This is a genomic window from Rhodococcus chondri, assembly GCF_036327435.1.
In the GTDB taxonomy this organism is placed as follows: Bacteria; Actinomycetota; Actinomycetes; order Mycobacteriales; family Mycobacteriaceae; genus Rhodococcus; species Rhodococcus chondri.
Map to the genome: position 1 here is coordinate 1 of NZ_JAUZMZ010000003.1, position 55331 is coordinate 55331.

Below are 55331 nucleotides of genomic sequence, written 5' to 3' on the forward strand. Positions count from 1 at the left end.
GTCGCCGCACCGAGGAAGACCTCATCGCGAACACCCCCGCCGACGGTCTCGTCGGCGGGTCGGCACGGATCGACGGCGCCGAAGTGGTCGTGATGTCCTACGACTACACGGTGCTCGCCGGTACCCAGGGCCTGTACAACCACCGCAAGACCGACCGGCTGCTCGAGCTCGCGGCGCGCCGGAAGGTGCCGCTGGTGCTGTTCGCCGAGGGCGGCGGCGGGCGGCCCGGTGACGTCGACGCCGGCCCCGGATCCGGTCTGGAACTGGCGACGTTCCGGGCGATGGCGTCGCTGCGCGGGCGCGTCCCCACGGTGGCCGTGGTCTCGGGCCGGTGCTTCGCGGGCAATGCGGCGCTCGCGGGGGTCTGCGACGTGCTGATCGCGACCCCCGACGCCAATATCGGCATGGGCGGGCCCGCGATGATCGAGGGCGGCGGTCTCGGTGTCCACCGTCCCGAGGACATCGGCCCGATCGACGTGCAACGCCGCAACGGCGTCGTTCATCTCGTGGCACGCGACGAACCGCACGCGGTCGCGACGGCCAGGCGGTACCTGTCGTTTTTCACGGCCGCCACAACCGGGTTCGAGGCACCCGATCCGCGTCTCGCACGTCACGCGGTGCCCGCGAACCGCCTCCGCGCGTACGACGTACGCGCCGCGGTCACAGCGATAGCGGACGTCGGTTCCGTGCTCGAGCTTCGCGCCGACTACGGCGTCGGCATCGTCACCGCTCTCGTCCGGGTCGAGGGCGCCGCGTACGGTGTGCTCGCCAACAGCAGTCACCACCTCGGCGGCGCGATCGACGCCGAAGCGGCGGACAAGGCCGCCGACTTCCTCGAACTGTGCGAAGCACATCGACTGCCGGTCGTGAGCCTGTGCGACACCCCGGGATTCATGGTGGGACCGGAATCGGAGAAGGACGCGACGGTTCGCCGATTCGGCAGGCTCTTCGTCGCGGGTGCGCGCCTGACGGTGCCGTTCGGCACGATCATCCTGCGCAAGGGCTACGGGCTCGGTGCGATGGCCATGGCCGGGGGATCGTTTCATGCACCGCAGTTCACCGTCGCTTGGCCGACGGGGGAGATCGGTGGCATGGGACTCGAAGGTGCTGTGCGGCTGGGATTCCGCAAGGAACTCGACGCCACACCCACTCCCGACGCGCGCGAGGAGTTGTTCGAGCAACTCGTCGCGGCCGCGTATCAGCGGGGCAAGGCGCTGCAGGCGGCGACGATCTTCGAACTCGACGACGTCATCGACCCCGCCGACACCCGCGCGTGGATCGGTCGGCTGTAGCGGACCCGAAGCTGGGTACCCCTCACCCATGGTCACCTATCCCGGCGCACAGGAATTTCTTCCCGACACCCTCGACCTGCCTTCCCTGGCGGCCGCCTCCCGTGGATGCCGCGGCTGCGACCTCTACAAGGCCGCCGAGCGCACGGTGTTCGGGGCAGGGTCGGACGAGGCGCGGATGCTGCTCGTCGGCGAACAGCCCGGCGATCAGGAGGATCGGGCGGGCGAGCCGTTCGTCGGTCCGGCCGGGCGGCTGCTCGACAAGGCGCTGGAGGACGCAGGGATCGACCGTGGCACCGTGTACGTCACCAATGCGGTCAAGCACTTTCGGTTCGAGCGCGCCGCGAACGGCAAGCGCCGCATCCACAAGAAACCGTCGGGCGGTCAGATCGCGGCGTGCCGGCCGTGGTTGCTCGCCGAACTCGACACGGTGCGGCCCGACGTCGTGGTGTGTCTCGGTGCGACCGCCGCGCAGGCGCTGCTCGGAAAGGACTTCAAACTCACCGAGCATCGCGGGGAGGTGCTGCGGCTCGACGAGGAACTGCGCAGCTCACACGACCCGGCGGTACTCGCGACCATCCACCCCTCGGCGATCCTGCGTGCGCGTTCCAACCGGGACGACGCATTGCGTTCGCTGGTGGGCGACCTGCAGCGCGCGGCGAGCCTGCGCTGACCGTCTACGCGGTGGTGGCCAGCGCGGCCGCCAGCCCGAAGACGACCGCCATGGCGCAGACCTCGAGCACGGAATTGCGCAGCGAAATGTCCGCGGTCGTGCGGTGTGCGGCCGCGGCGGGCACCCAACTCCGCCGCCACACCCACGCCAGGATCAACAGCGCCGCGAGCGCCGCGGCTTTAGCCAGGACGAGCCGTCCGTACCCGCTATCGAGGAGGGCGGTGACCGAGCCGACCCGCACTGCCGCGTTGATCAGGCCCGTCGCCGCGAGCGCGCTCACGCACTGCAACGCGAGCGTCGAATAGCGCGGCAGCAGCTGCGCCCAGGCTCCTCGCGAGCGCACGGTGAGCGCGAGCGCCACGAGCACACCGGCCCACAAGGCCGCTGCCAGAACGTGGACGGCCCCGAGCACCGAGCCGAGCATCTGCTGCGACATGTGGCCCGTCACCGGCCGCGCGATGAGCGCGAGCGCGGCGGCGACGAGGACCGGCTCCGAGGGCCACCGCGCCGACCTGCGGTACGCCACGGCGGCGGTGACCGTGCACGCGGCCACGCACACCCACGCCAGAGCGGCGGTCCCACCTGCTCCGGCGGCGCCGATGTATTCGGCGAACAGCGCGGCGTCGAGCCCGGTGACGGGAACGTCGACGGCCGCGGCCGCTTCGAGGACGAGCTGGACGGTCTCGAGCAGCAGCCACACCCCGCCGAGCACGGCGAGCGCGCGCCACACGTCGTCGAGCACAACCGGGGGACGCCGCTCCCCACGGACCATCGCCGCAAGGGTGGCGAGTCCCAGCACCGCGGAGCCCGCGCTCAACGACAGGGCCCGCACCCAGCTCGACAGGGCCGGATCCGCGAGGAGACGCGCGACGGCGACGCCCGCGAGGGCACCGGCAGCGACCCCGAGGAGCCACCGCCGGCGCACCGCGAGCATCCGGGTCAGGCCTTGGGCTTGCGCAGAGCGAACCACAATCCCGCGCCGACCACGACGACACCGGCGGCGACGAACCACCAGACGGCAGGTCCGCTACCGCCGTCCTCACCGGCCTGATCGGAGGACTCGGCGTTGCCCGAAGCGGCCTTACCCGGAGTTCCGGATCCCTCCTGCGTGAGGGTGAACGTGCGGGTACCGCTCACGGGGTGTCCGTCTGCGGACGTCACGCGGTAGGCGATCGTGTAGTCACCGGTGGGACCGAGATCGCCCACCTCGACGCTCACGGTCGCGCCGTCGACGACGGGTTCGCCTTTCGACCACAGGTTGCCGTCGGGGCCCACCACGGTCAGGGCCGCGAACTGTTCCTGCATGGCCTCGTTGAACGTCACCTCGACCCGCTCGGGGCTCCGGGCGATCTGTTCGCCGTCCTCCGGGGTGCTCGACAGGACGACGGAGTGCGCCGCGGCGGGCCCGGAGGCGAGCATCAGGGCTGCGGCCAGCGTGGCGACGACGATGAGAAGACGCTTCATGCCCGCCGCCCCCGGATCAGGGCGCCGAGTCCCAGGGCTGCGCCGAGCGCACCGAGGACCAGGCCGATACCGCCGAGCCAGCGCGCCGTGGTGTCGGTGCCGCCGGCAAGGTACCCGTCGTCGCTGCTCGCGGCGAGCGTCACGCTCGGTGCGGGCTTTTCCGGTTCTGCGCCGCCGGATGCGGGCTGGTCCCACGCGACGACCTCGCCGTCGCTGTAGGTCTGCACGGCCGGGAACAACACTTCGTCCTCCTCGGGCAGCGGACCGACGGAGAGCACGAACTGCTGGAATTCGCCGGGACCGACGCTGACACCGGGGTCGGCGGTCCACGTGACCGCGGTCGCAAGGCCGGTGCCGGGATCCTTCTCGACGGTTGCCGTCCACCCGGCCAGCGGCAGGGTGCGTGCGGACTTCAGCCCGGGCAGTTCGACGGTCAGTGCGGTGGTGCCGGCGGTGTCGGATTCGGTGGGTACGCGGAACGTCAGCACCGTGTAACCGCCCTGTTCGGCGCCGGGGGCGAAGGCGGAGACGTGCGCTGCCGCCACGCCGGAGCCGGCGAGCAGCAACGCTGCGGTGGCACCCGCGCCCACCAGGGCGCGGGGAATAGAGCTCTTCATGAAATCTGTCTCTCTCGAAAAGGAGTCGGTACAGCGATCTATGCGCAACAGGTCGCCGCGGGAGGTCCTCGTCGAGAGATGTTCGGTGGCGCCCGTCCGCCCACGAGCCGGTCGGTGCTCGTGCGCGGCAGAATCCGCGGCAGCGACGCCACCCCGGTGCGGAAGGTGAGTACGGCCCGGACCGCCCGCGAGCACGCGTCGTACAACCGACGCGCGGCACCGAGCAGCATCGCGCACAGTGCAACGGCGACGACGTGCGCGGTGAACATCGCCGCCGGCGCATGCATGTGGCCCGTCGTGACGGCGTTCAGCACGACGTGGGTTCCGGCCTGTCCGGCGGCGAGCAGCACGATCGGCGGCATCGCGGGCAGCTGGGCGCCGACCATCCCGACACCCACCGCGATCGCGAGCAGCAGTGCCGCGGTCGGGCCGGTCGGGATGCCCCCACCGGCGGCGCCGTGCGCGGCGACGGCGAGGACCGCCGTCGTCACGCCGGCGATGGTGCCGAGTAGGGGAGAGCTGGTGGTCACCGGATGATCAGCGCACTCCCAGCCGGGCCAGCAGATCCGCCTCGATGCCGTCGAGTTCCTGGGAGATCGCGGAGTGTGCCGCCTTGCGGCGCCCCACGGGCATCTGCTCGGCGGTCTGCACCGCGGTGGCGAGGTCGAACAGGCGTGCACGAATCGCGCTCGCGAACGTCTTGGTCTCGGCGTCCTGCGGGTGGAGTGCCTCGATCTTGATGAGCGACTGCTCCGCACTCGCGATGCGGGCGCTCAGGCGCGCACCGTGACCGGAGAATTCACCGAGGCTCTCGACGGCGACCCCGAGATTCTGCGCGCGGCGGGCATCGAGCTGTCCGCGGATGGCGGTGACCGCCTGGTACACGATCGGCGCGAGCACCGGCGCGAGAAGCCGCGCGACCCCGAGGTAGCGGCGGATCTTCGCCGCATTCAGGCCCTGGTTCTCGGCCGCCTTCTTCTGCGCTTTGAGGGTCGCGATCGTTTCTTTCTCGACCTTCGCCTGCGACCTGACGAGTTCCTTGTCGAGCTTTGTCTGCGACTTGGCCAGCTTCTTGCCCAGCTTTTCCTGAGCCTTCGCCGAGCGCCGGTCGTTCTTGAGCCGGTTCTTCGCTCCGAGCTTCGCTTCGAGCGTCGCCTTGTGCTTGAGAGCCTTCGCCTCAGCCTTGCGAGTGACGCGCCGCTTGCGCTTGAACAACCCCATCGAACAGCACCCTCCATCCGGTACGACCGCGGCGCCGCCGCGCCTCGGGCCAGCCTAACGTGACGGTGCTGGTTCGAGTCGTTCCACGCCGTGGGAATACTGTGGAACGTTGTGGAGGTATCCGACGACTTGCGACGCCCGCCCGTCTCGATCGAGGCGAGCGCGCTGACCCGATGCCGTCACCGGGTGTTCCTGGACGCCACGTTTCCGCACGAGCTGGCCGTCGCACCGGAGAATCCGGGTGCGCGGCAACGCCAGGAAGCCGCGGCCGCGCACCGTGAGGCGATCCGGCAGAAACTGTTCGACGCCGACCCGGACGGCTGGGTGCTGATCGGCCCCGACGGATCGGCGGCGCGCCGCGCCGAGCAGACCCTCGCCGCGTGCCGGTCCGGCGCAGACCGGATCTGGGGTGCCGTGCTGCCCCTCGAACCCGACACCGGCCGGCGGGGCCGCTCCGAGATCCTGCTCCGCGATCGGGTGAACGGCGGCTATATCCCGGTCGTCGTCGTCAATCACAAGGTCACCGATCCCGGACGCGGCGCAACCACCACCGGCCTGTTCGAGTGGGCACCGGCGGTCGACGAGACCCGCAAGGTGCGCAGTCAGATCCGCGACCAGATGCGCGTCGCGCACCTGCACCGAATGCTCGAGCGGCACGGTCTCGCAAGTCCGGCGCAGGTGGCCGGCGCGATCGGATACGGCGGCGACTGCGTTCTCGTCCACGATCTGTCGACGATCCTCGACGACTACGACACGCGCCTGGCCGATCGCGTGGAGATCGCGCGCGGTCGGGTGCGGACGGAACCGTCGCAGATCGGTGAATGCCGCACGTGCCCGTGGTGGGACCGGTGCCGGTCCGAGTTGACCGCCGGACGCGACGTGTCGCTGGTCGCGCCGGGACAACGCGCGGAGGTGTTGCGGGAACTGGGTGTCCGTACGATCGACGGGCTCGCCGGATGGGTAGGGGAGCCACCCGAGGTGTGGCCGCAGGGCCCGTTCGAGGATGCGGTGGTCATCGCGAAGGCGTGGCTGGCAGGCGCGCCCCTGGTGCGGCGGTATCGGCATGTGCACGTGCATCGCGCGGACATCGAGGTCGACGTCGACATGGAGAGCTACCAGGAGTTCGGCGCGTACCTGTGGGGCACGTTGCTCAACGGGGAGGCTCCGTCGGAGTACCAGCCTTTCGTGACGTGGCTGCCCGTGCCCACCGACGACGAGGCGCGGTCGTTCGCCGGGTTCTGGAGGTGGCTGTCGGACCAGCGGCGCACCGCCGAGCGCAAGGGGAAAACCTTTGCTGCGTATTGCTATTCGCGCTCTGCGGAGGACAAGTGGTTGTTGTCGTCGGCGCGGCGGTTCCACGGCTTCCCGGGCGTCCCGGCCGAGGAGGAGATCAAGGCGTTCATCGGCTCGCCGCAATGGGTGGACGTGTACCAGGCCGTGACCGACCAGTTCGTGTGTCCGAACGGCAAGGGACTCAAGAAGATCGCCCCGATCGCCGGGCATCGCTGGCGCGACGACGAGGCCGGCGGCGAAGCATCGATGAGCTGGTACCGCGATGCGGTCGGCTACGACGGTCCACCGGACCCGACGCAGCGCGCGCGGCTGCTCGAGTACAACGAAGACGATGTGATCGCCACGAAGATTCTCCGTGAGTGGATGAGTGAGCGTGCGGTGCAAGAGATTCCGCACATCGACGATTTGTAGAAGCCCGTGCGCGCTTCCGGTGGTCCCCGCTACCAAAAGCACGCACGGGGGTCAGGGACGCAGCGACTCGGCGAGCCGGCCCAGCGCCTCGACGACGGGAGTCCCGAACATCGGTGGGTCGTTGTGCTCGAGACCGGGTAGCGCGACTTCTTCGACCAGGTGCGGCGCGGCGTCGGCGACGGCACGGCTCTGTTCGGGAGGAACGATCGTGTCGGCGGTGCCGTAGACGACGGTGACGGGCACCTGCAGGCGGGCGACCGTCTCGGCGACCGGAAACCGGTCCCGCAACAGCGAGGTGGGCAGGAACGGGTAGTGCACGCGGCCCACCGCCGCGAGGTCGGTGAACGGGGAGCGCAACAGCATCCCGGCCGGAGCGGACTCGGCGGCGAGCGCCGTCACCACTGCGCTGCCGAGGCTTTCCCCCAGATACAGCAGGCGGTTCTCGTCGACATCCTCACGCCCGCGCAGATACTCCAGAGCGGCGCGTGCGTCGGACGCGAGACCCTGCTCGCTCGGCCGGCCCGGGTTCGCACCGTAACCCCGGTAGTCGATCAGCAAAGTCGCGAATCCGGCGTCCGCCAGCGTGGCGGCGAGCGGCGCACGGTCCAGACGGTTACCGCCGTTACCAGGTGCGAACAGGACGGTGAAGCCGTGACCGGGGCCTGCGGGATTGCGGCCCGGTACGAACCACGCGCCGAGTTCGTATCCGTCGGACGTGTTCAGACGCACGTCCTCGGCGCCGGGCAGCACGACGGACGCCATCGGTGGTGCGGACGTGTCCGGCAGGTAGATCAGCCGGCGCTGCCCGGCCCACGCCGCTACTGCCAGCAGCGTGACGATCGCCGCCGCCACCAGCAGCGTCCGCACCACCGCACCGGAAGACATGTTCGGAGGGTTGAACCCGCGAGAGGGCTACCGCGGGGCCATGCGCAGCGCGCCGTCCATGCGGATGGTCTCGCCGTTGAGGTAATCGTGTTCGACGATCATCTGCACGAGCTGTGCGTACTCGGTGGGCTGCGCAAGCCGCGACGGGAACGGCACGCCCGCTTCGAGTCCCTTGCGGTACTCGTCGGTGACGCCCGCGAGCATGGGGGTGTCGACGATGCCGGGGGCGATGGTGTTGACGCGGATGCCGAACTGCGCGAGATCGCGGGCTGCGGGCACCGTCATGCCGTGCACGCCGCCCTTGGACGCGGAGTACGCCACCTGGCCGATCTGGCCCTCGAAGGCGGCGACGGACGCGGTGTTGACGACGACGCCGCGTTGTCCGGCCTCATCGATCGTGTCGGTCTTGGCGATGGCGTCGGCCGCCAGGCGCATCACGTTGAACGTACCGAGCAGATTGACGGTGATGACGGTGCGGAACAGCTCCAGGTCGTGCGGGCCGTTCTTCGACAGGATGCGGCCCGCCCAGCCGACCCCGGCACAGTTGACGACGATGCGCAGTGGGACACCCGACTCGACGATCCGGTCGACGGCGGCCTGCACCTCGTCGGCACTGGTCACGTCGGTGGCGATGAGGTTGACACCCTCCGGGGCGTTGCTGCCCACCCGCTCGATCGACTGCTCGAGGTCGAGACCGAATACGGTGGCTCCGGCGTCGGCCAGACGCTTTGCGGTAGCGGCACCGAGGCCCGAAGCGGCCCCCGTCACCAGAGCGGCAGATCCTTGAATGTCCACTTGTCGTACTCCCTGCTGCGGGGCCTCGCGGCACACGTGTTGTGTGTCGAACCCTAGCGCGCCGGGATCGTCTCGTCAGGCCGCCGACGCAGCACGGCTGCGCCGATCACCGCAGCCACGAGGCATGCCGCGGCGCCGAGGAGCAAACCGGCACGGCCGCCCCACTGCTCGCACACCCAGCCGGCGACGGGCCCGCCGATCGCGGTGGAGCCGAGGAACGCCACCGACCACAGGGCCATCACCCGGCCGCGCATCGTGGACTCCGAGGCCAGCTGCAGCGAACTGTTCGTGGTGGAGGTGAACGTGACGCTCAGGGCACCGACGAGCACCATCGTCGCGAGCAGAACCGGCAGTGACGGCGCCGCCGCGGCCGCGGCCATCGCGATACCGAACGCGACCGCGATCACGATCAGTGGGCGGATGCCGATGCGGCCCCACGTGGCCACCGCGAGGCCGCCCACGACCGAACCGGCGCCCATGGCAGCGGTCAGGAACCCGTACGCGCCGGCTCCCGCCTCGAAGGTGTGGTCGGCCAGGACGGGCAGCACCACCTGGAATTCGAATGCGAGGCACCCCACTAGCGCCATCATCAGCAGCGGCACCGCGAGGTCGGGTGTGCGCCGCACGTAGGCCAGTCCCTCGCGCAGTTGGCCGCGGGCCCGTCCGGTCGGCGGCGAGGGTCGGAGTTTCGACACGTCGAGCGTCAGCAGGGACGTCACCACCGCGACGAAGCTGGCGGCGTTGAGCAGGAAACACACCCCGGTACCGCCGGCCGCGATGACCAGGCCGGCGATCGCGGGGCCGATCATGCGGGAACAGGACGCGAGCACCGATTGCAGGCTCACCGCGTTGCGCAGATCCTCGGGCGCGACCATCTCGAGCATGAAGGACTGGCGTGCGGGATTCTCGAAGCACTGGTTGAAGCCGAGCAGCACGGCGAGGGCGTAGACGTGCCACAACTCGATGGTGCCGGTGACGACGAGCAGACCCAGGATCAGAGCCTGGAGGCCCATCATCGACTGCAGGCCGATCATGAGACGGCGCTTGTCGACGCGGTCGGCGACGACACCGCCGTACGGTCCGAGCAGGAGCATCGGGACGGTCTGGAGAGCGAGTACGACGCCGATCGCGGTGGCCGAGCCCGTCAGTTGCAGCACGAGCCACGACTGGCCGACGATCTGCATCCACGTGCCGACGAGTGAGACCGCCTGGCCGGCGATGTAGCGGCGGAAGTTGGGGCCGCGGAGGGATGCGAAGGTCTGTTCGCGCAGATCCGAGAGCGTGGTCACAGGCGCGGTGTCTTCCCGCCGCAGGCCATCCGATCGGCGAGTGCTTCGAGGGCGGGGAGCGCGTCGTGCAGCGCGTCGACGTCGGGCACGTCCAATTCGGCGAGGTGCTCGGCGAACAGTGCGGTGCGGCGGGCACGCAGATCGGCGGCCACCCGGGCTCCGGCCGCGGTGATGTGGGCGAGGATCACGCGTTTGTCGTCGGCATCGGGGGAGCGGGTGACCAGACCGTCGTCCTCGAGTTTGCCGAGCATGCGCGAGCACATGGTGGGGTTCAGATTCTCGTATTCGGCCAGTTCGCGTACGCCGACGGTCTCGTGCCGGGCGACGGTAGCGAGCAGGGACGCTTGGGAGCGGGTCGGTCCGCCGTCACCGGCCGGTCTGCCCACGCTGCGCGCGATGCGGCCGAGAGCGATGCGCAGGCGGTGCACGTCCTCTTCGTCGAACTGTGCGGCGCTCGCTCGTGTCGTCACCGGTCATCGCCTCCACTTACTTGCCTGCCGGCAAGCATACTCTTCGGCGGCGGGGCACGCTCGGGGTCGGGACGCGGAAGTCAGGGGCGGACGGGAACCGGGACGTCCGCCTCGGCGCGCCGCTGTGCGCGAACCGCATGGGCCCGCATCAGCACGGTCGCGAGCGCCAGCGTCACTGCGCCCGCGGCCACTCCGACCGCCGGCGTGCCGGGGACGAGTCCGTCGCCGAGCATCCATGCGCCGAAACCGAAGAACAACGCCGAGGCGCCGAGCCGGACGGCGTTCTCGGGCAGGTGCCGGCCGAGCACGACACCGGCGACGATGGCGAGGGCATCCGCAGCCACCATGCCGATGGTCGACCCGACCCACACGCCGGCCCAGTCGTTGTCGGTGGCAAGCGTGATGGTGGCGAGCATCGTCTTGTCGCCGAGTTCGGCCAGGAAGAAGGCGGAGGCCACGGCCAGAAACGCCGACCTGGCGGCACGGCCGGCCTTGGCCTGCTCGTCGTCGTCGAGTGAGTCGCCGCGAAGGGTCCACGCGCCGAAGAACAAGAACGCCACGCCGCCCACGATCGAAATCGCCGTAGCCGGTATCGCCGCACCGAGGTAGTAGCCGACGGCCACCGACACCAGGTGCACCGCGGTGGTGGCGAACAGGATGCCGGACAACACCACCCACCAGCGATAGCGCAGTGCGAAGGTCATCGCCATGAGCTGTGATTTGTCGCCGAGTTCGGCGACGAAGATGACGGCGAAGCTGAGGACTACTGCGGCCCACATCGTCGGTGTTTCCTCCCTGTCGGATCTGGAGGAAACGGGCTTCCTCCGGTCGTCGGACGCGGGATGCGTCGACGGCCGAAGGTCTCGCCCACCGGAGGACATCCGGTTCGCCGGGCCGGGCCGGTACCGCACGCGGACCGTCCATTATGTCGACTCGGCGATTGGGGGCTACTCCCCTTCGCTTGGGCAACGATAGCGCAGGGAACACGAATTCGTAAAGGACACACTAAGTTTGGGTAACCGAACTCGCAAATGCGGGTGCGGGTCAGGCGGCGAGCAGCATCGCCAGAATTGCAGTATCGGGATCCCGGTTCGGATCGACACCCACCCGGCTGACCAGCGACGTCACCGTGCCGTCCGCCTCCGCTTCCACCCACGCGGCGCGATGATCCAGTCCGAGGTGCGGCAACCCCGGCAGCAGCACGCACCCCGAGGCCGCGCCCGCATTTTCGGGCAACGACGGTGTCGTCTCGGAAGGGGGATGCAGCATGATCAGCGCGGGCGGCTGGTGCTCGGCGAACAGGCCCGGCGCCACGGCTTCCGCGCCGAGTACCGGACCCTCGGCGATGAGCAGCCCCACGGTCCCCGGCTCCGGATCCTCGGGCAGTTCCTCACGCACCCCGAAGACCGTCGAGGTGGCCAGCAGCCCGGGCAGAGTCGCGACCCGCACGGTCATCGCGAGCAGCTGGGTCCACTCCCGGGTGGACGCGGGCCAGCGTCCCGAGACGACGAATCCCCGCAGCGCCCCGGCCGAGTGAAAAGCGGCGAGCCCGATCCGGTCGTTGTCGTTCATCGCTGACCTCCATACCCCGAGCTGTAACGCGACAGAACCGGTACACCTCGTTGGGTACGAGAAGAATGCCCGTTTCGCCGGTTGGCACACAAGAGGTCGCGAGTGCCAGCCACGTCTCGGCGTTGCCGTGGGAACGGGACGGGAACGAGAAGAGGGACGCCGTCGGCCCCGGCGCCCCTCTGTTTCGTTGCTGCGGCGCATGCGCGCCCCAGGTGCTGCTAGACGATCAGGCCCGAGGTCGCGGTACGCGCGCGGTCGAAGCGAGCCTGGACGTCGGCCCAGTTCACGATGTTCCAGAAGGCCTTGACGTAATCGGCCTTGACGTTCTGGTACTGCAGGTAGAAGGCGTGCTCCCACATGTCGAGCATGAGCAGCGGAACCAGACCCATCGGGATGTTGCCCTGCTGGTCGTAGAGCTGCACGATGATCAGGCGCTGACCGATCGAATCCCACGCGAGGATCGACCAGCCCGAACCCTGGATGGAGTTCGCGTTCGCCGAGAAGTGGTCGCGGAAGGCGTCGAACGAACCGAAAGCATCGTCGATCGCCGCGCCCAGTTCACCGGTCGGCTTGTCGCCGCCCTCGGGCGACAGGTTCTGCCAGAAAACCGAGTGGTTGGTGTGACCACCGAGGTGGAAGGCCAGGTCCTTCTCGAGCTTGGTAGCCTGGGCCGCCATGGTGCCGTTTTCGCGAGCCTCCGCCATCTTCTCGAGTGCGGTGTTGGCGCCGGCGACATAGGTCGCGTGGTGCTTGCTGTGATGCAGCTCCATGATCTTCGCCGAGATGTGCGGTTCGAGCGCTGCGTAGTCGTAGGGCAATTCCGGAAGCGTGTACTCAGCCACGAGGATCCCTTCTCTGCGGGTCTGTAGACCCGTTGTGTGTGCGTGCCTGTCTTGGGTTTCCACCCAAGCCCATAAGTACACCGTCTGCAACATGCGACTCCGCGCGGCCGCATTGCCCGCGCGGACCCGGATTTTCTCGCGGGAATGGTCACCCACTCACGCAGAATGCCCTGACCTGCGAAAATTCGCTGTCGGAATGAGGCGATTGGATGCAAATATAAACGGAGCCTTAACATCGGGGGGTGTTTCGGCCCTTCCTGATCGATCCGACCCGTGGGGCACAAGCACCGCGCGTCCAGCTTCCGGGCGTCGACCTGCTCCGGTTCCTGGCCGTCATCGCCGTCGTCTATTCACACATTTCCTTCTATCTGATCGACGATCTCGGTACCGGATGGTGGGGCATCGATCTGGTTTACAAGGTGTTCGTCGACGGTGTCGGACTCAACCAGCACCTCTCGTTCGTAGGTGTCTCGGCGTTCATGATGCTCACCGGGATGCTCATCACCCGGTCGGCGATCCGCCAGGACCGGCGCAAATTCCTCATTGCTCGCGCCGCGCGGCTGGTTCCCGCGTTCTGGGTGAGCATTCTCCTCGCGGTCGTGCTGGTCCGGCTGGGAATCAACGGCATGTTCAGCGGTCAGACCGGTGTGACGAACGGTGAGGCCGCGCTCAGCTTCTTCCTCGGCGCCTTCTTCCTGAAACCGCAGGTCGCGGTGCTCGGGGTCGCGTGGACGCTGGCGGTGCAGATCGCGTTCTATCTGTATTGCGTGTCCGGCCGGTCGCTGCTGCGCACCGCGCCCCTGGTCGTTCCGGTCCTCGGAGCGGTGGCCTGCATGCTGGTGCTCATCTACAACCTGTACGTGCCGGAGCCGTACACGGTGCCGTTCCTGTCGCGGATCGCCGCGACCATGCCCACCGTGTTCCTCGGCCAGATCGTCTATCTCGGCTGGGCAGGTCTCATCTCCCCCCGCGGGGTGATCCTGGCGCTGTTCGCCCAGGTGAATGTCATCGTGCTCGCCACCGACACCCAGGTGTACTGGGCAGGCACGCGCTATCTGTGGACGATCACGGTGGTTTTCGCGTGCGTCGTGCTGCTCTCCCGGTACGACGGACGCCTCGCCCGCCTGCGAGTCGTTCACTGGACGGCGACCCGCAGCTACGCCATCTACCTCGTCCACACCCTGGTCATGTACCGGGCGTACGAGAACACCGTGGGACTCGTGGGGACGACCGGTGCCATCGTGTGCCTGCTCATCGCATGTGCCCTCGCCGCCGAAGTCCTCTACCGCTGTGTCGAATTACCCGCGGCGAGACGGATCAGCACGCGGTGGCTCGCACCGAAATCGCCCGTCGTCGTGGAACAGGCCGCCACCGGGACGCGCGCGTAGCATCGGGGTCATGTCCTGGTTCGACGAGATCCTGTCCAGCGCCGGTTCGAAATCGCAGATGGTGACCGCCGAGAACGCGCTCCCCGGCCGCTCCGAATCCCTGCCCGTGCCGGAGACCCACCATGTGAACGGCAACCGCATCGTCCCGCCGTTCCCCGAAGGATTGCAGACCGCCGTGGTCGGCATGGGTTGTTTCTGGGGCGCCGAGAAGGAGTTCTGGCAACTCGACGGCGTGTACTCGACCGCGGCCGGTTATGCGGGCGGATACACCCCGAACCCCACCTACGAAGAGGTGTGTTCCGGTCGCACCGGGCACACCGAAGTCGTGCTCGTCGTCTTCGACCCGAAGGTGATCGGCTACCCGCAGATCCTCGCGCAGTTCTGGGAGAACCACGACCCCACCCAAGGAATGCGGCAGGGCAACGACCGGGGTACCCAGTACCGGTCGGCGATCTACACCTTCGACGAATCCCAGATCGAAATCGCCGAGGCCACCGCCGAAGCCTTCGGTAAACGGCTCGCCACCGCCGGCTACGGTTCGATCACCACCGAAATCGCACCGCTCACACAGTTCTATTACGCCGAGGGGTATCACCAGCAGTACCTCGCGAAGAACCCGAACGGCTACTGCCCGGTCCACGCCACCGGAGTCAGCTGCCCCGTCGGTCTCGGCGCCTGACGGGGTCCGGCCGCCGGTCCGGAGCTCTCCCACGGGTGTGAGATGCACTGGTATCGCTTGAACTTCCCTGGACGGAGTCGCACTCTGGATTGAGGACTGCCGGCGGGGGAAGGATCGAGAATGGGATATCTGCGGGGAATGCGCCGGGGTGTGCGCTCCCGGAACCCTCTGGTGCGTCGCACCGATCGGCTGGAGTCCCGGATCGTCGGCGCGCTCGTCGCCGCATTGCTGATCATGCTCCCGGTCGCCGTGTGGATCGGGTCCGCCACCTGGGGTAATCAGGTGGCGCTCGCCGAGCGGCAACTCGCCGAACGAACCAGCGTCACCGCAACGGTCGATACCGGCCCGGAGGCGGCGGACGTCGGCTGGGGTGAATTCGCGTACGCCACGCCCGCGGTCGCCGCAGTGTCGTGGGAGTGGGGCGAGCAGCCACGGCACGGCCTTGCGCAGGTCGGCAGCGGGACTGCCGCCGGCACCGAGGTTCTCGTCTGGGTCGACCGTGACGGTGAGCAGACGACGATGCCGCTCACCGTCTCGGCCGCGAAGTTCTCGTCGGTCCTGGTCGGGGTCTCGCTGTGGATTCTTGCGGCGTTGCTCGCCGCGGGGGTGTTCGCGTTCGCGCATTGGCGCATCGATCACCGTCGTACCCGGGACTGGAGCCGGGACATCGAAGCGTTCCTGGGCTCCACGAGTAGCCACTGATTTCGGTAGCCAGCGACTCCCGGGAATGACCGGTCCGGCTTACATTTCCTTCACCACCGGCATCACTTCCTGTGCGACCAGTTCGAGGTGCTCGAGATCGGCGAGGTCGAGCATCTGCAGGTAGATGCGCTGGGTTCCCGCCTTCGCGTACGCGCCGATCTTTTCGGCCACTTCCACCGGAGTACCCGCGAGCCCGTTCTCGCGGAGTTCGCCGACCTCACGCCCGATCCGCGCGGCACGTCGCGCGATCTCGTCCTCGTCCCGGCCGCAGCACAGCACCAGTGCGTTCGAATAAGTCAGCTCCGCGGGATCGCGGTCGATGGCCCGGCATGCCTGCTGTACTCGTGCGAACAGTGTCACGGTGTCCTCGATCGACGAGAACGGCACATTGAACTCGTCCGCGTACCGCGCGGTCAGCGCCGGGGTGCGCTTCTTGCCCGCGCCGCCCATCACGATGTGAGGGCGGGGCCGTTGCCGCGGTTTCGGCAGGGCCGGTGAATCGACGATGCGCACGTGCTCGCCCTCGTACGAGAATGTCTCCCCGACGGGCGTTTCCCACAGGCCGGTGATGACCGCGAGGGATTCCTCGAGCCGATCGAACCTTTCCTTCACCGTGGGGAACGGAATTCCGTACGCGAGATGTTCCTGCTCGAACCAGCCGGCGCCGAACCCGAAGTCGACGCGGCCGCCGCTCATCGCATCGACCTGGGCCACCGAGATGGCCAGCGGACCCGGATGGCGGAACGTTGCCGAGGTCACGAGGGTGCCGAGCCGGATCGTCGACGTGTCGCGGGCCAGTCCCGCGAGGGTTATCCACGCGTCCGTGGGGCCGGGCAGCCCCTCGGTGTTCATCGCAAGGTAGTGGTCGGAGCGGAAGAACGCGCCGTAGCCCAGACGCTCGGCCGTCTGTGCAACGGCGAGCAGATCGTCGTAGGTGGCGCCCTGCTGCGGTTCGGTGAAGATCCGTAATTCCATGCCCCGATCATTTCAGGTGTACGTTCCGGCGCGATCTGTGAGCGGTCTCGAGTCGTGACGCCCACACCCTCCTGTGCCTGGGGATGAACCTGTGGAAACTGTGGATAACTCCAGCGCATGGGTTCGGTGCGACACTCGAGAACTACTGTGCCGCGGACGGTCGCTGCGTGCCCCGGAAGCACGTGCCACTATTGAGAATGTGAGTTTCTCCGACGTGCCTACCGTGTCGGTGGACGACGTGCCCGCCGACACGGCCGAGGCGGTACTCCTCGACGTCCGCGAAGACGACGAATGGGCCCTCGGGCATGCCCCGGGCGCGCTGCACATTCCGCTGGCCGACATACCGGCGCGGGCCGAAGAGATCGATATGGACGCCGAGGTCTACGTGATCTGCCGACAGGGCGGTCGATCCCTGCGCGCCGTCGAATACCTCAACCGCATCGGCTACGACGCGATCTTCGTCGACGGCGGCATGGCGGCGTGGCAGAAGAACGCGCTTCCCCTGGTCTCCGAGGGCGACACCCCGGCGAAGATCTATTGATGGCCGCTTATCAGATCTGCGTTCGCTGCGAGAATCGCTGGCCGGTGTCGTATCAGCCGCGTCAGTGGTGCCCCGGATGCCGGGGGCTGCTGCTGTCCCCTGTCGACTCCGCAGGACCGGTGCCCCCGTCCCGGCGCAACTTCCGTTGGGTGGCCCGGCCCCCGCACACCGATTCCGAGCCGACGCAATCGCAGCGTCCGGAAGCTTCGCGCACGACACCGGCCTACGACGAAGTGCCGCGGTGGGGTCTGCACGACAACCATCCCGTCGCCGACGAGGACGAACCGAGCGCCTCCGAATCACTTGCCGATCTCGCCCCGACGCTGCTGGCCGGCGCCGCAGTGGTATTCGGTCTCGCAGCACTTGCCGAGCTCTTCCGGTACGGGCTGCTGGTCTTCAACCGCACCCGCCTGGTGGACCCTCTCGTGCTTGCCGTGTCCGATGCCGCGGTCTGGGCCACGCAGGTGTGTGGCCCCGTCGTGGCCCTCGCGTCGGCCCTCGCGTGCGCGTTGCGACTGCTCGAGGTGCGCCGGAAAGTGTTCGCCGCGCGCGGCACCTCCGATCCGCGGCACCCGGCGCTGGTGCTGCTCGGGGTTGTTGTGCCCGGCGCGAATCTCGGGTTCCCCGGCCTGTTTCTCACCGAGATCGCCGGCCACGATCCGCGGCTGCTCCGCGCGGTCCGGACGTGGTGGGTTCTGTGGGTGCTCAACGCGGTGGTGTTCGTCGCGGTGCTGTTGTCGCGGCAGCGCGATACTCTGCAGGCCCGCGCCGACGCCGTGTTGCTCACGGCGATCGCCGCGGCTTTCGCCGCGGTCGTGGCGGTCGTGACCTTGCACGTGGTCCGGCTGCTCGACCGCACCGACCTTTGGGGCCGGCCGTTGCGTTACCGGCGGCTGACCCCCACGAAAGGGCAGCCGAACGGGCCGATCACGCCTATCGTGCCCATTGTCCCCGCAGACCTCGACGCAGCCCCCGCAGACCTCGACGCAGCCCCCGCAGGTCTCGACACGGCCGACGGGGACGGCGCCACCCGCGAGGACGCAGAGGCCGCCGGAAGAGCCCGATCCGACCGAGCAGAGGCGGTGACCCCGTGACCGAGATCGATGTACCGCGCGTCGTGGCCCATCGCGGCTCGTCGGCCGCGAAAGCCGAGCACACGCTCGGCGCCTACGAGCTGGCTCTGCAGGAAGGCGCCGACGGGCTCGAATGCGACATCCGGCTGACCCGCGACGGTCAGCTCGTGTGCATGCACGACCGCACCATCGACCGGACATCGACCGGAACGGGTGTGGTCAGCGAGATGACCCTCGACGAACTGAAGCAATTCGACTACGGCAAGCCCGGCGAACCCGCCGAGATCCTGACGTTGCGAGAACTGCTCGAGCTCGCCATGGACTGGACGAGCGTGCCCGTCAAGCTGTTCATCGAGACCAAGCACCCGGTGCGCTACGGCGGACTTGTCGAGGCCAAGTTGCTCGCGGAACTGTCCCGGTTCGGTCTCGCGACACCCGCATCGGCCAGCTTCTCGAGGGTCGTGGTGATGTCGTTCGCCGCGAGCGCGATGTGGCGGATCCGGCGGTCCGCGCCGCTGATGCCGACCGTGCTGCTCGGGGAGACTTCGCGCTATCTGGGCGGCGCTGCCGCCCACACGGTCGGCGCGACGGCAATCGGGCCGTCGATCATGACCTTGCGCGAGCACGGCGACCTCGTCGACCGCGCCGCGGCCGCCGGGCGTGCCACCTACTGCTGGACCGTCGACGAGCCCCGCGACGTGGAACTGTGCCGCGAACTCGGTGTCGGATGGGTCGCGACCAACCATCCGGGGCGCACCAAGCTGCAACTCGTCACCGCGCCCGGCGTGTAGTTTTGCGCCGTGGCCAAGAAGAGCAAGAGAAACAGCGGACCCAAGCCCGACAGCAACCGCGCCGCGAAACTCGAGCAGCGCAGACTCGAGCGTGAAGCCGCCTCCGCGGTGGTCGCGCGTCCCTTCGAGGGGCTCGCTGCCGAATGCGATCTGGTGGCGCTGCGCGAGTTCGTACCGTCCGCGCTCGTCGACCTGCCCCTGATCGGGGAGGGCCGGAAGGTGACCGCTGCGACGATCCTGCCCGGCGGGGTCGCAGCGCTGGTACGCAACGAGGGCGACGACGCGGTCGCATACGTCGGGTTGCAGCTCGCCGCTCCCGGATCCGATCCGGCCGCCGAACTCGGCGCTGCGATCGAGTGGGCGCGCACCGCCGAACCGGGTACGTCGCTGCAGGTCGCGACGACCGGTCCGGATACCCCGCGGTTGAAGGATCTCCTCGATCCCGAAGTGATTCCGTCGATCACCGTGCATCAGGATTTCAACTGGTGGATCCCGGAGGGCGTCGACGCGAGCGACGAGGTCGCGCACACCGTGAAGCACGCCAACGAAGCGGTGTTGCCGTCGGCGCGGCTCGACGGACTGCCGGGCGCGTGGTGGGTCGACCCAGGCGAGAAGGCGCACCTGCGGTGGGTCCGGCCCGAGGACGAGGACGCGCTGATGGAGGCACTCTCACGCGTCCACGCGGCCGGTGGCCTGCATCTCGGTGAGGGCTCGCGGTTCGCCGGATCCTTCCGCACGCACGGGCTGCTCGTTCCGGTGTTCGACCTCGATCGAGAGAAGCATCCCGACGAATGGGTCGCGCCGACCGTCGAACTCGGTGCCCGCCTCGACGAGGCCCTGGCGGTGGATGCGCCGCTCACCGCGGCCGAGCGCCGGTCCCGCGACGGGCTGCGCAGCCGTCAGATCACGCTGCGCTGATCGTCGCTTCCCGAACAGCCGAATGCCACCTTCCTGCGTTCGCACTGCAGGAACGTGGCATTCGGTCGGACCCGGGACGACGTCGGGAGTAGGTCAGATGCTGCCGCCGGCCACGGCCGGAGCATTGTCGCGGATGTGCGGGTCCTTCGAATTGAGTTCGCGCGCGACGAAGTCCTCGAGGTTGAACAGGTTTGCCCCCGCGCGATCGGCGACGGTCAGCAACGTGGTCGTCGTCGCGACCTCTTCGACCTGCTCCTGCAGGAACCACTGCATGAACTGCTCGCCGAGGTAGTCGCCTTCTTCCCGGGCGGTGCGGGCGAGTTCGACGATCTGCTCGGTGACGTGCTTCTCCTGCTCGAGAGCCAACGCGATCGGCTCGCGGGCGTCTTCGAACATCGATTGCGCGGCGTCGACACCGGTGAGGTCGACGGCCATATCGCGATCGAGGAAATACTGGACGATCATCATCGCGTGATTGCGCTCTTCGACGGCCTGAGCGTAGAAGTATTCGGCCAGCTGCGGCAGATCGGTGTTGTCATAGAAAATTGCCGTCGCAATGTACTGATGCGACGCGTTGAATTCGTTGCGGATCTGATCGTGCAGCAGCGAATGGAATTTGCTTCTGTGGGTGTCGCCCATCGTCGTCATGATCAACACGTTAATGCAGGTCAGAATACAATTCATCCAAGCATTGGCTACGCTCACTCATGCCAGCGTTGGCTACGCTTGCTCAGGCCATTCCCCCGGGAAGGGGTGGGGCACCCTTCGTTTCCGGTGCCACCGCCAATTCGCGTTCCACGAAATTATCCAGCTGGAAAAGATCGTCCCCGGCCCGCCGGGAAATCCTCACCAGCGTGTGCATCGTCGCGACCTCTTCGACCTGCTCCTGCAGGAACCACTGCACGAACTGCTCGCCCAGGAAATCACCCTCGTCGCGGGCGGTGCGGGCGAGTTCGACGATCTGCTCGGTCAGGCGTTTCTCCTGTTCGAGCGCCAGAGCGATGGGGGCGTGGGCGTCGGTGAACCCGCCCACCGCAGCGTCGACGGCGGGAAGTTCGACCACGATATTCCGATCCACGAAGTACCGGATCACCATCAGCGCGTGCCGTCGTTTCTCTTTCGCCTCGGAATAGAAATGCCGCGCGAGGTGCGGCAGATCGGCGTTGTCGAAATACACGGCGATGGCTGTGTCCTGATACGACGCATCGAAAAAATGCCCGATCTCGTCGTGCAGCAGGGTGTGGAAGCGCGTCGAAGGCTTCGCCGGAGCGGTCATGACTCCAACGGTAGTGCGCCCCGTCGGCGCTCAGGGAGCCGGCGCGAGAAGTTCGGCGGGAACCTGCCGGTCCTCGGCGAGCGCCTCGAAGAACGGCAGTGCGCGGTTGCGGTCCCACATCAGCACATTCCCGACTCCGGCGACGTCGTCGAATCCACCGACGGGCACCGTGGTGGTCACCGTTTCACCGCGCATCGCCCACGCGAGCCGCGCGAGATGCCACAGGTGGTCGCCCTCGTCGACCCGCACCGACGAGGCCGCACCCGACGCCAGTGCCCACAGCCGGAACGGGTTGAGGAACGTGCTCGGCCCCGTCGCCTTGCTGAGCAGGGCCGACATGAACAACCGCTGATTGTTCATCCGATCCAGATCGGCCATCGGGGTCGCGCGTGTCCTCACGAACCCGAGAGCCTGCGGCCCGTCGAGTTCCTGGCAGCCGGCCTGCAACGAGATTCCGGCGAGCGGGTCGTCGATCGGATACGGCACGCACAGGTCGACCCCGCCGATGGCGTCGACGATCGAGGCGAACCCACCGAATCCGATTTCCGCGTAATGATCGATGTGTATGCCCGTCGCACCCTCGACCGTCTGGACGAGCAGTGACGGTCCACCGATGGCGAAGGACGAGTTGAGCTTGTTCTGCCCGTTGCCCGGCACCGACACAAACGAGTCGCGCGGCAGGCTCACCATCGTGGTCGGGCCGCCCCCGCCGGGAACGTGGACGAGCAGGATCGTGTCGGTGCGGTCGGGGCCGACATCGCCGCCGGTCGCGAGTTCCTGCTCCTGCTCGGGGGACAGCCCGATGCGGCTGTCCGATCCGACCACCAGCCAATTCGTGCCGGGAGTGTCGCCGACGCGCCCGTCGTAGTCGGCGAGCGCGTCGATGCGATCCAGTTTGCTGTCCAGATAGACGGCGCCGGCACCCACCGCGACCAGGAGAACGACGAGCACCGCCGCGACACGGCGCAGCCAGCGGCGCGCACCGGCGGGACGACGGCGCGGTGCGGGTTCGGGCGCAGGTGGCGGTGGCCGCCGACGCGGCGGCGCGGCCGGCGGTGGGGCAGCGGCGGGCGGACGGGACGAGGCACGCCGCTGTGTGCGATACGGCTCGGGTTGCTGAGTGGGAGCCCAGTCGCGACCTTGCTGAGGCTGCTGGGGTGGTTGCCGCCGGGTGGGCGGTGGCTGCCGCCGGGTGGGCGACGGCGCGGCGGGCGGCCGGTATGCGGGGGTGTCCGCCTGCGACCAGGCCTGTGGTGAGCCAGGCCGGCCGTCGCGGCGCAGTACCTGGGGGCCCTCCGGCGACGGCGGGGGCGGGACACGACGCGGTGGCGCAGGCCGGCGCGGCGGTCCCTGCGGGGGCCGCGGCCTGCTTCGCGGATCGGGTGGGTCGCCGTTCACCCGGCCAACTCTACGGTTTGCGCGTTCACGGCAGCCAGGACACACGTCCCTGCAGGGCCTGGTAGCCGATGAACGCGACCGAGTCGATCAGCGCGTGCGCGATCACCAGCGGCCACAGCTTGGACGTGCGCTGCCAGTAGCGGCCGAAAACGAGGCCCATGACGAAATTGCCGAAGCCGCCGCCGAATCCTTGATATAGGTGGTAACTGCCGCGCAGGAGCGACGACGCGACCAGCGAGGAGTTCTCCGACCAGCCCAGTTGCCGCAGGCGGGTGATGAGATAGGCCACCACGAGTACTTCCTCGGCGCCCGAGTTGGCGATCGCCCACAGCACCTCGGTGGGCAGTCGCCACCAGTAGTCCTCGAGGATGCTCGGTGCGATCGTGAGGTTGAGGCCGGCCGTGCGCGCCACCAGATAAAGGACGAGTCCGGGCAGACCGATCAGCGCGGCGAGGCCGACGCCGGGAACGCCGTCGGACCGAAGTCGGGGTCGGGCGAGCCCGACGAGTTTCGGTCCGAAACCGCCACGCCAGAGCAGGTAGACCCCCAGCGCGGCCCAGGCGAGCAGCCGCACGATCCCGAGGAGCTGGCGGGCGAGGTCGATGAGCTCCTGCGACGACCGCGGAGCGTTCAGCGCGACCGTCTGCTCCGACAGCGGCTCCACGGCCAGCGCGGATTCGAGCAGCGACAGGATCGACGACAGGCCGCTCAGCCCGAAGGTGACGAGCAGGACGATCGTGATCTCGATCCACAGCGCGCGGCGCGCGGCCGGCCCGAGGGGTGTGGTGGGGTTCTGCGCGGGAGGGAAGAGCCAGGTACGGATCGTCGTCACCGGAGCGATTGTGCCCGACTCACGCTGTGGTGCGTCGAGTTGACTCATGCCACTGTCCCGCATCTTCCTGGCCTGGCGGACCTTGCTCGGCGTTCCGGGGTCAGGGGGTGAGGACGGCGCGGGCGGTCGCGGCCACGGCGGGGTGCCGGCCGGTGGGCCGGCCGCCGCGGGTGGAACCGGCGAGGATGTCGAACACCTCGAGAGTGGGATTGCCGACCGCGGCAGGAGCAAGAGAGCTCCTGCCCTGGCTGCGCCAGCCCAGTGCCTGCAGTAGGGCGGCGATCTCGGTGCTCCAGCGCTCGGCAGGCGTCCCGCCGGCGATCACCGCAGCGGTGATCCAGCCGGCCTGCCGGTCGAAGTCGGTCCTGCCCACCGGCAGCCGGGAGATAAGGTGCCGCCACAACGCCAGCGGCCGGTCACGGTATCGGCGGGCCACGGCCGTCGGGGTCAGATGCCCTTTCCGCACACTGATCAGGCCGAGGGTGCGCGCGCTGGCCCGCAACCGGGCCACCGGGACGGTCAGGTCCTCACGATTGGCGGCGCCGATCCACCATTCGGTCACGCCGGTCCGGTCGGCGAGGTGCTCGACCAGCGCCGGGGGCAGATAGCCGGCGGCGGTCAGCGCCACCCCGTCACCGATCGCGGCGAGCAACAGCAGGTACGGCTCGAGCAGCCGCGCGGCTGCCGACTCGCCGACCTCGACCACCGGATGGGTGCTCGCCTGTTCCAGCAGGTGGGTCAGCGCCGGGTCACCGTGGAGTTCGAGTCGGGTGCGCAGGGCGGCGAGCTCGGCGGGCACCGCAACCGGTGGGGTCATCGCCGCGGCGATCGCGGCGGTGGCCTCGGCCGGATCGAATCGGTCGGGATGCCAGTGCAGCGGCAGCCAGTCGTGGGCCTCGGCGGCGGTGTCGAACGGCGCCGGGACCGCCGCCGGATCGCAGCCGCCGCGCACCCAGGCCGCCAGGTCCGCATAGCCCCAGATGCCGCCGCAGTCCTCCGGTGGGCAGGCATTGCGGCCGGTGATACACCGCACCGCGGTGGGGGGTTCGTCGAGGACCGCTTCGACCTGCACCACGTGAGCCCAGCCGTCACCGAAGTCGTAGTCGTACCAGAGGCGATCACCGGGTTCGGTGAGCAGCTGATCGAGTCGCACGGTGCCCTCGAGCATCCCGTCGTCGCCTTCCTCGACGTCGAAGGCGGTCACGAAGTAGGGGGCACGGGGATCGTTGCCGGTGCGGAAGCGATGCAGATGGCAGTCGAGCCAGCCCATCGCGGCCTGGAGCACCGTGTGCAGCCGGTCGAGGGTCAGATCCCCGGGCAGCTCGAGCCGCCGCCACACCGGCGGTTTGGCGCCGAGCAGATCCACCCGCACCCGCACACCCCGGACCCGGTCCGGGACCTGACCGAGCACCGGTTCCGGGGTGCGCAGCAACTCGTCGAGCCAGTCCCGGGCGCTGCCTGCGCGCAGCGCCTCCACCATCGCCTGTTGGTCCTGCGGACTCAGCGCGGCGATCAGCTCGTCGGCGCGCCGGCGTGCATCATCCGAAGTCGTCACGATCCCCAGTGAACCATCGGCCGGGCACATCTCCATGCATCTGCCCGACGACGCCGTCACGACCGGCGCCACCGCAGCTCCCGGTGCCGGTCCGGATCCCGCGGCACGGCCGCGCGGCCGGGGCCTGGAGTACTTACCCGGTTTCCAGCACCCCGATGAGGTCCTCGAGCAGTGCCTCGGCCCGTGCCTCGATGTCGTCGAACAGTACTTCGGGGCCCGGTGCCTCCTCGGCTGTTCGGTGACCTGCCGGCCGGTTCCCGGTGGCCCTTTCGCGGCCGTGACCAGCCGACGTCGGGCGTTGTCCCGCGACCAACCGGTCACCGACATCACCTCGTCGAGGACGCGGCCCTTGTCCGTCTTGCCGGCCTTCACATACGCCTTCGCGTACCTGGGGGTGACCTCGGCAAGAGGTTGCATCGACAACCCATTCCTCATACCCGACCACACTCACCGTTTCGCGGGCATTTCTACGTGAGGCACGGAGAGGGTTTCGCGGGCAGTTTTCGTGAGTCTCGTCGCGGACTTGACATGAGCTTTGTGAGCACTGACACTGGTTGAGGCCGACCGAGCGATCGCTCGGGTTGAAGGATAAATTCCTTCCGGCCGGGGGAGAAGCACCGACCACACCCGCGCACGGCCCACTGATTGCACACGGCCGCGTCGGGTGCCGATCGTCGATGTGCCGCCGAAAAGGGCTCGGACCGCAAGATTCGTCCGATGCCTCATGTGAACAGCCCATGAAGTTTCGACCCGAAAGTGATCTCGATGAATATCGACCTCGCCAAGGCGCAACCGCAGAGTGCTCCCGCACCCTCGCTGGCGTCCAAGAAGAAGTCGCTGCTGGCCAGCTCCGTGGGCAACGTACTCGAGTGGTACGAGTGGAGCGCCTACGCGGTGTTCGCCCCGTTCATCGCCGCGGCCATGTTCAACAGCGGTGACCCTGTCTCCGCACTGCTGTCCACTCTCGCGGTATTCGCCGTCGGCTTCCTGATGCGTCCGCTCGGCGGAATCGTCTTCGGGCGTATCGCCGACAAACGTGGACGCAAGTTCGTCCTCGTCACCACGATGCTGATGATGGCAACCGGCAGCCTCATCATCGGCATCATGCCCACCTACACCGCAATCGGTGCGTGGGCGTCGCTGATCCTGCTGGTAGCCAGGGTGATGCAGGGCTTCGCCCACGGTGGGGAGTCCGCTACCGCGTATTCGTACGTCAGTGAGATCGCGCCGCCGAACCGTCGAGGGATGTGGGGCAGTGTCGCGTTCGTCGCCATCTTCGGCGGTTCGGTGCTCGCCTACACCATCGGTGGGGCCGTCACATCCACCCTCTCCGAAACTGCTGTAGGCCAGTGGGGTTGGCGGATTCCTTTCCTTCTCGGTGCGCTGTTGGCACTGTTCGCGCTGTACCTGCGCCGGAGTATGGAGGAGAGTGAAGTCTTCGACTCCCAGAGTGAGCGGGTCGACGAGCCGCGCATTCCTCGCAAGACCGTTGTTCGCGCGATCCTGCTGATGATCGGAATGACCTCGGGTATCACTGCCGCGCATTACACGTGGACGTCGTACATCTCCACGTTTGCGATCACGCAGAAGGGTATGAACCCGGATACCGCGTACTGGATGCTGGTGATCGCTCAGGTGATCGCCCTTGTCTCCCTGCCGTTCTGGGGTCTGCTCTCCGACAAGATCGGCCGGCGTCCCATGCTGGCGGCCTTCGCGGTCCTCATGTTCGCGCTCCAGATTCCCCTGACGGCGATGATCTCGTCGGCCGGATGGACGCTGCTGCTGGCCACGACCGTAGCGTTGCAGATCGTGTCGATTCCGGGTGCGATCCTGTCCTGCACGCTGTCGGAGAGTTTCCCGACGCGACTGCGCACGCAGGCGATCGGTTTCGCGTACTCGTTCTCCGTCGCGGTCTTCGGCGGCACCGCGCCCTACCTCAACCAGTTGCTGCTCGGTCGTGACCTCGGCTGGGTCTTCGGTGGGTACATCATGATCCTGTGTGTCCTGACGGGCGTCGCATGCCTGTTCATGAAGGAAACCAAGGGTATTCGTCTCGAGGATGCCTGACTCGGTGGCCGTCCGCGGCGTGTCGAGCCGGTCAGGGCCGGGCCCGGTCGGGGACGGGGCCGGGTCAGGGGCGGGGGCGCAGTCCGTTCATGAACGGGCAGCCCACGAGCAGGCGCACGGCCCGTCCGAGTTCGGTGGGATCGTCGACCGGTTCGGGGAACGGGATCCGCACGTCGTGATCGCCGGCGCCGGACTCGATGCGCAGTCGCAGGCCGTAGCGGTCGACGCCGAGCGGGCGGATGCGACCGTGCCGGGCCGGTGGGGGAATCCGTCGCGCGATTCGGGCGACGATGTCGGGATGGTCTTCGTCGAGGTGCTGTAGCCACGCGGTCTCGAGCGCGGCCAACGGGTCCGGGGCGCAGTCGAGAACGTCTTCGATTTCGACGGATTCGGCGCCGGTGGTGTCGGCGGCGACCACCGACGTGAGCTGCAGGCGCAGCAGCTCCGCTCGGTGACCGACATCGAGCAGTCCGGGATGGGGGAGCGTCGCGGCGATCTCGGCGGCGCGGAGGCGTGGCTCGTCCACCGGCCGCAGGGTTCCGCTGAGCCAGATGAGCGAGCGCACGGGATTACGCAGTTGCAGCGGGGAATGGTCGGTGAGCTCGAGCACGGCGGGACGGCCTGCAGCTCCGGACTGCCACGCGAGCGCGACTGCGGGGCTGTCGGCGGGGACGACGATCGCGACGTCACCGTCGTGGTGCAGGTGGTGGACCGTGGTGGGGACGGGATCGCAGCCGTCCACGGCCAGGTAGGTGGTGTCGGCGCGGCTGAGGGCAGTGCGCACTCGTTCAGCGGTGGTCGGCGCCGGAATGTCGGTGGTCGTGGTGTGCATACCAACCCCCTCGGTCGTAGTAGGTGAGGCAAACCTAAGTCATTGTGATCGTCGTCGCAAGAGGTACGACGGTTAACGTTGAAGTCGTGCCGATCCCGCTCAACCTCGGAATGCCGCCCTCTCGGGAAGAACCCCGTGGGCTCCTCGACGCCTTGCTCACCCACCGCCACGACACCCTGGCGGGTGCCGTCGCCGCCGTCGGGCCGCTCCTGGCGGCACCGATCGTCGCCGCCGCGGAGGTCGTCGGCCCGCCCGACCGGGACCTCGTGATCGAACTCGACACGTCGGGCGATGCCCCGGCCGCCGCCGGTTGGCGACCGTGCCGATACCAGCTCGACTGCACCGCCGCCGAGCTGGACGACATCCTCGCCTTCACCGCTCCGGCGCCTCTCGTCGTATACGCGCTGGTCGACGACGGCGCACTCGCCGAGACCGCTCGCGCCCTCACCGCCGCCGGGCACATCCCCGGCCTACCCACGGGCCACGCTCCGGACGCCGTTGCGGACTTCCTTGCGGTGCTCGCACACGCCGACACCGGGTACGTGGCCCGCGCCACCACCGCCGACGACGTGATCGCCCTGCTCGCCGCGACGGTCGCCGCACTCGCCGGGTTCGACATCCGCGGTGCTCTCGCCGCCCCGGAAATCGCCCACCTCCGGCAGTTGGTTCCCGAAGCTGTGGCCGCACTGCGGGAAATCCTTCTCGCCGTCGAGGTCCCCGACACCGACGCGGTCGCGCGCGACCTCGCGGACTCGGGACTGATCACGCGCTGATCCCGGTTCATTTCGGTGTCGCGTCCCGGCAACACGGGATGCGTAACCTCGTAGGCGTGCCACGTATCGCTTACTTCGGTCCGACCGGGACGTTCACCGAGATGGCCCTCGCTCGCTTCGAGGAACTCGGGATCTTCGACGAGCCTGTCGAGCGGGTCTCCGCGACCAATCCACCCGCCGCGTTGCAGTTGCTCCGGGACGGGGAGGTGACCGGGGCGGTCGTCCCCATCGAAAGCTCCGTGGAGGGCTCGGTGCCCCCGACGATGGATGCCCTTGCCCTCGGGCCGCGTCTGCAGATCCTGGCCGAGATAGAACTCGATGTCGCGTTCACCGTCGTGGCGCGGCCCGGCACGACACTCGGGCAGGTCCGGACCGTGGGCGCCTATCCGGTGGCCGGTGCGCAGGTGCGACAGTGGCTGGCCGAACATCTCCCGGCTGCCGAGGTGGTGGCCTCGTCCTCGAACGCCGGCGCGGCGGAGGACGTGGCTTCCGGAAAAGTCGATGCCGGCGTCTCCACCGCGCTCGCCGGCCGGCGGCTCGGGCTCGACGCGCTCGCCGACGGTGTCGCCGATTTCGCCGGAGCCCGTACCCGATTCGTCCTCGTCGGCCGACCGGCCCCGGTGCCCGAGCGCACCGGCTGCGACCGCACGTCGGTAATCCTGCAGCTTCCCAACGAACCTGGATCGCTCGTGCGAGCGATGACCGAATTCGCCACCCGCGGAATCGATCTCACGCGCATCGAATCGCGTCCCACCCGAAGGGAATACGGGACGTACTTCTTCCACTTGGACTGTGTGGGCCACGTCGACGACGCACTCGTCGCCGAAGCCCTCAAGGCACTGCATCGTTTCGCGCACGTGCGGTTCCTCGGTTCGTGGGCCGCGGTATCCGAGCACGGGGTTCCCCCGGTGTCCGACGACGATGACGAGAAGTGGCTGCAGCAACTGCGGCGTGGAGAGGAACAAAGTTGAGCGGCAGATTGATCCTGGCCCGGCACGGCCAGACAGTGGCAAACGTGGCCCGGCGGCTGGATACCAAACTTCCCGGCGCGGAATTGACCGAACTCGGTGTCGCGCAAGCGCGCACACTCGGAAACAACCTCGTCACCCGGGAGCCGTCGCTGCTGGTGGCCTCGCAGGCCATTCGAGCGAGGCAGACCGCGGAGCAGATCGAGTTCGTCGCCGGATTGTCGACGGTTGTTCGCGAGGGCATCCACGAGGTGCAGGCCGGAGACCTCGAGGACCGCAGCGACGACGAATCGCACGCGCTGTTCATGAAGACCTACGAACAGTGGCACACCGGCGACCTGCGGGCGCGGGTCCCCGGCGGGGAATCCGCCGTCGACATCCTCGACCGGTACGTGCCGGTGGTCGACGAGTTGCGATCCGACTACCTCGACGCAGGCTCCGGTGATGTCGTGGTGGTCAGCCACGGTGCGGTGATCCGGTTCGTTGCCGCCTATCTCGGCAAGGTGCCCTCGAGCTTCGCGACCAGCAACCACCTGGCCAACACCGAAACCATCGAGTTGGTGCCGGTGCCGGGCGGCGGCTGGGAATGCGTGAGCTGGGCGCACCTCACCGCCCCCTTCCACGAAACCCATCGGGCCGCCGCCGACGACCCGATGGGCTGACGGTCCGGGCCCTCGGTCAGGGCTCAGACCGCTCGCGACAGCGCTCGCGCAGCGCCACCAGCGCCTGCCGGAGAAAGCCGGCGGTCCCCGGGCTCAGCGTCGTCCACCCCGTGCCGTCGGCCGCGACCGACGACGTGCCGACCACGCGGCCGAGGGGGGTATCGAACACCGTCACCGGTCCGCCCACCGGAGCCTTGGCCCCGTCGCCGTGCCGGATGCCGACGATCTCCGCGAAGCTGCGGCACGGTGCGAGGGCAGCTCCGAGGACGGCGGCGTCGCCGGCAGCGACTCCTGCCTCCACCAGTCGCCGCGTGGTGCCCGGCGGGTTGCCGGCACCGGCGGTCAGGGCGTCGGATACGCGGGCGGTCGGCGCGCTCACACTCCCGAACTCCAGCGGCGCGGCGGGGCGGAAACTGCCGGCGAGCCCACCGAAATGGCGCGAGACCAGGCGGGAGACCTCCTCGGCGCCCGGGGGCGGTACGTCCAGTGCGGGGTCCGCGCTGCGGACGGCGACCTCGAGGCGCAACGCGAGCGCGTCGAGTTCCGTGGCCGCCGCGATCAGGACGTCGGGCACGACGTACAGGTGCTCGGACATCGTCGGTTCTCCTGAATCTCGGATGGGGCGTCGGGGTGCGGACGCGGTACCGATGCGTCCTCGATGTGTTGGACGCGGCGCAGGTCCGATCGGTTCCCCGGGGCGCACAGGTATCCTCGAGCCGTCCGGATGATGTAGCGATCGATAGGTTGGTGCGGTTCATGGGAAGTTCCACCGACGACACCGTCGCCGAGGGTGCTGTCATGCCCGATTGGCGCACCCTGGAACCGATGGAGTTGACGCCGATCCTGTCGGCGAGCCTCGATGCGTTCTATGAGACCGGCTTCCACGGGACGTCGGTGCGGGAGATCGCGCGACGCGTCGGCGTCACCGTCCCGGCCCTGTACTACCACCACGAGAACAAGGAAGGTCTGCTCATCGCGCTGCTCGAACTCTCGACCAGCGATGTGCTCTCCCGGGCGCACGCCGCCGACGAGGACGGTGGGGGAGATCCGGTGCGGCGGCTGTCCAATGTGATCGAGGCGATCGTGCTGCGCATGACATTGCGGGCCCGCCTCGCGGCGCTCGAGGGGGAGTCGCGCTATCTGAGCCCGGAGAACCGGCAGCGATACCGAGCGGTGCGCAAGGGTATCGAGAAGCTGGTGCGCGAGATCGTCGAGGAGGGCACGGCGTCGGGGTCGTTCGATGTCGACGACCCGGCCGAGACGACCCGGGCCCTGCTGGGCATGTGCCAGTCGATTCCGCGGTGGTACCACGCGGAAGGCACGCTCAGCCCCCAGGCCGTGGCGAAGAAGTACGTGGACATCGCGCTCAAGACCGTCGGGGCCGACGCCCGCTGATCGCTCAGCCCCGGCCGAAGACCGCCGGTCGCTTCTCCCTGAACGCCGAGACCCCTTCGGTGAAGTCGGCCGAGCCGAGAAGTTCGAGCTGGCCCGCACGTTCACGGGCGAAGGCATTGTCGAGTTCGGTGAGGGTCGCGTCGTTGATCGCGCACTTCGTCGAACCCAGCGCAGATGTCGGCCCCTGCGCGAGGCGGGTAGCCAATTGCTCTACGGCGGTGTCGAATTCGTCGTCCGCGTACACGTCGGCGATGAGACCGGCCTGCAGTGCCTCGGGTGCGGGGAGTCGCTCGGCGAGCAGCGCCATCTTCAGGGCGCGGGCGCGGCCGATCGAGGCCGCGACGAGCGCGGACGCGCCGCCGTCGGGCATCAGGCCGATCTTGGCGAAAGCCAGCAGGAAGTACGAGGATTCCTTTGCGACGGTGAGGTCGCAGGACAGCGCGAGCGAGACGCCCACGCCGGCGGCCGCGCCGTTGACGGCACCGATGACCGGGCGGGGAAAGGCGCGGATGGTGGCCGCGACACGATTCGCAGCGTCGATGGTGTCGGCGGACGGCGGTGCGGACAGGTCCTTGCCGGCGAGGTCGGCTCCCGAGCAGAACGCGCGGCCGGTGCCGGTGAGGAGTACGACACGAACCGCTGAGTCGTCGGCGTACTTGTCGAATGCGTCGGCGACAGCTTCGAGAGTCTCGGTCTGCACGGCGTTCATGCGTGCCGGCCGGTTGAGGGTGACGCGCAGGATGCCGTCGGCGAGGTCGACGTCGACGCCGGGAAGGTCGTTGCTCATGGTAGTCCTCGTGATGTTGACGAACGGATGGGGACGTGGGTCAGGCTCGGAGATCGAGTGCGACTTTGCCGACTGCGGAACGGTTTTCGAGAGATCGAAGCGCCTCGGATGCCTCGCGGAGCGGGTACACGGTCGGTTCGGGCACCTGTAGCGCTCCCGACCGTAACAGGGGTTCGAGCGCGTCCCATTGCCGGCGAGGATAACCGGGTTCCGTGCGGATGTGCTCACCCCAGCCTGCGCCGACGACCGAAATATTCTTCAACAGCAGACGATTGACCTTCACGGTGGGAATGCTGCCGCCCGTGAATCCGAGCACCACGGCGCGGCCGTTCGGTGCGAGGCTGCGGAGGCTGTCGGTGAACCGGTCGCCGCCGACGGGATCGAGGACGATGTCCACGCCGCGGCCGCCGGTGAGTTCGAGGGCGCGATCCTTGAATCCGTCGACCGGGATGGTGTGGGTGGCTCGATTGGCCTTGGCGACTGCGGCTTTCTCGTCGGTACTGACCACCGCGATCGTCTCGAGACCGAGCGCGGCAGCGACCTGGAGTGCCGCGACACCGACGCCGCCTGCGGCGCCGTGGACGAGGACGGTCTCGCCCGGCCGGTAGCGGGCACGTTCGTCGAGCGCGAAGTGCGCGGTCATGTAGTTCAGCAGCATGCCCGCGCCTGCGGTCACGGAGACCGTGTCGGGGAGGGGGAAGACCGACGCCGGATCCACGACCACCGTCTGCTGCCATGCGCCGCCATCGGCGAAGACGGCGACCCGCCGGCCCGGGGTGAGGCCGCTGTCGGCGGGTGCGGTCCGCACGACACCGGCACCCTCGGTTCCGAGAACGCACGGCAGCGGACGCACCACCTGGTACGAACCCGTGGTCTGGAGGAGGTCGGGGAAGCAGACGCCCGCGGCGTGCAGATCGACCACCACGCCGCTGTCTCCGGGCGTAGGTTCGGGAATGTCCGTGAGCCGGACGCCCTCGGGGCCGATGCTCTCGACGAGTTGAGCTGCCTGCATGAAATTCCACCGTCCGTCGGGTTCGGCATGTGTGACCGCGACGAGTGCCGCACAGAGAAATCATTACCAGACCCACTGATCGTGCGCTAGATAAAACGATCGTTGACCGAGCGATAGATCCGTGGTAGTTCTTTAGCGATCGATAAGTATCTATGCCGATCTTCTGAAAGGTCTTCTCATGACCAACGCTGTCATCGTCGACGTCGTCCGCGTCGCGTCCGGTAAGGGCAAGCCCGGAGGGGCACTGTCCGGTACCCACCCCGTCGAACTGCTCGCGCACGTCCTGCGCTCCCTCGTCGAGCGCAACGGCATCGACCCCGCGCAGGTCGACGACGTCATCGGCGGCTGCGTCAACCAGGCGGCCGAACAGTCCCTCAACATCTCGCGCACCGCGCTGCTCGCCGCCGGCTTCCCCGAGTCGGTGCCGGCGACCACCATCGACCGTCAGTGCGGGTCGAGCCAGCAGGCCGCACACTTCGCGGCACAGGGCGTCATCGCCGGTGCCTACGACATGGTCATCGCGTGCGGTGTCGAGTCCATGAGCCGCGTCCCGATGGGCACCTCCTCGATGGGCAAGGACACGCAGGGCCCGAGCCTGCGGGCTCGTTACCCCGAAGGGCTGGTCAACCAGGGTATTTCGGCCGAACTCATCTCCGCGAAGTGGAAGTTCGACCGTGACGCCCTCGACGCGTTCTCCGCGCAGTCGCACCAGCGTGCCGCCGCCGCGATCGCCGCGGGCAACTTCGACAGGGAAATCGTCCCGATCGAGGTCACCAACGCAGCCGGTGAGCAGGTGCAGCACACCGTCGACGAAACCGTGCGCGCCGCGACCACCGCCGAGGGACTCGCGGGCCTGAAGCCCTCGTTCTACACCGACGACTACGCCGCACGCTTTCCCGAGGCGCAGTGGATCATCACGCCCGGCAACTCCTCGCCGCTCACCGACGGTGCCTCCGCGGCACTGATCATGAGCGAGGAGATGGCGAACAAGCTGGGTCTGACCCCGCGCGCCCGCTTCCACTCGTTCTCCGTCGCCGGCGACGACCCGATGTTCATGCTCACCGCACCGATCCCGGCCACCCAGAAGGTTCTCGCCAAGGCCGGACTGAGCATCGACGACATCGACGCCTACGAGGTCAACGAGGCCTTCGCGCCGGTGCCGCTGGCCTGGGCGCACGAATTCGGTGCCGACCCGGCCAAGCTCAACCCGTGGGGCGGTGCGATCGCACTGGGTCACGCGCTCGGTTCGTCGGGCACCCGCCTGCTGTCCACCCTCGTCAACTTCCTCGAGGCCTCGGGCGGACGCTACGGTCTGCAGACGATGTGTGAGGGCGCCGGCATGGCCAACGCCACCATCATCGAACGACTCTGATCCACAACATCTCTCGAAAGGGTAATCAATGATCGTCAACGACAGCGTTGCCGTCGTCACCGGCGGTGCCTCGGGTCTCGGCCTCGCCACCACCAAGGCACTGCTCGCCGACGGTGCCACCGTCGTCATCATCGATCTGCCGTCCTCCAACGGTGAGGCCGTCGCCAAGGAACTCGGCGACCGCGTGCGCTTCGCGCCCGCCGACGTCACCGACGAGGCCGCGGTCGTCGAGGCCCTCGACCTCGCCGAGTCGCTCGGGCCGCTGCGCGTGGCCGTCAACTGCGCGGGCATCGGCAATGCCATGAAGACCGTCAGCAAGAAGGGCGCCTTCCCGCTCGACGGCTTCAAGAAGGTCATCGACGTCAACCTCATCGGCACGTTCAACGTGATCCGTCTTGCCGCCGAGCGCATCTCCAAGACCGAGCCCATCGAAGGCGAGCGGGGCGTCATCATCAACACCGCCTCCGTCGCGGCGTTCGACGGCCAGATCGGCCAGGCGGCCTATTCGGCGTCGAAGGGCGGCGTCGTCGGCATGACCCTGCCGATCGCCCGCGATCTGGCATCGCTGCTGATCCGCGTCGTCACGATCGCTCCGGGTCTGTTCAAGACCCCGCTGCTCGGCTCGCTGCCCGAAGAGGCCCAGGCCTCCCTCGGCCAGCAGGTTCCGCACCCGGCGCGCCTCGGCGATCCCGCCGAGTACGGTGCCCTCGCTGCCCACATCGTGACCAACGCGATGCTCAACGGTGAGGTCATCCGCCTCGACGGTGCCATCCGTATGGCACCGCGCTAGATCGACCGCCACGAGAGGATGGGGCCCATGACCACGGAAGTCGAACGCGACGCCCCGGGCGCGTGGCGCCGGTTCGAGCCGCTGCAACTCGGCCCCATCCTCGAGTGCGCCCTGGAAGCGTTCAGTGAGAATGGTTTCCACGGCACCACCGTCCGCGATCTGGCTCGCCGGGTCGGCGTGACGGTGCCCGCTCTGTACTACCACCACGAGAACAAGGAAGCCGTTCTCGTCACCCTGCTCGACGCCGCCGTCCTCGATCTCATCGACCGCGTTCTGGCCGCCGTCGCAGCAGGCGGGGACGATCCGGTCGCGCGGTTCGGCAATGCCGTCGAAGCGATCGTGCTCAACATGACCCACCGCGCGAAACGCTCCAGCCTGGACTCCGAGCTGCGGCACGTGTCGCCGGAGAACCGGCGCACCTACGCCGCAAGCCGCAAACGCCTCGAACTCATCATGCTCGACCTGGTCCGCGACGGCGCCGAGCAGGACGTCTTCGCCGTAGACGACATCGACGAGAGCGTGCGGGCCATGCTCGGCATGTTCCAGTCCATCGCCCGCTGGTACCAACTCGACGGACCGCTCACCCCGGCCCAGGTCGCCGATCGCTACACCGCGATCGCCCTGCGCATCGTGGGCCACCACGACACCGCCTGACTTTTTCAGCGAGGAGACATTTCGTGCTGTCCACTGCCTTCACCGAAACATTCGGCGTCCGCCACCCCATCGTGCAGGGCGGGATGCAATGGGTCGGTCGCGCCGAACTGGTTGCTCCGGTCGCCGACGCCGGCGCCCTCGGCATGATCACCGCGCTGACCCAGCCGACCCCCGAGGACCTCGCGAAGGAGATTGCCCGTACCCGCGAGCTCACCGATCAGCCGTTCGGCGTCAACCTGACGATCCTGCCGTCCATCACTCCGCCCCCGTACGACGAATACCGTCGGGTCATCATCGACTCCGGCATCAAGATCGTCGAAACCGCGGGTTCCAACCCTGCGCCGCACCTGCCCGACTTCCACGCGGCCGGAATCAAGGTGCTGCACAAGTGCACGAGCGTGCGGCACGCGGTCAAGGCCCAGGACGCCGGCGTCGACGGCATCAGCATCGACGGCTTCGAATGCGCCGGACATCCCGGTGAGGACGACGTCCCGGGCCTGGTGCTCATCGCCGCGGCGGCCGAGCAGATCACGATCCCGATGATCGCGTCCGGTGGTTTCGGTGACGGTCGCGGTCTCGTCGCGGCTCTCGCGCTCGGGGCGGACGGCATCAACATGGGCACCCGCTTCATGTGCACCGCCGAATCGCCGATCCACCAGAACATCAAGGAAGCGATCGTCGCGGCGAACGAAACCGACACCGAACTGATCTTCCGCACGCTGCGCAACACCGCGCGGGTGGCGAGCAACACCGTCAGCCGCGAGGTCGTCGAAATCCTGAACAGGGGAGGGCAGTTCCCCGACGTGCAGGAACTGGTCGCGGGGTCGCGTGGTCGCCTCGTCTACGAGAACGGTGATCCCGACGCCGGGATCTGGACCGTCGGCACCGTCCAGGGCCTCATCCACGACATCCCCACCGCCGGTGAACTCGTCGAGCGCATCGTCGCCGAGGCCGAAGCCCTGATCTCCGAGCGTCTCGCGGGCATGATGTCGCGCGTGAACGCCCGACTCGCATAATTTTCGGGAGAAACCATGCAACGCACCCTGTTCGACGCCGATCACGAAGCGTACCGCGGGACGGTGCGCGAGTTCCTCGCCCGCGAGGTCGTTCCCAATTACGAACGCTGGGAAGAGGACCGGCTCATCGACCGCTCGGTGTACCTCGCGGCGGGCAAGGCCGGGATCCTGGGCCTCGGAGTCCCCGAAGAATTCGGCGGGTCCGGTGTCACCGACTACCGATTCCGGCACATCGTCCAGGAAGAGACCGCCCGCACCGGCACGACGTCGTTCGCCGCGACTCTGGCGCTGCAGGACGACATCGCCATCCCGTACCTGCTGCACCTGGGCACCGAGGAGCAGAAAGCACGCTGGTTGCCGCGCATGGCGGCCGGCGAACTGATCGGCGCGATCGCGATGACCGAGCCCGGCGCCGGCTCGGACCTGCAGGGAGTCAAGACCACTGCGGTGCGCGACGGGGACGAATGGGTCATCAACGGCCAGAAGACGTTCATCACCAACGGTATCCACTCCGATCTCGTGATCGTGGTGTGCCGTACGGATCCGAGTGCCGGCTCGAAGGGCCTCTCGCTCATCGTCGTCGAGCGCGACACCCCCGGATTCGGCCGGGGACGCAAGCTGCACAAGGTCGGTCTCGCCGCCCAGGACACCGCCGAGCTGGTGTTCGAGGATGCGCGGGTACCGGCGGAGAACCTGCTCGGTACGCAGGGGCGCGGATTCGTCCACCTGATGGAGAACCTGCCGCTCGAGCGCATCGGCATCGCGGTCTCCGCGATCACGTCCGCGCGCGCCGCCTACGAGTGGACGAAGCAATACGTCTTCGAACGCAGGGTGTTCGGCAAGCCGATCGGCGACCTGCAGAACACCCGCTTCGTGCTCGCCGAGATGCTCACCGAAATCGAGGTCACCGAATCGCACATCGACCGGTGCGTTCTCGCGCTCAATGCCGGTGAGCTCACCGCCGTGGACGCGTCGAAGGCCAAGTGGTGGGCGAGCGAGTTGCAGAAGCGCGTCGTCGACCGCGGTGTGCAGCTGCACGGTGGCTACGGCTACATGATGGAGTACCCGATCGGTCGTGCCTACGTCGATGCACGGATCCAGACGATCTACGGCGGCACCACCGAGGTGATGAAGGAGATCATCGGCCGCGACATCGCGGCCGAGTTCAAATGAAAACGCCGGAAGGAGCCAGATGTTCGATCTGACGGGTAAGCGGGCGCTGATCACGGGTGGTTCGGCCGGGCTGGGTCTCGGCATGGCCCGCGGCCTCGCCCGCGCCGGTGCAGACGTGGCGCTGTGGGGACGCAGCGCGGGCAAACTCGATGCCGCGGCCACCGAACTCGCCGACTTCGGCGGCAAGGTGGTCACCCGATCCGTGGATGTCGCAGACGAGCAGGCGGTGATCGATGGCGTCGCGGCGACTGCCGAGGAACTCGGCGGGCTCGACGTCGTGGTGGTCAACGCGGGAATCGGTGTGCCCCTGCAGAAGTTCGCCGAGTCGTCGACCGAGCAGTATCGGAAGGTCATGGCGACCAACGTCGACGGCGCCTACTTCACGCTGCGTGAGGCCACGAAGGTGCTTGTGGCACAGGGCTCCGGTGGCTCGATGATCGTTACCTCGAGTCTCGGCGCGATCGAGGGTGCCGGTCGCAACCAGGCGTACGGGGCTACCAAGGCGGCGGTGCTGGCCCTGGCGAACGGATGCGCCGTCGAGCTCGCGCGCTACGACATCCGCGTCAACAGCGTTCTCCCGGGCTGGATCGCGACCGACATGACCGGACCGCTGCAGGAATCCGACATCTTCAACAGCAACGTCATTTCCCGGGTGCCACTCGGCCGCTGGGGCAGGCCCGAGGACTTCGAAGGTATCGCCGTGTATCTCGCGAGCGACGCGTCCGCGTTCCAGACGGGGAGTTCGACGCTGATCGACGGCGGCTACAGCATTTTCTGACCTGGGCCGGCCCTACGATGGGCGGGTGTCAGGTTCCGAAGTAGAGGTCATCCGCGTCAGTGCGGTCGTGCTCCGCAACTCCGACGGTGAGGTGCTGACGGTGCGCAAGCGCAACACCGCCCGGTTCATGCTGCCGGGCGGCAAACCCGAACCCGACGAGACGGCCGCCGACACTGCTGTCCGCGAGTGTGCCGAGGAGGTCGGGGCGGTGCTCGAGCTCGGTGCGCTCCGGACGGTCGGCGTCTTCCTGGCCGATGCGGCCAACGAGCCGGGGCTGAAGATCGAGGGCACGGTGTTCGAGCATCCGCCTGTCGAGATCGCGGGCCCGGCCGCCGAGATCGAAGAGATCCGTTGGCTCGACCCGGCGAGCGACCTGCTGCCGGGCGATCTGGCGCCACTGCTCGAGCATTTCGTGCTGCCCGCGCTCGTTCGCTGACGCGGCATCCCGCGGCGGAAGCCGGATTATCGACTTATATTGCGTCATTCTCCGTAATCGGTAACTCTGTTCTTACAGTTGAACACATATTCGCTCGGAAGGAACCACATGGCCCTCACTGCACTGCTGGAACTCGAATTCAAGGCCGACGCAATCGACGACGCGAAAAAAGTGATGGACCGCGTCCTCGGTGAAACCCGGGCCTTCGACGGCTGCCTCGGCATCGAGATCCTCGTCGATCAGAAGAACGAGGCGCGCTGGGTCGTGGTCGAGAAGTGGCAGTCGGCCGAACACGATGCCGCCTACCGGAAGTTCCGTGCCGGTGAGGGAGCGATCACCGACCTCGGTCCGCTGCTCGGCGGAGCGCCGAAGCTCACCCATTACACGAGTCTGTAGACCCCGTAACGGGAGCGTGGACCTGCCCCGACCGCAGGTCCACGCTTCGTCGCCGACAGGGATCTACAGCGCCAGGCGCTGCCGTGCGGCGTCGTACTCGGCAGTGAGACGCTCGACCACCGCCGCCGCGGGAACGACCCGGTCGACGGTGCCGACACCCTGCCCGGCGCCCCAGATGTCGCGCCATGCCTTCGCGGCGGTGTCGGACGCGAAATTCATTGCTGACGGGTCGGACTCGGGGAGGTTCTCCGGATCCAGGCCGGCCGCTTCGATGCTGCCGCGCAGGTAGTTGCCGTGGACGCCGGTGAACAGATTGGAGTACACGATGTCCGACGCGGTGGAGTCGACGATCATCTGCTTGTAGCCCTGCTCCGCGTTCGCTTCCTCGGTGGCGATGAACACCGACCCGGCGTAGGCGAGATCGGCGCCGGCCGCCTGTGCCGCGAGGATCGAGTTGCCGTGCGCGATCGCGCCGGACAGCAGCAGCGGGCCGTCGAACCAGGTGCGGATCTCCTGGAGCAGCGCGAACGGCGACTGCGTGCCGGCATGTCCGCCCGCGCCCGTAGCGACCGCGATGAGCCCGTCGGCGCCCTTCTCGACGGCTTTGCGCGCGAAGCGGTTGTCGATGATGTCGTGCAGCACGATGCCACCGTAGGAATGGACGGCCTCGTAGACATCCGTACGGGCGCCGAGCGAAGTGATGACGATCGGGACCCGGAAATCGACGACCGCCGCGAGGTCTTCTTCGAGCCGGTCGTTGGACCGGTGAACGATGAGGTTGACCGCATAGGGGGCGGACGGTGCATCGGGATTGTTCGCGTCGTGCTTGGCCAGCGCCTCGGTGATCCGGACGAGCCATTCCCGCAGCTGCGCGTGCGGACGCGCGTTCAGCGACGGAAACGAGCCGACGATCCCGGACGTGCACTGCGCGATCACCAGTTCGGGGTTGGACACGAGGAACATCGGCGACGCCACGAGGGGGAGGCGCAGGCGGTCTTTCAGGACGGGCGGCAGGCTCATTCGGTTTCTCCTGGTAGGGACGACGGCGTTGCCGCCGGGGTGAGCTGGGCGGCCATGAGGGGCATCAGGGCCTGCAGGCCCTTGATCGGGCGAACCATCACCTTGAACGAGATGATGCGATCCCGGTGGTCCCAGCCGATGATGTCGACGCCGTTGACATGGACGCCGTCGAGGTCGGCTTCGAACTCGAGGACCGCCGATCGGTCGCCGTACCACTCGCCGACGTAGTGGAAGCCGGTGTCGTTGCCGAACACCGTGAGCGCGGCCTGCAGGTAGGCGAGCGTTGCGTCCTTGCCTGCCTGCGGTGTGAACACGGCCGGCGACGAGAACACGGCATCGTCGGCAAGAAGATCCACGAGGGCGGTGCGGTCGTCGTGCTCCACGATGTGGTGCCAACGCACGACGACGTCGGGGCGTGCGGGAGTCGCCAAGATCGTGCCTTCCTGTGGTGGTTCGTGCGAGCGTAGAACCTCCGCGGCTAAACAGTCAATGGTGACGGTTAACGATTTTGTTCGACGCCGGTTAAGGTAACGGGCGGGGCGACGGCCGGTCGCCGCGTCCCGAAGCAGCATCGAGCGTGGAGGTAACCGGGCATGTTGGAACTTTTCGGCGTGATCGTGGTGTGGGTGACGGTCGCCATCGTGGCCCTGGGAACCCTGTTCCTGGTCGTCGTCTCGACGGTCGACGAGCACTTCCTGCAGCGCAAGCCGAAGAAGGCGCACCTCGACAAGACCGACCGCGGCGCCGCAGTCACCAGGTAGGACCGGCCGATCGGCGCGCCTACCCCCAGCCGAGCTGGTGGAGGCGCTCCTCTTCGATCCCGAAATAGTGCGCGATCTCGTGGATCACCGTCACGGCGACCTCGTGCACCACGTCGTCGTCGGTTTCGCAGATGCCGAGGATCGCGTCGCGGTAGATCGTGATCGTGTCCGGCAGCGAACCCGCGTACTGACTGTCGCGCTCGGTGAGCGCGATGCCCTGATACAGACCCAGCAGGTCCGGCTCGTCGTCGTGGTGGGGTTCGACGAGGACCACGACATTGTCGATCGCCCGCGCGAGCTCCGGCGGGATCAGGTCCAGTGCGTCCGAGACGAGCCCTTCGAAATGCTCGTCGCTCATCGTGACCGCCACCTCACGAACCCGGCAGTGGTACGGCACCGGGCAACGGCGCGGGCAGCGATCGTCCCTCGGGAACCGGCGGAGGCGGCACGGGCGGCTGGCCGTCGATGAGGATGTCGCCCTTGGCGCTGCCCGTGATGGAGGCGAAGCCGCCCCCCTCGACCTGCTTGCCCACCGAGCAGTTGACCTTGCGACTGCCCGCCAGCCAGCTGCCGAAGTTCAGGTTGTCCCAGAACAGTGTCAGCGTCTTGTTGCGCAATCCGTCCGGGTCGCCGAGATACTGATTCACCGTTTCGGTGCAGGTCTGCTCGAGATAGCGGTCCTGGTCTTCGATGCTCGGCAGCCCTTCGGGGAACTGCGACGACAGATCGACCACCGACACCACCTCGAAGGCGTGCGGTTTCGTGCACTCGACGGGATCGGCCGGTACACCGTTGTTGATGCCGATGCACACGCCCGCCTCCCACGCCCGGGACTGGTCCTGGTCGGCGACCTTGCCCTTGATCGGGAGCAGATTGCCGGTCGTCGAGGAGAACTGCAGGCCGCAGCGCAGCGTGCGCTCACCCGCGGCCCAGCCGGCTTCACCGGGATTGATGAGCCCGACGCTGAACTTGCCGGACGGATCGAAGCGGCCGTTCAGGTAGTCCATCGCGTCGGGCGTGCACTGCTCCTCGCGGAGCTCCGTGAACCGCAGCACCGACGGGAAGCGCGACCCCGGGCCCCACTCGGTGCCCGGAAAGACACTGAGGTCGATATCGGCAACCACCTCGAACAAATGGGTCTGCTCGCAATCGACCTTCGTGAGGTCACTCGCGTCGAGCTCCGTCCACGTGAGGCAATCGCCGGCGGTGGAGGTTCCGAACGCCTCACCGGCGACCGCGCCGGTGGTGCTGATGCTGTTTCCTGCGTCGGTTCCGCCGCCGTCCGCTCCCTGGAAGCCCGCGACGACGAACGTCGCGATTGCAGCAAGAACCGCGCCCGCTGCGACGAGCACCAACGCGCGGCGGGTCAGCCTTGCTGAAGGCGGACGCCGTACGGATCGCTGTTTCTTGTCTTCGGCCATCGCTACCCATCATGCCTGTCCGCGCGCGCGCAGGTAACGTCCGGTCGATGACCGACAGTCCGATCGATCCGGAGATCCAGGAGATCGCACAGCGTGTGTTCGATGCGGCACGCGCCGGCGACACCGAAACCCTCGCCGTCTACATCGACGCCGGTGTCCCGCTGAACCTCACCAACGGCACGGGCGACACCCTGGTGATGCTCGCCGCGTACCACGGGCACGCCCCCGCGGTGCAGGTCCTCATCGAGCGCGGAGCCGACGTCGATCGCCTCAACGACCGCGGTCAGTCCCCGCTCGCGGGCGCGGTGTTCAAGGGTGAGGAAGCGGTGGTGCGGATGCTCACCGCCGCCGGCGCGGACCCTCGCGCCGGGCACCCCACCGCCGAGGACTCCGCGAAGATGTTCGGGCGTGAGGACTACCTGCAACTCTGGCAACGGTAGGCTTCGATCCCGTGATCGACCTCAAGTTCCTCCGCGAAAATCCCGACGCCGTCCGCGAGTCGCAGCGCACCCGGGGTGAGGACCCCGGCCTCGTCGACGCTCTGCTCGAAGCCGACGCCGCACGTCGCGCCGCCGTGCTGGCCGGCGACAACGCCCGAGCCGAGCAGAAGGCGCTGGGCAAGAAGGTCGGCCAGGCATCCCCCGAGGAGCGCCCCGCCCTGCTCGCCGGCTCCAAGGAACTGGCCGCGAAGGTCAAGGAACTCGAGGCCGAGCAGCACGAAGCCGAACAGACGATGCAGCGCGCCCACCTCGCGATCTCCAACGTCGTGCAGGAGGGAGCACCCGCCGGCGGCGAGGACGACTTCGTCACCCTCGAAACCGTCGGGGAGCTGCCCACGTTCGACTTCGAGCCGAAGGACCACCTCACGCTCGGCGAGTCACTGGGCCTGCTCGACATGGAACGCGGCGCCAAGGTCTCCGGCGCACGCTTCTACTTCCTCACCGGATACGGCGCGCTGCTGCAGCTCGGCCTGCTGCAACTCGCCGCGCAGAAGGCCACCGCCAACGGATTCACGATGATGATCCCGCCGGTGCTGGTGCGCCCCGAGATCATGCAGGGCACTGGCTTCCTGGGCGCGCACGCCGACGAGATCTACCATCTCGAGGACGACGACCTGTATCTGGTCGGTACGTCCGAGGTGCCGCTCGCGGGCTACCACTCGGGTGAAATCCTCGACCTGGCGGCCGGTCCGAAACGCTACGCGGGCTGGTCGTCGTGCTTCCGCCGCGAAGCGGGCAGCTACGGCAAGGACACCCGCGGCATCATCCGCGTCCACCAGTTCGACAAGGTGGAGATGTTCGTCTACTGCAAGCCCGAAGACGCCACCGCCGAACACCAGCGTCTGCTGGCGTGGGAGCGCGAGATGCTCGCCGCGATCGACGTGCCGTATCGCGTCATCGACGTCGCCGGCGGCGACCTCGGCTCGTCCGCGGCCCGCAAGTTCGACTGCGAAGCGTGGGTGCCGACGCAGGAGCGCTACCGCGAGCTGACATCGACGTCGAACTGCACCACCTTCCAGGCGCGGCGCCTGAACGTGCGCTACCGCGACGAGAACGGCAAGCCGCAGACCGCCGCAACCCTCAACGGCACGCTGGCGACCACCCGCTGGCTGGTGGCGCTGCTCGAAAACCACCAGCAGGCGGACGGCACCGTGAAGGTGCCGCCGGCGCTGGTGCCGTTCGTCGGCCGTGAGGTGCTGGGTCCGGTCGGCTGAGCCTCAGCGAAGGATCAGACAGGTCGTCGAACCGGTGGCGAGCAGCCGGCCCTCGTCGTCGCGCGCCTCACCGCGCGCGGTCGCGGTGCGGCGGCCGGCGTGCTCACAGAACGCCTGCACCCGCACGATGCCCTTTCCGGTCTGCACCGGCCGGAGGTAGCGGACTTGCAGATCGAGGGTCGTGTAGCCGACACCGGCTTCGAGAGTGCTCGCGACGCTGAACCCCATGGCCGTGTCGAACAGCGTCGCAAGTACTCCGCCGTGGATGCTGCCCACCGCATTGCTGTGGTACTCCTGCGGTTCGATGCTCACCTCGACGAACCCCTCGCGGGCGTCGGTGACGGTGAACCCCAGCGTGCGGGACGTGGGGTGGTGCGGGATTGTGCCGTCGATGAGGCCACGGAGGAAATCGAGGCCGTGCATGTCACGGTTCGCCGCGGAGGTCGGGGCGGGATCCTCCCAGGTGTAGGTGCGCTGTCGCTGCGGTCCGTTGTGCTCGCTCACGATCGACGACGTTATCGGACCGGACGCCGGGGCGTGACAGACGCACCTGTGCGTGCCACCCTGTATTCATGCGTCATCGATGTTGATTCGACCCGCTGACTTCACTTTCACTCCGGGCGGTCGCGTACTCGGCCACCCGCGAGTTCGTGCCTCTCTACGGCCTCTACGCTCTCCTGTTCGAAGATCACGGGCTGAGCACCGCCGGTATCTCGTCGCTGTTCGTGCTGTGGTCGGTCGTGGCGTTCGCCGCCGAGGTGCCCTCGGGTGCGTGGGCCGACACCGTGTCGCGGCGGGGGTTGCTGCTGGGCAGCGGTGCGTTGTTCACCGCGGCGTTCACCGTGTGGCTGCTGTGGCCCACGTATTGGGGGTTCGCGGCAGGGTTCGTGCTGTGGGGTGTGAGCGAGTCCTTGAAATCCGGCACGTTCGAGGCGCTGCTGTACGACGAACTGGCCGCACATGGCGGCGAACACCGGTATGCGGCGGTGATGGGCTACGCGAACGCGGGCGAGATGGTGTGCGTGTTCGTTGCGACGCTCTCTGCGGCCCCGCTCTTCGATTTCGGCGGCTATGCGCTGGTCGGCTGGGTGTCGGTGGCGATCACCGTCGCGAACACCCTGCTCGTGTTGTCGCTGCCGTCCGCGCCGCGGAAGATGGAGGCCGACGAGATCGACGGCAGCGGAAACACTCTCGTCGCCCGCTACCTCGCGGCGTTGCGCGCCGGCACGTCGGAGGTCCGCACCGATGCGGTGGTGCGCCGCGTCGTGGTGCTGACCGCTGCGCTGCTGGCCGTGCTTGCGTTCGACGAATACTTCGGCCTGCTGGCCCGGGAGGGGGGAGCCACCACCGAATTCGTGCCCGTTCTGGTCGCGCTGACCGTCGTCGGACAGGTGATCGGTGCGGCGACCGCCGGCCGCACCGCGAGAATGAGCGGCGCGGTGATGGGCGCGGTGGTGGTGACCGGCGCCGTGCTGCTGGCGGCGGGCGCGCTGCTCGGCGGCGTCACGGGGTTCGCTGCCATCGGTCTCGGTTACGGTGCACTGCACAACACGGCCGTGGTCGCCGAGGCCCGGTTGCAGGACACGATGTCGGGTCGCGCCCGCGCGACCGTGTCGTCGGTGGTGGGTCTGACCAGTGAGCTGCTGTCGGTGGCGGTGTTCGCGGGTTTCGCGGTGGGATCGGCGTGGCTGCCGTTGTCGGTTCTGGTCGCGGTCACCGTGCTGCCGCTCGTGGGGGCGGGCGTTGCGGCGGTGCGATGGCTGCCGCCCGCGCACTCAGTCGATTCTTAGGACCTCCGGTTATCGTCCGCATCATGCGTGCTCGTCTTACTGTCCTGTTCATCGCCGTCGCCGGTCTCGTGCTCGTCGGCTCCGGTGCGGTGTTCGCCTACACCGACGACCCCGAACCGCGCGTCGCGGTCGCGCAGGAACCGGATCCGGACGACGACTCGGTCGACACCGTGCGCGGCAACTTGCAGCAGGCGAGTCTTCCGCTCGCGGTGCTCGGTGCCGGGGTCGGTCAGCTCACCGACGGCAGTCGTCAGCTCGACGACGGCGCCCATCTCCTCGCCGACGGTCTTGCTCAGGCACACGCGGGTGGACGGCAGCTTGCGGACGGGCTCGGGCAACTCGAAGGGGGTGTCACGCAGCTCGGTGACGGTGCGACTCAGATCAGTGCCGGGGTCGACGAAGTGGTGGAGCGGCTCACCGGCTTCGGCGCGATGCAGGCAACCGTCTCCGTACAGCTCAGCGACGTCGCCGACGGTCTCGCGCTCGCGGCCGACCCGGTGTCGCAGGCCGCTGCGGATGAGCTGCGCACCCTGGTCGGCACATTGAACAGCGAGGGGCTCGGACCCGACACGCTCGACCAGCTCGGGCAGTTGCGCGACGGTGCCCGGCAGCTCTCATACGAGTTGACCGCCCCCGACGCCGAGTTCGTGGCGGGGATGGCGCAGGCGGCGGACGGTTCGCGGCAGCTGCGCGACGGCCTCATGCAGCTCGACGACGGCGGTCGGCAGCTCGTCGACGGCACCGGTCGGCTGGCCGGTGGTGTCGTGCCGGTGGGCAACGTCGTACAGGGGATTTCCGACAACGTGAAAGAAGCAACGGGAGCATTGACGTCGCAGACCGATTCCGCGCAGGCTGCGGCACCGGAAGCCGAGGTCGCAGCCCGGCAATGGTGGCCGTACGTGCTGGTCGGGGTAGGCGCGGCGCTGCTGGGCATGGCTGCGTTGGGCAACCCGCGACCCGCGGCGGCGTTGGGCAACCTGCGACCCGCGGCGGCGTTGGGCAACCCGCGACCCGCGGCGGCGTTGGACAATCCGCGACCCGCGGCGGCGTCCGGTCACCACGCGAGGTGACCGTCGGCCGGAGCGGATTACAGCTTGCTGCTACGTAATTCGTGACCCTTGGACGTCTTGCAGCGACCCGACTCGAGATCCCACTGCCAGCCGTGCAGGTTGCACGTGAGGGTGCTGCCGTCGACGACGCCGAACTTCGACAGGTCCGCCTTCAAATGCGGGCAGCGGCGCTGGATCTCGTAGCCGCCCAGCTCGATCGACGCCGAATCGTCGTGTGCTTCGGCGAACCAGCCGTCCGCGTACGCGATTCGTTCGTCGGTGAGGCACTTGAAGAACGTGTACAGGAACTCGTTGTAGCCGCCGATGCGCCACGCCTGGAAGCGGGTGGAGAGGAAGATCGTGTTGACCCAGTCCGGCTCGTCGTCCCGCAACACCGTGCGCACCAGTTCGGGGGCGATGCGGAAACCGTAGCGGTACTTGCCTTCCCCCTCGATGGGTTCGCGCACGATCCGCTTCGGGAAGTCCAGGACGACCGTCTCGTCGCCCATCACCAGCCCGACCGGGTAGCCGATGCCGTCGCAGATCAGATCCGACTGCGCCATGATCGGTTCGAACTTCGCCTTCAGCGGCCCGAGCAACGGCTCGCCCTCGGCCGGCGCCCACGTCGCCTTCTGCGCCGCGATGACCGGCGCGAAGCGCTGCGCCATGTCTTCGATGTAGGCGGCCTTGTCGGTGAAGATCGCGTCGACCTGCTCGTCCGGCATCGGATGGGTCAGGGTCATCTGTTCGCGTCCGTGCATATCGATGACCGAGCCGGGAATCATCAGCAGGCCACCGTCGCGGCCGTGGATGCGCAGCTGCTCGAGGAACACCTGCTGGTCCGGGAAGATGTTGCCCTCGTCGCCGCGGTCGTCGTTGAGGTCGCGCAGCGCGTCGTCGAGGAACACCGGCGGGCCGGCGGACGGCACGATCCATGTCGCGCCGACCTGCTCGATATAGCTGCGGCAGCGGTCCATGCCGCGCTGGCGTTTCTGCTTCCCGAAATTGGCCTTCGTCTTCTTCGGGATGTCATAGACCATCGGGTACCAGATCGCACCTGAGTACTGCAGCAGGTGGACGTCGATGTGACCGAAGGCCTCGTGCATCGGATCCATGTCGACCGGGCGCGCATCGTTCATGTTGAACACCGTGGTTTCGCCGTCCGACACGACGAGTCCGGAATCGCCGATCGGTCCGTCGGCGGGGGCGCGCAGCGCGAGGATCATGATGTCGAGTTCGCCCGGCGCGAGCGGCTCCTGCGGTGCGATCCGGATGCCGGCGCTTCCGATCCGATGCTTGACGGAGTCGGTGGTTTCGAAGAACTTGGTGAAGCCGAGCTTCTCGAGCTCACGGCGCAGATCCGGGACCGGGTAGTCGGGCAGAAGTACCGTCGTGTCCTTGCGGACGTGCCTGCTCAGGATCTCCGGGTCGAAGTGATCCTTGTGCAGGTGCGAAACATACAGGTAGTCGACATCGCCGAGGGCGTCCCAGTCGAGACCGGTGTTGTCCGGAAACGGCACCCATGTGGCGAAGTAGGCGGGAGTGACCCACGGATCGCAGAGGATCGACCCCGCCTCTGTCTGGATGTGGAATCCCGCGTGTCCGACGCTGGTGATCTGCACTCCGTTGCCTCCTGACGTGCTGACCGACGTGACTACCAGGGTAGGCGGGCGCGATCGCGGCGGTTCGCCCAGGCGGTCACCGGCCGGGTCCCCGGTGGGGAACGCCACGAGGTCGCGGGTGGTTTTCGGTGCCGGAACACGACCTCCGGTGTCGCGGTCGGCTGCAGGTCCGTACTCCCGGCTACGCTGACCGACGTGGAACCCTTCTACCGGACCATCATCGGCGTGGCACGCACTCTGTTCGCGGCCCAGGGACTGAAATTCACCATCACCGGTGAAGATCGCATCCCCAAGGTGGGTGGTGCCGTCATCGCGATCAATCACACCGGCTACATGGACTTCACGTATGCGGGAATCCCCGCGCGCCCGAGCAGACGGTATATCCGGTTCATGGCGAAGAAAGAGGTCTTCGACCACAAGATCTCGGGACCGATGATGCGGGCCATGAAGCACATCCCGGTCGACCGTGGCGATGCCGGCGATTCGTACCGGCTGGCCGTCGAGGCGCTGCGCGCGGGCGAGCTCGTCGGTGTCTTCCCGGAGGAGACCATCAGCCGCAGCTTCGAACTCAAGAACTTCAGGACCGGCGCGGCGCGTATGGCGCTCGAGGCAGGTGTGCCGGTGATCCCGATGATCGTCTGGGGGTCGCAGCGGGTGTGGACCAAAGGACATCCCAAACGCCTGGGCCGCACCAACACGCCCATCACCATCCGGGTCGGCGAACCGATCGAGCCGTACGGGCCCGCCGCCGAGATGACCGCGGAACTGCACGCGACGATGGAGAAGATGCTGCACGAGGTGCAGGATGCCTACCGGCACGAACCCGGCACCTACTGGACGCCACGACGCTTCGGGGGCACAGCGCCCACGCTGGAAGAGGCGAGCGCCCTCGACGAAGCCGCCGCCGCCGAACGCAGGGCCCGCAAAGAACGCGAACGAGCCGAACGGGAACGCGGAAACGAAGGCGGCGACGGGCAGGGCGGCGGCACCGGGTCCGGACCTTCGGCACAATGACGGAGTGAGCCCTCAGCGCCCGAGCCTCGTCGCCACCGATGTCGACGGCACCTTGATCAACGATGTCGAGAAGGTGTCGGACCGAACCCGCGATGCAATCCACGCCGTCGTCGACTCCGGCACCCCGTTCGTGCTGGCGACGGGACGGCCACCCCGGTGGATCGCGCCGGTCGTCGAGGAGCTGCGCTATGCGCCGCTCGCGGTGTGCGCGAACGGCGCCGTGCTGTACGACAGCGCGACCGACCGTGTCCTCAGCGCCGCCGTACTCGATCCCGACGAGCTGTCCTGGATCTCCGAGGTGGCCGGCGCGGTGCTGCCCGGCTGCGGTCTGGCCGCGGAGCGGGTGGGGGAGAGTGCGCACGACGCGGCCACCCCGCAGTTCGTCAGCGCGCCCGGCTACCAGCACGCATGGCTGAATCCGGACAACACCGAACTGTCCGAGCACGAAGTGATCGCCGAACCGGCGGTCAAGTTGCTGATCCGGCTCGCGGGGGCCACCAGCCGGGAGATGGCCGAGGCGATGATCCCGCAGCTGCACGGTCTCGTGGACGTGACGTACTCGACCACCAACGGCCTGATCGAGATCTCGGCGGCGGGTGTGACGAAGGCATCGGGCCTGCGCGAACTCGCGCGGCACCTCGATGTGTCGTCGGAGCGGATCGTGGCGTTCGGAGACATGCCCAACGACATTCCCATGCTGTCCTTCGCCCGGCACGGCGTTGCGATGGAGAACGCGCATCCCGATGCGAAGTCGGCGGCGGACGAAGTCACTGCCACCAACGTCGAGGACGGTGTCGCCCGTGTCCTCGAACGCTGGTGGCAGTGACGTCGGTCGGCCCGCAGTGATTCCGGGTCAGCCTGCGGGCGCCGGCTCGGGTGCCGGTGCGGGAGCTGCCTCGGGTGCGGGATCGGGTGCCGGTGCAGGCGCCGGAGCGGCTTCCGGTGCGGGTGCCGCCACGTCGGCGGGCTGCTCCTGCATCGACTGCTCGTAGGCGTCGTTGTAGGCGCGCAGCACCTTCGTGACCACTCCGGTGACCTCGTTGAAGATCAGCGAACCGAACTCGAAGTCCGAACGCCAGCCGTCCGGTACCCGGTACTCGTTGCTGGTGGGCAACCCCAGCTCACCACCATCGAGTCCGTATTGTTGCCACGCCTTGTAGATCTCGCCGAGCACCGTCCACACGCCCCCGTTGGGGGAGGTGTAGATCGCTCCGTTGACGAATTGGGCGTGTTCGAAACCGTTCTTCGCCGGAAGGATGGGTGTGAGGGCCGTACCGAGACGTCCGACCTCACCACCTTCGGCGATCCACTTTTGCGCGAGCGGGTGATTGTCGGCGAGCCGGATCAGTTCCTGCACCAGGCCCTGGAGGTTGTCTGCGGAGCCGGTCGACGGGGTACCGGCGTTGCTGCTCGGCGGATTGATGCTCGGCGGCGGATCGGAAGGAGCATCCGTGACGAGGTCCGACTTCGGAGGTGCGGGCGCGGTGCCCTTCGCGGTCGCCGCGGCGATGTCGCGGATCTTGCCCATCTGAGCGTATCCGGCGTCGCCCGGGCAGCTCGTGCTCCCCACGTCGCGGTGCGCGAAGATGATGGGCAGGTCGACGGCCGCGCCCCGCGGGTGCGGTGTGAACGACGTGCCCTCCGAGTACATGGTCGTGCGGCCCTTCGGATCCAGACCGGCTTTGGCCAGCCGCCAGCCGAGGAACTTGCCGACCGAGTCGACGGTGATCTGCGGCGGAGCGGTCGAGGAGAAGTCACCCATCATCGCGATGCCGACGGTGTTCTCGTTGAAGCCACCGGCGTGGGCGCCCTGCACGTTCCGGTCGAGGCCGCCCGAGCGTCCCTCGAAGACCTGTCCGTACTTGTCGACGAGCACGTTGTAGCCGACATCGCACCAGCCGAGAGTCCGCGCGTGGTACGCGTAGATCGCTCGGACGATCTCCGCGGACTCGGCCTTGGAATAGTTGTTGCTACCGGCGGTGTGGTGGACGGTGGCACCGCCGAGAGAATCGTCGTAGGTCGGGTTCTGGCAGCGCACGGATTCGTCGGCGCCCCACTGGGCTCGGCTGATGACCTTGATCCCGGAGTTTCCGAGTGGGCTCGCGATGTCCTGGAGATGGGCGTCGCTCTCGCTGCTGCCCGGATCGATGAGCACGGCGGTGAGACCTTCGGCCGCGGTCTGCGCCGGGTCCTGGCTGCGCAGCGGCTTGGACGACGACGCTGGTACGTAACCGAGCTCGGATGAGGCGGTTCCCGGCGCGGCGACCGGCGCCGGAGCCTCGTCGACCGGAACGGGCGCCTCGGCGGGCGCAGGTTCGGCGGGGGGCGGCGGCGTTTCTTCCCGCGGTGCTTCGGCGCCGGCAAGTGTCGGCTCGGGGCCCGGTCGCGGGGTGAGCAGCACCTGCACGGCGCGGGTCGCGCCGACGAAGATGGGCTCGGTACCTCTGCGGATATCGGCGGCGACGTCCGAACGGCTGGATTCGAGGGGCTCGGTGGCGGACCACGGTCCCCACGTGCCGTCCTCCCGCTGGGCGCGGATGAGGGCGTCGGTCTCCGCGATGTCCTCCGAGGCGAGTGCCACGAGACTGAACGGGGTGTCGCGAGTCAGTTCCTTGACGGTCGCGCCCACACGGTCGATCACGCCCCCGTTGGGGTCGGGGGCGGTGGTGATCTGCGGGAGACCGTCGACAAGTTCTTTGAGGCTCATATCGGGCAGGTTCAGCCCGGTCAGTTCCTCGAGAGGAATGACGAGATCGGGAACGGACGCGAGCACGATCTCGGCGATGTCGGGGGCGACAGCCTCGACCGAATCGCTGGCCGGACGGATCTCCGAGGGCTCGTTCGTCAAGCCCGACACGGCAAACGGGGTTGCGACGGCCAAGGCTGCGACGGCGCCGAGGACGATCGACGGCTTGGTGCGGCGTTGCGGCACTGTTTGCTACTCCCTGTTCTGTAAGCGCGGTCTCGGACGGTCCCGATAGGACGGAATCCTCCTTCACGTGCCGCTTCCGAATGACGGACCGGCCGCGATCTTGAGCAACTTGTGATGCAGTTGTTGCGGTTGTGACATTTGTTGCGTTACCTCGTCACAGTTGTCACACTAGTCGCAGGCAACCATAACCCTCAACCTGAGCTTGAGGATCGGTCTCAAATGTCCGATCCGCACGAAACCCCCGGTTTCGCGCGCAATACGGAATGCGAGAACAAGGGAGCACGCGCATGGCACGACAGTTCATCGGTCGCAGGAGACGAATCCGCCGGCGCGTCGTTCTCGGACGCCCACTGCGCAACGGATGGGGTCCCACCGCGACGCGGGCGGCGGTGCTCGGACTCGCTCCCGCCCTCGCCGCAGGAGCCGTCCTCGGCGCCGTCGTCCAGAACGCTCCCGATTCACCCGCCGTGACGCAGGCGGTCTCGGCCGACACTCCGTTCACCTTCGTCGGCTTCGGCCACGGTCACGGTCGTGGCATGGGCCAGTGGGGTGCCTACGGGTACTCACAGGAAGGCTGGACCGCCGAGCGCATCATCGCCCACTTCTACGGTGGGACCACCCTCGGAACCATCGACGACGCCATGATCGCGGTCCGTCTCGTCGGCCAGGACGACAAGCCCCTCGACGTGTACTCCGACGCCGGACTCTCGGTTGCCGGACAGCGGGTCGGCCCGGGCGAGGCGGCCCATCTGACGCCCAACCCCGACGGCGGCGCCAATGTCGTCGTCACCCAGGGATGCAGCGGGGAAGTGTTGTGGCAGGGCGCAACCGACCTGCCGTGGGTGGACCCGGTCGACCTCGGTGAGGACCGGCCGGTGAACGAACACCTCAAGCTGTGCTCGGGCGATGCGACCTACCGCGGCGCACTCGGCGTCGTGCTCGACGGCGCTGCGGCGCGCACCGTCAACCGGCTGCCTGCCGTGGCCTACCTGCGCAGCGTCGTGCCGGCCGAGGCGCTGCCCGGCTGGGCCGACACCGGTGGCGCGGAAGCCCTTCGCGCGCAGGCGATCGCGGCCCGTTCCTACGCGCTGGCGGAGAAGCGGAACGAGAAGTGGCAGACCTGCGACACCACCGACTGCCAGGTCTACGGCGGCTCGGGCACCGAGGATTCCCGCACCGACGATGCCGTCCGCACCACCCGCGGGGCCGTGCTGATGAAGGACAACAAGGTCGTTCGCAGCGAGTTCTCCGCCTCCACCGGCGGACACAGCGCCGGCGGAACGTTCCCTCCCGTCGAGGATCTCGGCGACAAGGTCGCCCCGAACCGGCAGTGGGCCGAGACGATCACCGCCGGTGAGATCGGCAATGCGTTCGGTGTCGGCGAGCTGCAGGCGTTCGAGGTGCTCGCCCGCAACAACATCGGCGCCGACGGCGGTCGCGTCACCCAGGTACGCGTGATCGGCGCCGACCGGACCATCGAAACCACCGGTGCCGAAGCCCGCGCCAAGCTGGGGCTGCGCTCCGACTGGTTCACGGTGCAGGAAGGCGCCGACTCCGCGGTGCCGCCGAGCACTCCGGCTCCCGAGCCGGGCCCCGAAGTGGGGATCGATCCGTTCGGGTCGGGTGTCGGCTCACCGATCGAGGAGAAGTACATCGAGCTCGGTGGTGTCGAGGGCACCCTCGGCGTCCCGGTCGGACCCGAGCTGATGCTCCCCGACGAGGGCGGAAAGTTCCGGATCTTCACCGGCGGTGCGGTGGTGTGGACTCCGGATCTGGGTGCGCAGGTCATCGACGCGAGCTTCCTGCGGGACTGGCTCCCCGGTGCGGGAAGTTCGGAGTAGACGCGCCCAGCGCGGCAAGCATCCCGTCGACGGACGCGTCCCACCCGAACTGTTCCGCTCGCGCCCGCGCGAACAGCCGTGCCCGTTCACCGCGGTCGGCGAGTAAC

60 protein-coding genes and 1 pseudogene (1 of these 61 running past the window's edge) are annotated in these 55331 nt (G+C 68.1%); 31 read left to right on the forward strand and 30 right to left on the reverse strand.

Annotated elements, in window-relative coordinates; all coding sequences use genetic code 11:
* Positions 1-1292 (forward strand): acyl-CoA carboxylase subunit beta (locus tag Q8814_RS01015; RefSeq protein ID WP_330150134.1); only part of this gene is annotated, 1292 nt, incomplete at its 5' end.
* Between the two features lie 28 nt (positions 1293-1320).
* Positions 1321-1962 carry a UdgX family uracil-DNA binding protein gene (locus Q8814_RS01020; protein WP_330150135.1) on the forward strand — a complete coding sequence of 214 codons (642 nt, stop codon included), beginning with the start codon at positions 1321-1323 and terminating at the stop codon, positions 1960-1962.
* Between the two features lie 4 nt (positions 1963-1966).
* Here the strand turns inward: Q8814_RS01020 and Q8814_RS01025 are convergent, their stop codons facing one another.
* From Q8814_RS01025 to Q8814_RS01045, 5 genes are read right to left on the reverse strand one after another with little or no spacing between them, the layout of a single operon-like run.
* On the reverse strand, positions 1967-2896 hold the full coding sequence (locus Q8814_RS01025) for a CopD family protein (protein ID WP_330150194.1): 930 nt from the start codon (positions 2894-2896) through the stop codon (positions 1967-1969).
* A 5-nt stretch (positions 2897-2901) separates the two neighbouring features.
* Positions 2902-3426, reverse strand: coding sequence for a copper resistance CopC family protein (locus Q8814_RS01030; RefSeq protein ID WP_330150136.1), 525 nt, complete (start codon positions 3424-3426; stop codon positions 2902-2904).
* Positions 3423-4043 (reverse strand): YcnI family copper-binding membrane protein, encoded by a 621-nt coding sequence (locus Q8814_RS01035; protein ID WP_330150137.1) that lies wholly within the window; start codon positions 4041-4043, stop codon positions 3423-3425. The genes Q8814_RS01030 and Q8814_RS01035 overlap by 4 nt, the downstream gene beginning before the upstream one ends.
* A 38-nt stretch (positions 4044-4081) precedes the next feature.
* Positions 4082-4573: a hypothetical protein gene (locus tag Q8814_RS01040; protein WP_330150138.1), complete on the reverse strand. Its 492-nt coding sequence runs from the start codon at positions 4571-4573 to the stop codon at positions 4082-4084.
* A gap of 7 nt (positions 4574-4580) precedes the next feature.
* On the reverse strand, positions 4581-5264 hold the full coding sequence (locus tag Q8814_RS01045) for a DUF6474 family protein (protein WP_330150139.1): 684 nt from the start codon (positions 5262-5264) through the stop codon (positions 4581-4583).
* A 111-nt stretch (positions 5265-5375) separates the two neighbouring features.
* On the opposite strand from Q8814_RS01045, the gene Q8814_RS01050 reads away from it, so the two are divergent.
* Entirely contained in the window at positions 5376-6968 is a 1593-nt protein-coding gene (locus Q8814_RS01050) for a TM0106 family RecB-like putative nuclease (protein WP_330150140.1), read from the forward strand.
* A gap of 51 nt (positions 6969-7019) precedes the next feature.
* Here Q8814_RS01050 and Q8814_RS01055 read toward each other — a convergent pair whose 3' ends face one another.
* The 7 genes from Q8814_RS01055 to Q8814_RS01085 form a co-directional block, all read right to left on the reverse strand.
* Complete coding sequence (locus tag Q8814_RS01055; RefSeq protein WP_330150141.1) at positions 7020-7853, reverse strand: alpha/beta hydrolase; 834 nt, start codon at positions 7851-7853, stop codon at positions 7020-7022.
* 27 nt (positions 7854-7880) lie between these two features.
* Positions 7881-8648, reverse strand: coding sequence for an SDR family NAD(P)-dependent oxidoreductase (locus Q8814_RS01060; protein ID WP_330150142.1), 768 nt, complete (start codon positions 8646-8648; stop codon positions 7881-7883).
* Between the two features lie 53 nt (positions 8649-8701).
* Positions 8702-9937: an MFS transporter gene (locus Q8814_RS01065; protein WP_330150143.1), complete on the reverse strand. Its 1236-nt coding sequence runs from the start codon at positions 9935-9937 to the stop codon at positions 8702-8704.
* Positions 9934-10350 carry a MarR family winged helix-turn-helix transcriptional regulator gene (locus Q8814_RS01070; RefSeq protein WP_330150195.1) on the reverse strand — a complete coding sequence of 139 codons (417 nt, stop codon included), beginning with the start codon at positions 10348-10350 and terminating at the stop codon, positions 9934-9936. Before Q8814_RS01070 ends, Q8814_RS01065 begins: the two co-directional genes overlap by 4 nt.
* A 137-nt stretch (positions 10351-10487) precedes the next feature.
* Positions 10488-11186 carry a TMEM165/GDT1 family protein gene (locus tag Q8814_RS01075; RefSeq protein ID WP_330150144.1) on the reverse strand — a complete coding sequence of 233 codons (699 nt, stop codon included), beginning with the start codon at positions 11184-11186 and terminating at the stop codon, positions 10488-10490.
* 265 nt (positions 11187-11451) lie between these two features.
* Complete coding sequence (locus Q8814_RS01080; protein WP_330150145.1) at positions 11452-11979, reverse strand: peptidase; 528 nt, start codon at positions 11977-11979, stop codon at positions 11452-11454.
* Between the two features lie 218 nt (positions 11980-12197).
* Positions 12198-12821 carry a superoxide dismutase gene (locus Q8814_RS01085; protein WP_330150146.1) on the reverse strand — a complete coding sequence of 208 codons (624 nt, stop codon included), beginning with the start codon at positions 12819-12821 and terminating at the stop codon, positions 12198-12200.
* A gap of 242 nt (positions 12822-13063) precedes the next feature.
* Here Q8814_RS01085 and Q8814_RS01090 point away from each other — a divergent pair, with 242 nt between their 5' ends.
* From Q8814_RS01090 to Q8814_RS01100, 3 genes are all read left to right on the forward strand, one after another.
* Entirely contained in the window at positions 13064-14209 is a 1146-nt protein-coding gene (locus Q8814_RS01090) for an acyltransferase family protein (protein WP_330150147.1), read from the forward strand.
* A gap of 10 nt (positions 14210-14219) precedes the next feature.
* Positions 14220-14888: a peptide-methionine (S)-S-oxide reductase MsrA gene (gene msrA / locus Q8814_RS01095; RefSeq protein WP_330150148.1), complete on the forward strand. Its 669-nt coding sequence runs from the start codon at positions 14220-14222 to the stop codon at positions 14886-14888.
* Positions 14889-15008: 120 nt separating this feature from the next.
* Complete coding sequence (locus Q8814_RS01100) at positions 15009-15590, forward strand: Rv1733c family protein (protein WP_330150149.1); 582 nt, start codon at positions 15009-15011, stop codon at positions 15588-15590.
* 39 nt (positions 15591-15629) lie between these two features.
* Here the strand turns inward: Q8814_RS01100 and Q8814_RS01105 are convergent, their stop codons facing one another.
* Positions 15630-16565: an LLM class F420-dependent oxidoreductase gene (locus tag Q8814_RS01105; RefSeq protein WP_330150150.1), complete on the reverse strand. Its 936-nt coding sequence runs from the start codon at positions 16563-16565 to the stop codon at positions 15630-15632.
* 199 nt (positions 16566-16764) lie between these two features.
* Here Q8814_RS01105 and Q8814_RS01110 point away from each other — a divergent pair, with 199 nt between their 5' ends.
* The 4 genes from Q8814_RS01110 to Q8814_RS01125 are packed head-to-tail and all read left to right on the forward strand — an operon-like array spanning position 16765 to position 19888.
* Positions 16765-17106, forward strand: a complete 342-nt coding sequence (locus Q8814_RS01110) for a rhodanese-like domain-containing protein (protein WP_330150151.1) — start codon at positions 16765-16767, stop codon at positions 17104-17106.
* On the forward strand, positions 17106-18200 hold the full coding sequence (locus Q8814_RS01115) for a DUF4328 domain-containing protein (RefSeq protein WP_330150152.1): 1095 nt from the start codon (positions 17106-17108) through the stop codon (positions 18198-18200). The genes Q8814_RS01110 and Q8814_RS01115 overlap by 1 nt, the downstream gene beginning before the upstream one ends.
* On the forward strand, positions 18197-18970 hold the full coding sequence (locus Q8814_RS01120; protein ID WP_330150153.1) for a glycerophosphodiester phosphodiesterase: 774 nt from the start codon (positions 18197-18199) through the stop codon (positions 18968-18970). The genes Q8814_RS01115 and Q8814_RS01120 overlap by 4 nt, the downstream gene beginning before the upstream one ends.
* 9 nt (positions 18971-18979) lie before the next feature.
* Positions 18980-19888, forward strand: a complete 909-nt coding sequence (locus Q8814_RS01125; RefSeq protein ID WP_330150154.1) for a DUF5926 family protein — start codon at positions 18980-18982, stop codon at positions 19886-19888.
* Positions 19889-19981: 93 nt separating this feature from the next.
* Here the strand turns inward: Q8814_RS01125 and Q8814_RS01130 are convergent, their stop codons facing one another.
* The 5 genes from Q8814_RS01130 to Q8814_RS01150 form a co-directional block, all read right to left on the reverse strand.
* Entirely contained in the window at positions 19982-20536 is a 555-nt protein-coding gene (locus Q8814_RS01130; RefSeq protein ID WP_330150155.1) for a ferritin, read from the reverse strand.
* A gap of 82 nt (positions 20537-20618) precedes the next feature.
* The gene (locus tag Q8814_RS01135; protein WP_330150156.1) at positions 20619-21164 is read right to left on the reverse strand and encodes a ferritin; all 546 of its coding nucleotides are present in this window, start codon (positions 21162-21164) and stop codon (positions 20619-20621) included.
* A gap of 30 nt (positions 21165-21194) precedes the next feature.
* Positions 21195-22445 (reverse strand): LCP family protein, encoded by a 1251-nt coding sequence (locus Q8814_RS01140; RefSeq protein WP_330150196.1) that lies wholly within the window; start codon positions 22443-22445, stop codon positions 21195-21197.
* 142 nt (positions 22446-22587) lie between these two features.
* Positions 22588-23442, reverse strand: coding sequence for a CPBP family intramembrane glutamic endopeptidase (locus tag Q8814_RS01145; protein WP_330150157.1), 855 nt, complete (start codon positions 23440-23442; stop codon positions 22588-22590).
* A gap of 52 nt (positions 23443-23494) precedes the next feature.
* Positions 23495-24949 (reverse strand): plasmid pRiA4b ORF-3 family protein, encoded by a 1455-nt coding sequence (locus Q8814_RS01150; RefSeq protein ID WP_330150158.1) that lies wholly within the window; start codon positions 24947-24949, stop codon positions 23495-23497.
* A 765-nt stretch (positions 24950-25714) separates the two neighbouring features.
* Between Q8814_RS01150 and Q8814_RS01155 the strand changes: the two genes are divergently transcribed.
* Positions 25715-27016 (forward strand): MFS transporter, encoded by a 1302-nt coding sequence (locus Q8814_RS01155; protein WP_330150159.1) that lies wholly within the window; start codon positions 25715-25717, stop codon positions 27014-27016.
* Between the two features lie 64 nt (positions 27017-27080).
* Here Q8814_RS01155 and Q8814_RS01160 read toward each other — a convergent pair whose 3' ends face one another.
* Positions 27081-27848 carry a DUF2470 domain-containing protein gene (locus tag Q8814_RS01160; protein ID WP_330150160.1) on the reverse strand — a complete coding sequence of 256 codons (768 nt, stop codon included), beginning with the start codon at positions 27846-27848 and terminating at the stop codon, positions 27081-27083.
* A gap of 86 nt (positions 27849-27934) precedes the next feature.
* Between Q8814_RS01160 and Q8814_RS01165 the strand changes: the two genes are divergently transcribed.
* From Q8814_RS01165 to Q8814_RS01175, 3 genes are read left to right on the forward strand one after another with little or no spacing between them, the layout of a single operon-like run.
* The gene (locus tag Q8814_RS01165) at positions 27935-28621 is read left to right on the forward strand and encodes a hypothetical protein (protein ID WP_408015796.1); all 687 of its coding nucleotides are present in this window, start codon (positions 27935-27937) and stop codon (positions 28619-28621) included.
* Positions 28622-28677: 56 nt separating this feature from the next.
* Positions 28678-29592, forward strand: coding sequence for a prephenate dehydratase (gene pheA, locus Q8814_RS01170; RefSeq protein ID WP_330150161.1), 915 nt, complete (start codon positions 28678-28680; stop codon positions 29590-29592).
* Entirely contained in the window at positions 29589-30251 is a 663-nt protein-coding gene (locus tag Q8814_RS01175; RefSeq protein WP_330150162.1) for a histidine phosphatase family protein, read from the forward strand. Before pheA ends, Q8814_RS01175 begins: the two co-directional genes overlap by 4 nt.
* Positions 30252-30267: 16 nt before the next feature.
* Here the strand turns inward: Q8814_RS01175 and Q8814_RS01180 are convergent, their stop codons facing one another.
* Positions 30268-30846, reverse strand: a complete 579-nt coding sequence (locus Q8814_RS01180) for an ESX secretion-associated protein EspG (protein ID WP_330150163.1) — start codon at positions 30844-30846, stop codon at positions 30268-30270.
* A 161-nt stretch (positions 30847-31007) separates the two neighbouring features.
* Between Q8814_RS01180 and Q8814_RS01185 the strand changes: the two genes are divergently transcribed.
* Positions 31008-31646, forward strand: a complete 639-nt coding sequence (locus Q8814_RS01185) for a TetR/AcrR family transcriptional regulator (protein ID WP_330150164.1) — start codon at positions 31008-31010, stop codon at positions 31644-31646.
* A gap of 4 nt (positions 31647-31650) precedes the next feature.
* Here the strand turns inward: Q8814_RS01185 and Q8814_RS01190 are convergent, their stop codons facing one another.
* Both Q8814_RS01190 and Q8814_RS01195 read right to left on the reverse strand, forming a co-directional pair.
* On the reverse strand, positions 31651-32433 hold the full coding sequence (locus Q8814_RS01190; RefSeq protein WP_330150165.1) for an enoyl-CoA hydratase: 783 nt from the start codon (positions 32431-32433) through the stop codon (positions 31651-31653).
* A 40-nt stretch (positions 32434-32473) separates the two neighbouring features.
* The gene (locus tag Q8814_RS01195) at positions 32474-33445 is read right to left on the reverse strand and encodes an NADPH:quinone oxidoreductase family protein (RefSeq protein ID WP_330150166.1); all 972 of its coding nucleotides are present in this window, start codon (positions 33443-33445) and stop codon (positions 32474-32476) included.
* Positions 33446-33623: 178 nt separating this feature from the next.
* Here Q8814_RS01195 and Q8814_RS01200 point away from each other — a divergent pair, with 178 nt between their 5' ends.
* From Q8814_RS01200 to Q8814_RS01235, 8 genes are all read left to right on the forward strand, one after another.
* Positions 33624-34817, forward strand: coding sequence for a thiolase family protein (locus Q8814_RS01200; RefSeq protein ID WP_330150167.1), 1194 nt, complete (start codon positions 33624-33626; stop codon positions 34815-34817).
* Between the two features lie 28 nt (positions 34818-34845).
* Positions 34846-35607 (forward strand): 3-hydroxyacyl-CoA dehydrogenase, encoded by a 762-nt coding sequence (locus Q8814_RS01205; RefSeq protein WP_330150168.1) that lies wholly within the window; start codon positions 34846-34848, stop codon positions 35605-35607.
* Between the two features lie 27 nt (positions 35608-35634).
* Entirely contained in the window at positions 35635-36261 is a 627-nt protein-coding gene (locus Q8814_RS01210) for a TetR/AcrR family transcriptional regulator (protein ID WP_330150169.1), read from the forward strand.
* Between the two features lie 23 nt (positions 36262-36284).
* Positions 36285-37277 carry an NAD(P)H-dependent flavin oxidoreductase gene (locus Q8814_RS01215; RefSeq protein WP_330150170.1) on the forward strand — a complete coding sequence of 331 codons (993 nt, stop codon included), beginning with the start codon at positions 36285-36287 and terminating at the stop codon, positions 37275-37277.
* A 15-nt stretch (positions 37278-37292) separates the two neighbouring features.
* Positions 37293-38450: an acyl-CoA dehydrogenase family protein gene (locus Q8814_RS01220; protein ID WP_330150171.1), complete on the forward strand. Its 1158-nt coding sequence runs from the start codon at positions 37293-37295 to the stop codon at positions 38448-38450.
* 19 nt (positions 38451-38469) lie between these two features.
* Positions 38470-39228, forward strand: a complete 759-nt coding sequence (locus Q8814_RS01225) for an SDR family NAD(P)-dependent oxidoreductase (RefSeq protein ID WP_330150172.1) — start codon at positions 38470-38472, stop codon at positions 39226-39228.
* Positions 39229-39253: 25 nt separating this feature from the next.
* Entirely contained in the window at positions 39254-39664 is a 411-nt protein-coding gene (locus Q8814_RS01230; protein ID WP_330150173.1) for an NUDIX hydrolase, read from the forward strand.
* Between the two features lie 108 nt (positions 39665-39772).
* Positions 39773-40060: a putative quinol monooxygenase gene (locus tag Q8814_RS01235; RefSeq protein ID WP_330150174.1), complete on the forward strand. Its 288-nt coding sequence runs from the start codon at positions 39773-39775 to the stop codon at positions 40058-40060.
* 63 nt (positions 40061-40123) lie between these two features.
* On the opposite strand, the gene Q8814_RS01240 is transcribed toward Q8814_RS01235, so the two are convergent.
* A complete protein-coding gene (locus tag Q8814_RS01240) occupies positions 40124-41080 on the reverse strand; it encodes an NAD(P)H-dependent flavin oxidoreductase (protein WP_330150175.1) in 957 nt (318 codons plus the stop codon).
* Positions 41077-41511 carry a nuclear transport factor 2 family protein gene (locus tag Q8814_RS01245; RefSeq protein WP_330150176.1) on the reverse strand — a complete coding sequence of 145 codons (435 nt, stop codon included), beginning with the start codon at positions 41509-41511 and terminating at the stop codon, positions 41077-41079. Before Q8814_RS01245 ends, Q8814_RS01240 begins: the two co-directional genes overlap by 4 nt.
* A gap of 162 nt (positions 41512-41673) precedes the next feature.
* Between Q8814_RS01245 and Q8814_RS01250 the strand changes: the two genes are divergently transcribed.
* Positions 41674-41841: a hypothetical protein gene (locus Q8814_RS01250; RefSeq protein ID WP_330150177.1), complete on the forward strand. Its 168-nt coding sequence runs from the start codon at positions 41674-41676 to the stop codon at positions 41839-41841.
* 19 nt (positions 41842-41860) lie between these two features.
* Here the strand turns inward: Q8814_RS01250 and Q8814_RS01255 are convergent, their stop codons facing one another.
* A complete protein-coding gene (locus Q8814_RS01255; RefSeq protein WP_330150178.1) occupies positions 41861-42199 on the reverse strand; it encodes a metallopeptidase family protein in 339 nt (112 codons plus the stop codon).
* A gap of 13 nt (positions 42200-42212) precedes the next feature.
* Entirely contained in the window at positions 42213-43262 is a 1050-nt protein-coding gene (locus Q8814_RS01260) for a septum formation family protein (protein ID WP_330150179.1), read from the reverse strand.
* A gap of 47 nt (positions 43263-43309) precedes the next feature.
* On the opposite strand from Q8814_RS01260, the gene Q8814_RS01265 reads away from it, so the two are divergent.
* Together Q8814_RS01265 and serS are read left to right on the forward strand one after the other, a co-directional pair.
* Positions 43310-43702: an ankyrin repeat domain-containing protein gene (locus Q8814_RS01265; RefSeq protein WP_330150180.1), complete on the forward strand. Its 393-nt coding sequence runs from the start codon at positions 43310-43312 to the stop codon at positions 43700-43702.
* A gap of 11 nt (positions 43703-43713) precedes the next feature.
* Complete coding sequence (gene serS, locus Q8814_RS01270; RefSeq protein WP_330150181.1) at positions 43714-44976, forward strand: serine--tRNA ligase; 1263 nt, start codon at positions 43714-43716, stop codon at positions 44974-44976.
* Positions 44977-44979: 3 nt separating this feature from the next.
* Here serS and Q8814_RS01275 read toward each other — a convergent pair whose 3' ends face one another.
* Complete coding sequence (locus Q8814_RS01275) at positions 44980-45399, reverse strand: PaaI family thioesterase (protein ID WP_330150198.1); 420 nt, start codon at positions 45397-45399, stop codon at positions 44980-44982.
* A gap of 176 nt (positions 45400-45575) precedes the next feature.
* On the opposite strand from Q8814_RS01275, the gene Q8814_RS01280 reads away from it, so the two are divergent.
* The gene (locus tag Q8814_RS01280) at positions 45576-46766 is read left to right on the forward strand and encodes an MFS transporter (protein WP_330150199.1); all 1191 of its coding nucleotides are present in this window, start codon (positions 45576-45578) and stop codon (positions 46764-46766) included.
* A 23-nt stretch (positions 46767-46789) separates the two neighbouring features.
* Complete coding sequence (locus Q8814_RS01285; protein ID WP_330150182.1) at positions 46790-47836, forward strand: hypothetical protein; 1047 nt, start codon at positions 46790-46792, stop codon at positions 47834-47836.
* A gap of 17 nt (positions 47837-47853) precedes the next feature.
* On the opposite strand, the gene Q8814_RS01290 is transcribed toward Q8814_RS01285, so the two are convergent.
* Positions 47854-49437, reverse strand: coding sequence for a Rieske 2Fe-2S domain-containing protein (locus tag Q8814_RS01290; protein WP_330150183.1), 1584 nt, complete (start codon positions 49435-49437; stop codon positions 47854-47856).
* Positions 49438-49632: 195 nt separating this feature from the next.
* Between Q8814_RS01290 and Q8814_RS01295 the strand changes: the two genes are divergently transcribed.
* Both Q8814_RS01295 and Q8814_RS01300 read left to right on the forward strand, forming a co-directional pair.
* Complete coding sequence (locus Q8814_RS01295; protein WP_330150184.1) at positions 49633-50451, forward strand: lysophospholipid acyltransferase family protein; 819 nt, start codon at positions 49633-49635, stop codon at positions 50449-50451.
* Positions 50452-50455: 4 nt separating this feature from the next.
* A complete protein-coding gene (locus Q8814_RS01300) occupies positions 50456-51277 on the forward strand; it encodes an HAD family hydrolase (RefSeq protein ID WP_330150185.1) in 822 nt (273 codons plus the stop codon).
* Between the two features lie 27 nt (positions 51278-51304).
* Here Q8814_RS01300 and Q8814_RS01305 read toward each other — a convergent pair whose 3' ends face one another.
* The gene (locus tag Q8814_RS01305; RefSeq protein ID WP_330150186.1) at positions 51305-53383 is read right to left on the reverse strand and encodes an N-acetylmuramoyl-L-alanine amidase; all 2079 of its coding nucleotides are present in this window, start codon (positions 53381-53383) and stop codon (positions 51305-51307) included.
* 287 nt (positions 53384-53670) lie between these two features.
* Between Q8814_RS01305 and Q8814_RS01310 the strand changes: the two genes are divergently transcribed.
* Entirely contained in the window at positions 53671-55224 is a 1554-nt protein-coding gene (locus Q8814_RS01310) for a SpoIID/LytB domain-containing protein (RefSeq protein ID WP_330150187.1), read from the forward strand.
* On the opposite strand, the pseudogene Q8814_RS01315 reads toward Q8814_RS01310, so the two are convergent.
* A pseudogene (locus Q8814_RS01315) lies at positions 55169-55331 on the reverse strand (glycosyltransferase); it runs 997 nt beyond the window's last position. The gene Q8814_RS01310 and the pseudogene Q8814_RS01315 overlap by 56 nt on opposite strands.

What these genes read in the sequence shown, in the direction of transcription:
- Q8814_RS01195 (WP_330150166.1), bottom strand. Translation starts at nt 33,445, where the DNA reads ATGCAGGCAGCTCAACTCGTCGAGAGCATCGGCCCCGAGGGCGTCCGG.
- Q8814_RS01265 (WP_330150180.1), top strand. Translation starts at nt 43,310, where the DNA reads ATGACCGACAGTCCGATCGATCCGGAGATCCAGGAGATCGCACAGCGT.
- Q8814_RS01185 (WP_330150164.1), top strand. Translation starts at nt 31,008, where the DNA reads ATGGGAAGTTCCACCGACGACACCGTCGCCGAGGGTGCTGTCATGCCC.
- Q8814_RS01030 (WP_330150136.1), bottom strand. Translation starts at nt 3,426, where the DNA reads ATGAAGCGTCTTCTCATCGTCGTCGCCACGCTGGCCGCAGCCCTGATG.
- Q8814_RS01020 (WP_330150135.1), top strand. Translation starts at nt 1,321, where the DNA reads ATGGTCACCTATCCCGGCGCACAGGAATTTCTTCCCGACACCCTCGAC.
- Q8814_RS01055 (WP_330150141.1), bottom strand. Translation starts at nt 7,853, where the DNA reads ATGTCTTCCGGTGCGGTGGTGCGGACGCTGCTGGTGGCGGCGGCGATC.
- Q8814_RS01220 (WP_330150171.1), top strand. Translation starts at nt 37,293, where the DNA reads ATGCAACGCACCCTGTTCGACGCCGATCACGAAGCGTACCGCGGGACG.
- Q8814_RS01190 (WP_330150165.1), bottom strand. Translation starts at nt 32,433, where the DNA reads ATGAGCAACGACCTTCCCGGCGTCGACGTCGACCTCGCCGACGGCATC.
- Q8814_RS01275 (WP_330150198.1), bottom strand. Translation starts at nt 45,399, where the DNA reads ATGCACGGCCTCGATTTCCTCCGTGGCCTCATCGACGGCACAATCCCG.
- Q8814_RS01260 (WP_330150179.1), bottom strand. Translation starts at nt 43,262, where the DNA reads ATGGCCGAAGACAAGAAACAGCGATCCGTACGGCGTCCGCCTTCAGCA.
- Q8814_RS01235 (WP_330150174.1), top strand. Translation starts at nt 39,773, where the DNA reads ATGGCCCTCACTGCACTGCTGGAACTCGAATTCAAGGCCGACGCAATC.
- Q8814_RS01155 (WP_330150159.1), top strand. Translation starts at nt 25,715, where the DNA reads ATGAATATCGACCTCGCCAAGGCGCAACCGCAGAGTGCTCCCGCACCC.
- Q8814_RS01205 (WP_330150168.1), top strand. Translation starts at nt 34,846, where the DNA reads ATGATCGTCAACGACAGCGTTGCCGTCGTCACCGGCGGTGCCTCGGGT.
- Q8814_RS01225 (WP_330150172.1), top strand. Translation starts at nt 38,470, where the DNA reads ATGTTCGATCTGACGGGTAAGCGGGCGCTGATCACGGGTGGTTCGGCC.
- Q8814_RS01210 (WP_330150169.1), top strand. Translation starts at nt 35,635, where the DNA reads ATGACCACGGAAGTCGAACGCGACGCCCCGGGCGCGTGGCGCCGGTTC.
- Q8814_RS01135 (WP_330150156.1), bottom strand. Translation starts at nt 21,164, where the DNA reads ATGACCGCTCCGGCGAAGCCTTCGACGCGCTTCCACACCCTGCTGCAC.
- Q8814_RS01240 (WP_330150175.1), bottom strand. Translation starts at nt 41,080, where the DNA reads ATGAGCCTGCCGCCCGTCCTGAAAGACCGCCTGCGCCTCCCCCTCGTG.
- Q8814_RS01080 (WP_330150145.1), bottom strand. Translation starts at nt 11,979, where the DNA reads ATGAACGACAACGACCGGATCGGGCTCGCCGCTTTTCACTCGGCCGGG.
- Q8814_RS01100 (WP_330150149.1), top strand. Translation starts at nt 15,009, where the DNA reads ATGGGATATCTGCGGGGAATGCGCCGGGGTGTGCGCTCCCGGAACCCT.
- Q8814_RS01075 (WP_330150144.1), bottom strand. Translation starts at nt 11,186, where the DNA reads ATGTGGGCCGCAGTAGTCCTCAGCTTCGCCGTCATCTTCGTCGCCGAA.
- Q8814_RS01035 (WP_330150137.1), bottom strand. Translation starts at nt 4,043, where the DNA reads ATGAAGAGCTCTATTCCCCGCGCCCTGGTGGGCGCGGGTGCCACCGCA.
- Q8814_RS01145 (WP_330150157.1), bottom strand. Translation starts at nt 23,442, where the DNA reads ATGAGTCAACTCGACGCACCACAGCGTGAGTCGGGCACAATCGCTCCG.
- Q8814_RS01025 (WP_330150194.1), bottom strand. Translation starts at nt 2,896, where the DNA reads ATGCTCGCGGTGCGCCGGCGGTGGCTCCTCGGGGTCGCTGCCGGTGCC.
- Q8814_RS01180 (WP_330150163.1), bottom strand. Translation starts at nt 30,846, where the DNA reads ATGTCCGAGCACCTGTACGTCGTGCCCGACGTCCTGATCGCGGCGGCC.
- Q8814_RS01200 (WP_330150167.1), top strand. Translation starts at nt 33,624, where the DNA reads ATGACCAACGCTGTCATCGTCGACGTCGTCCGCGTCGCGTCCGGTAAG.
- Q8814_RS01255 (WP_330150178.1), bottom strand. Translation starts at nt 42,199, where the DNA reads ATGAGCGACGAGCATTTCGAAGGGCTCGTCTCGGACGCACTGGACCTG.
- Q8814_RS01045 (WP_330150139.1), bottom strand. Translation starts at nt 5,264, where the DNA reads ATGGGGTTGTTCAAGCGCAAGCGGCGCGTCACTCGCAAGGCTGAGGCG.
- Q8814_RS01285 (WP_330150182.1), top strand. Translation starts at nt 46,790, where the DNA reads ATGCGTGCTCGTCTTACTGTCCTGTTCATCGCCGTCGCCGGTCTCGTG.
- Q8814_RS01115 (WP_330150152.1), top strand. Translation starts at nt 17,106, where the DNA reads ATGGCCGCTTATCAGATCTGCGTTCGCTGCGAGAATCGCTGGCCGGTG.
- Q8814_RS01250 (WP_330150177.1), top strand. Translation starts at nt 41,674, where the DNA reads ATGTTGGAACTTTTCGGCGTGATCGTGGTGTGGGTGACGGTCGCCATC.
- msrA (WP_330150148.1), top strand. Translation starts at nt 14,220, where the DNA reads ATGTCCTGGTTCGACGAGATCCTGTCCAGCGCCGGTTCGAAATCGCAG.
- Q8814_RS01310 (WP_330150187.1), top strand. Translation starts at nt 53,671, where the DNA reads ATGGCACGACAGTTCATCGGTCGCAGGAGACGAATCCGCCGGCGCGTC.
- Q8814_RS01130 (WP_330150155.1), bottom strand. Translation starts at nt 20,536, where the DNA reads ATGACGACGATGGGCGACACCCACAGAAGCAAATTCCATTCGCTGCTG.
- Q8814_RS01160 (WP_330150160.1), bottom strand. Translation starts at nt 27,848, where the DNA reads ATGCACACCACGACCACCGACATTCCGGCGCCGACCACCGCTGAACGA.
- Q8814_RS01105 (WP_330150150.1), bottom strand. Translation starts at nt 16,565, where the DNA reads ATGGAATTACGGATCTTCACCGAACCGCAGCAGGGCGCCACCTACGAC.